The organism is Streptomyces sp. NPDC006309 (genome assembly GCF_040613095.1).
Lineage (GTDB): Bacteria > Actinomycetota > Actinomycetes > Streptomycetales > Streptomycetaceae > Streptomyces.
In genome coordinates, this window is the sequence record NZ_JBEXRO010000032.1 from 1 (window position 1) to 57,133 (window position 57,133).

The following is a 57,133-nucleotide window of genomic DNA, read 5'->3' on the forward strand; positions in this document are numbered from 1 at the left end:
CCCCGTTCGACCTCGCCGCGTTCGGTGACACCGAGGTACGCCCCGGCGACGACGTGGTGCGGCTCGGTCGGACCACCCCACGGTCACGTCGCCGCGTGCTCCGCCTCTGCTTGCCGGGTCTCTGCCTGCTGCGCCGCCGCGTCGATCGCAGCGAGCGACCTGCGGACCTGGTTACGGTCGGTGGTGTACCAGAAGTCCGGCAGGGACGACTTCAGATAGCCGCCGTATCGCGCGGTGGCCAGCCGCTGGTCCAGTACGGCGACCACGCCCCGGTCGCCGGACGCCCGTACGAGACGGCCGGCGCCCTGCGCCATCAGCAGGGCCGCGTGTGTCGCGGCCACCGCCATGAACCCGTTGCCTCCCGCGTCCTCCACCGCCTTCTGGCGCGCGCTCATCAGCGGATCGTCGGGGCGCGGGAACGGGATCTTGTCCATGACGACCAGCTGGCAGCTGGGTCCCGGGACGTCGACGCCCTGCCAGAGCGACAGCGTGCCGAAGAGGCAGGTCTTCGGATCAGCCGCGAAGTTCTTGATCAGTTCGCCGAGCGTCTCCTCGCCCTGGAGGAGGATCGGGAACTCGGGGATCCGGGAGCGCAACTCCTCCGCAGCGAGCTGGGCGGCCCGCATGGACGAGAACAGTCCGAGGGTGCGACCGCCGGCCGCCTGGATCAGCTCGGTCAGCTCGTCCAGCATGTCGGTCCGGTCGCCGTCCCGCGCGGGGCGCGCCAGGTGCTTGGCGACATACAGGATGCCCTGTCTGCGGTAGTCGAAGGGCGAGCCGACGTCGACGCCCTTCCACTTCGGCAGGTCCTCGCCCTCCGCGCCCTCCGGCCCGAGCCCCAGGGAGGCGCCGACCCCGTTGAAGTCGCCGCCCAGCTTGAGCGTCGCCGAGGTGAGGACGACGGCACGGTCGGCGAAGAGCTTCTCCCTGAGCAGCCCCGACACCGACATGGGGGCGACCCTGAGGGAGGCGCCGAAGCGGTCGTGCCGCTCGTACCAGACGACATCCCACTCCGAGCCGTTCACGACCCGCTCCGCCACGTCGTGCACCGACTCCACGGAGGCGAGCGCCTGCTTACGGACCGCGTCCTCGTCCTGGACGGACTTGTCGCGCGTCGCGCCGATCCCCGAGATGACCGTACGAGCGGCGTCGCGCAGCGCCATCAAGGCGTAGCCGAGGTCTTCCGGGATCTCCTCCAGGCGGCCCGGCAGAGCCAGCTCCATGAGCCGCTCGAAGCCCTCGGCGGCGGTCTGGAGCTGGTCGGCGGCCTTCTCGTTGACGAGCTTGGCGGCTCGGCGCACGGCACGGTTGACCTGGCCGGGCGTGAGTTCGCCGGTGGCGACACCGGTGACACGGGAGACGAGTTCGTGCGCCTCGTCCACGATCAGCACCTCGTGCTGGGGCAGCACCGGGGCGCCCTCGATGGCGTCGATGGCCAGCAGGGCGTGGTTGGTGACGACGACCTCGGCGAGCTTGGCGCGCTCGCGTGCCATCTCCGCGAAGCATTCGGCGCCGTACGCGCACTTCGACGCGCCCAGACACTCCCGCGACGACACCGACACCTGCGCCCAGGCGCGGTCCGAGACACCGGGGCTGAGATCGTCCCGGTCGCCGTCCTCGGTCTCGTCCGCCCAGTCCCGCAGGCGCAGCAGGTCCTGGCCCAGCTTGCTGGTGGGAGCGGCGGCCTCGAACTGGTCGAAGAGGCCCTCCTCCTCGTCCTGCGGCATGCCCTCGTGCAGCCGGTGCAGGCACAGGTAGTTCGACCGGCCCTTGAGCATGGCGAACTCCGGACGGCGGCGCAGCAGCGGGTGCAGGGCGTCGACCGTGCGCGGCAGGTCGCGCTCCACGAGCTGGCGCTGGAGGGCGAGTGTGGCCGTCGCGACGATCACCCGTTCTCCGTGCGCGAGCGCGGGCACGAGATAGCCCAGCGACTTTCCGGTGCCGGTGCCGGCCTGGACCAGCAGGTGGGATCCGTCGTCGATCGCCTCGGCGACCGCTTCGGCCATGGTGACCTGGCCGGGACGCTCCGTACCGCCGACGGCAGCGACGGCGGCATGCAGGAGTTCGGGGAGTGAGGGCTTCGTCATAGCCCGACCACCCTACGGCCCTGCACTGACAAACGGGGTCTCGTGACGGGGAGGGGGGACGGGATCACGACCGGGGGCTCCTGGCGGTGGCGGGTGGGATCGAGGGCCGGGATGGACAGACGGGTCGCGTGGAGGGGTCCTCGAGGTGCGATCGGCGAAGTGGGAGATTTCTTCGGTCGCGGGAACACCGCGGACCCGCCGTTCGTATCTCATGGTGAGTGCTCGATGACCCAGTGCTACAAGACATGGCGCAGGACCCGGTCCCGGATCATGAGGGCGGCCCGCTTGGCAGGCAGGTCGACCTCGGCCGCGTACCGGAAGCCCGCGCCCAGGAACGCGGCCACGGAGGGGGTGTTGCGCAGATCGGGTTCCGCTACGACACGTGCGCAGACGGGGCGCCGGTCGAGGATCAGGTCGGCCACGGACCGGAGCAGGACGGATCCCAGTCCCCGCCCGCGGTCGGCGGCATCACCGACGAGGAGGTGGATCCCGGTGTCGTGCGGACGGGCCGGGTAGTGGCGGGCCAGTGGGTCCAGGTCCGCGCGGTAGATCTCCCAGTAACTCATCGGGGTGCCGTCCAGTGCGCCGAGGCACGGCACGCTGTGTCCGGCGCCGGCCAGTTGGGTCCGCAGGTGGTCCTCCGTCCGGCTGGGGGGTCCGGCCAGTTCCCAGAAGGGGGCGACGGCGGGGTCGTTCATCCAGCGGTGGACGAGCGGCAGGTCGTGCTCGATGTGTACGGGCATGAGGCGGAAGGTGCCGGCCGAGGTGGCGACCGGCCCCCAGGCTGAGGGCCGGTCGAGCAGACCGACCGTCGTTCCGGTGCAGAAGGCGATGAAGTCGGCGGGCAGACGCAGGTCCAGGGTGTCCTCGCTGTCCGGGTCGTCGTCCTCGACGGTGAACCCGCGGAAGCGTGAGCTGCGGGGGGCCGCGGTGTCCGCTCCGGGGCCGGCGCAGCCCTGGCGGACAGGGGCGGGGCTGGTTGCGGCGCCGGCGTCGGTGGGAGGCACGGTGCGCTCCTCTCAGGAGACGAGGTGGTCATGTTCCTCGGATGTGCGGGAAGACGGCGCGGCTCGCCCGGGGTGCGCTCCGCCCAGGGGGCGCCTCGGGGCGTTGCGCTCAGGAATGGAAGGGGTTGGCGATGGTGACGTAGACGGACTGCGTGTCGACCGGGCCGACGAGTTCGTCCAGGCCGTGCAGCCGGGTCAGCAGATTGGCCTTGCAGCGCAGGACGGGTGAGTCGAGCAGGCGGCCGGGCAGGGAGGTGCGCAGCGGGGCGGGTCCCGTGGCGAGGTCGGTGAGGAAGCGGCGGAAGGCCGCGAGGAGCAGCCGCTCGTCGGCGAGCCGCTGGGAGCCGAAGGCGCCGATGAGGCCCAGCACGTTGTTGACGGCGAGGTAGTAGGCGAAGCGTTCGTCGGTGACCTCGTCGGAGACGAAGGTGTCGCTGTGCTCACCGATGCCGGGCAGCCGGGCTTCCAGTTCGGCTCGCCGGGACTCGCGGAAGTAGTACCCCTGGTTGTCACGGTAGCGGCCACCGGCGGGCCAGCCGTCACGGTCGAGCAGGAGCAGGGTGTTCTGCTGGTGGGCCTCCAGGGCGATGCCGGCCTCGCCGTCCAGCCAGAGCACGGGGCGCACGACGTGCTCCAGGTAACGGAGGAACCACTCCGTGGCGACGGCGCCGACCGGTCGGCCGGTGCGTGCGGCGAGCCGCCCGACGAGTCGTTCCAGCCGGGAGCGCATCGGCCAGGTCGCCTGTCCCCGCGACGGCATGGCGGTCTGCTCGGCACAGGGACGGGGCGAGAGCAGTCCGGCGAGGCAGCCGGCGTCGTCGGCCGGGGCGAACGGGTTGTGCCGGATCACCGCGTCGAGGCCCGGCACGGGCAGCCCGTCCGGGTCGTCGACGGCGAGCCAGGCGGGGTCGCGGACGATGTCGAAGCCGGGGTGCACGGCCTGCCACTGCTCGGCCAGGCCGGTGCGCAGCAGCCGGTGCACCTCGACTCCGCGGTGCAGTTCCTTGCGCAGGTTCTCGCGGCGGGAGTTGGTGATACGGAGGCCCAGCGACAGCTTGAGCATCGCGGGGGCGCCGGACCGGTGGACGGTTCGTACGGAGGAGGTGGGGTGCCAGGGAGCGCCGAGCGGGCCGAGGTCGCGCAGGAGTCCTGAGTCGAGGAGTGCGGCGACGGACGGGCGGTGCCGTACCTCACGGGCCTGCCAGGGGTGCAGCGGCAGGGCGGTGTAGCCGTCGGGCAGCGGGAGCCCGGTTCCGGCGAGACGTCGGACGAGGTGGCCTGCGGGGACGGGACGGCCGCGTTCGGTCCAGGCGGAGTCGGTCGCGAGGAGGGAGGGGGCGACCGCCAGCCAGTGCAGAGGGAAGGAGCCGTGCAGCTCGGGTGAGTACCGGTCGGCCTCGGCCTCGGTCAGGCCTTCCCGGCTCTTCGGGGTCGGGTGCAGCGGGTGGCCGAGAAGGAGGGACTGTTCGGCGCTGAGGAAGAGGTCGGGGGCGTCGGCGGGATGCTCGCGCCGGTGACGGATGAAAGCGGCGGTGCGGCGGACGGAGTCGGCCACTCGCGCCACCAGGTCGTCGTCGCCGGGGCCGGCGGCGGTGTGCTGCGGGGTGCGGATGGCACTGCCCTGGTCATCTGCCGGTTCCCTGACGAGGAGTGCCGCGAGTGTGACGGCGTCGACGGGCGGCGCGGTCTCGGGAGCGGCGGTGAAGCGGGGAGGACCGAAGCGGTGCCAGCCCGTCGGGGACCAGTAGCGGACCGGCACGGTCAGGGCGGTGCCGCTGGCGGGCAGCGGGAGGTGGAGGCTGCCGGTCGTGGGGGCGGCGAGGCCGGTCTCGCGGACCCAGCAGCGCAGGAGGTTCTCCACGGCGGCGGCTTGGGCCGCGGTGCGGGGATCGGGGCTCTCCAGGGGATCGGCGCCGGGATCGGTCCGTCGCGTCAGGTCCGTGTCCCGCCGCTTCTGCTGGGGGACCGACTCGGTGAGCGGTACGGGTGTCGCCGGGGCGCCGGAGCCTCCCGGTTCCTCGGGGGCGCCGGAGTGGCCGTCGGGGGTGGGTGTGGCGTTCATGACGGCTCCTCGGGGCTGGAGGTGAGGTGGTGCGGCTCGGTCGGCCGGCCGCTCGGTCGCCGCGTCCCCTGGGGGGTGGTTTCCGGAGCGGGTGGGCCCGGAGAACGGAATGTGGACGAGAAGGCTTTGCGGTCTGTGCCGGCGGGCGGCGTCGGCGCGGATGTCCGGGAAAGGGGGCGTGGGGTGAGGGGACGGAGTGTCGGCGTGAGGGGTGGCGACGGGGGGGCCGGGTAGGGCGCGGGTGGTGCTCAGCCCGCGCGCTCGGCGGGGCTGTGGCGGCCTTGGTGTCGTGGGCCGTGGGTCTCGTGCCGGCGGGCGACGGCCGCCACCGCGTCGGCCAGGCGGTCGAGTACGGCCGTCGCCTGTTCGTCACTGATCGTCAGCGGGGGGAGCAGCCGGACCACGGACGCGTGACGGCCCCCGAGTTCGACGATCAGGCCCCGCTGGAGGCACTCGCGCTGTACGGCGGCGGCGAGTCGGGGCGCGGCGGGGTGCGGAGCGCGGGTGGGTTCCCGTCCGGCCGGTGCGGCGCCGCGCCCGCCGGGGGCGGGTCCGGAACCGGCAGCCAGTCCGGAGCCGGAGCCAAAGGCGGGTACGGAGCCGGCATCGGGGGTGGGTACGGAGCCGGAATCGGGGCCGGGTCCGGAGCCTGGGGCGGGTCCGTCGGTTTCGGGGTCGACCAGTTCCAGCCCGATCATCAGACCCCGCCCCCGCACGTCACCCACACAGGCGAACTCGTCGGCCAGGCACCGGAGTCGGGACAGCATGCGGGAGCCGAGGGTGGCGGCGCGGTCGGCGAGGCCGTTCTCACGGACGTAGGCGAGGGTGGCGGTGCCCGCGGCCATGGCGAGCTGGTTGCCGCGGAACGTGCCGGCGTGGGCGCCGGGCTGCCAGACGTCGAGATCCTGGCGGTAGACGATCACGGCCAGGGGGAGGCTGCCGCCGATGGCCTTGGACAGGACCATGACGTCGGGGGTGATGCCGCTGTGGCCGACGGCCCAGAAGCTGCCCGTCCGGCCGACTCCGGTCTGGACCTCGTCGGCGATCAGCGGGATGGCCCGGTCCGCCGTGAGCTGTCGCATGCGCCGCAGCCAGTCGTCCGGGGCGGGAATGACGCCGCCCTCGCCCTGGACGGGTTCGACGATCATCCCGGCGGGCAGGGGGACGCCCGACTTGGGGTCGTCGAGGAGGGACTCCGTCCAGCGGGCGGCGAGTTCGGCGCCGCGCGCGCCGCCGACACCGAAGGGGCAACGGTAGTCCTGCGGGTAGGGCAGGCGGGTGACCCGGACGTCGGGGGCGCCACCGGAGACGGCCAGGGCGCCGGCGGTCATGCCGTGGTAGGCGCCGGTGAAGGCGAGCATGCCGGTACGGCCCGTCGCGGCCCGCACCAGGGTGAGGGCGGCCTCGACGGCGTCGGTGCCGGCCGGTCCGCAGAACTGCACGCGGGCACGGCCGGCGAGGCCGGGCGGAAGCGTGCGGAACAACTCCGTGACGAAGGCGTCCTTGACGGGCGTGGCCAGGTCGAGCACGGAGAGGGGGGCGCCGGAGTCGAGGACCGCGCGGATGGCCTCCAGCACCACCGGGTGGTTGTGGCCGAGCGCGAGGGCGCCGGCGCCGGAGAGGCAGTCGAGGTAGCGGCGTCCGTCGGCGCCCTCGATGGTGAGCCCGCGCGCCCGGACGGGCACGATCGGCAGGGCGCGGGCGTAGGTGCGCGCCGAGGACTCACGCGCCGACTGGCGTCTGAGAATGCCCTCGTGCACGGCCCGCGCTTGCCCGGGTGTGCCTCCTGCCACCGACTCCGTAACGGCCACGGCGCGCTGTCCTCCCCGCTGTCCAGAGGCGAGTTGATCCGCGGGGACCGGGCGAAGCCGGCAGTCCCCCCACCGCCTACAACCGCGGACCGTTCAGCGGGTTACGGGTTGCGTCGAGATCGGTGCCGTGACTGCCGGAAGGCGTCGTGCGGCTCCGGCGCGGCGTCCGTGCCGTGCGGGCGCGGTCCGGGTCCGGCCGGGCGTGGGCTCGCCGTCCGGGGCGGGACCGGAGGGCCGTTCAGTGTGCCGTCTGCGGGGTCCGCCCCTTCGCGAACTCCCGCACCTGCGCGGCGGCGGCCACGACGTCGTCCGGCAGCGTGTCGATGCCGACCGTGGCGGTGGCCGGTTGCAGGAGAACCAGCTTCAGGTGCATCTGTGCCTGCCCGTCCCGGGGCGAGCAAGTCGAGAGGATCGGGGCCGGCGAGCGGGTCGGGGGGTCCGGGTCCCGGGTGATGCGGGCGGCCGTGTACCGGGGCTGGGGGTGGCGGCCGTCGACCCGTTCGCCCGCGTCCTCGCGGCCGAGGGCCAGCGGCGAGGCCGCGGTCTTGAGGGCGTCGGAGCGGCGGGTGGTCCGGAGAGGGGTGCCCAGGAGCGTGCGTGGTGCTCTCGGCCTTGTCATCCGGCGGGTTGAGGTGGACGGCCCGCTGGCCGAGCGGGGTGATCCGGGCGTGGTCGCGTACCAGCGGGCTGATCCGGGCGTGGTCGCGTACCAGCGGGCTGATCCGGGCGTGGTCGCGTACCAGCAGGCTCATCCCGGCGCGGTCTCGTACCAGCGGACTCATCCCGGCGCGATCTCGTACCAGCGGACTCATCCCGGCGCGATCTCGTACCAGCAGGCTCATCCCGGCGCGGCCTCCTACCAGCGGACTCATCCAGGCCTGGTCGCGTACCAGCAGGATGCTGGAGGACGCCGCTGTCCAGCGAACTCGTGCAGGCCCCACGGAGCCCCCGGTCCCCCGGCCGAACTCGTGCAGGCCCCGGGCCCCCACGAAGCCTCCGGCCTCCCAGCCGAACTCGTGCAGGCCCCGCCGCCCCTCAGAGCGCCCGGTGTTCCGGCCGGGCGCCGGCCTCGCCGGCTCAGACCGCCGTCCGGCCGCCGTCGACCGGCACCGCCGCGCCCGTCACGAAGGCCGCCCGGTCGCTGCACAGCCAGGCCGCGGCCTGGGCGATCTCCTCGGGCGAGGCCATGCGCCGGCGGAGCGTACGGGCCTCGAAGCGTTCCTCCAGCTCCCGCGACCCGCCGATGACCTGGTCCATCATCTCGGTGCGCGTGCTGCCCACGACCAGCGCGTTGACCCGGATCCCGCGGTCGCCGTACTCGCGTGCGGCGGCCCGGCTCAGGCCGATCACCGCGTGTTTGGCGGCCACGTACGCGGCGGAGGCGCTGGAGGCCAGTACCCCGGCGACGCTCGAGGTGTTCACGACGGCTCCGCCGCCGGAGGCGAGCATCGCCGGGATCTGGCGGCGCAGGCAGTTCCAGACGCCGCGCACGTTGACGTCCATCGTGCGGGCGTAGTCCTCGTCGTCCATCTCCAGCAGGGGCGTGCCGACGGTGGCGTAACCGGCGTTGTTGAACGCCGCGTCGAGGCTGCCGAAGGTGTCGACGGCGGCCCGGACGGCCCGTCCGACGTCCTCGGGCGAGCAGACGTCACCCTGCGCCGCGAGCGCGCGTCCGCCCGCCGCCCGGATCTCCGCCACCAGCTGTCCGAGGCGGTCCCCGCGCCGGGCCATGAGCACCACGGCGGCGCCCTCCTCGGCGAACAGCCGGGCGGCGGCGGCGCCGATGCCGCTGGACGCGCCGGTGATCATGGCCACCTTGCCGTTGAGCATGTCAGTCCCGCCAGACGGTGCCGAGCGCCGCTTCTTCGTCCAGGGTCCGCAGCAGTTCCTCGTCGACGGCGTGCAGGGAGTCCACGATGTGCCGCACCCCGGCCTCGCGCATCAGCTGCGGCTGGAAGCTGTGCCGGAAGTCGGTGGGATGGCCGATGAAGGGCACGTTCAGCTCTCTGGCGGCACGGCCGACGTTCGCCACGTCGTCGATGAAGACGGCCTCGTCGTACTTGAGGCCGAAGTACTCGGTGACGATCTCGTGGATGCCGGGGCGGAACGCGTCGGTGCAGATGTACCCGGGGTGGTCGAAGAGGTCCGCGTGCGGGCCGAGGAACGTGTCGAAGTGGCCCTTGCCGAGGCCGCCGTAGCAGACGGTCCGCAGGCCGGCGGCGCGCAGCCGCCGCAGGAGTTCCACCGCGCCCTCGTTGAGCCGCACGGGGTGGGTCTCCACGTACTGCGCGCGTTCCCGGAAGTACAGCTCCAGCGCTCCTTCCGGGGTGACGGATCCGCCGATCGCCTCGGCCAGGAGCCGGCCGGCGACCGCGCGTGGCTGCGAGAAGATGCTGCGTTCCAGCTCGGCGGTGTAGGCGCAGCCCCGGTCGACCAGGAAGCGGTGGATGACCGGGCTGAAGGTGTCGTTGAGCAGGACGCCGTCGATGTTGACCGCGGCGAGGCGTAGCCGGCTGAGCGTGTGGACCATGGGTTACTCCCCCTACGGTGGCGCGAACCCCGTCAGGTGCCCGAACGGCCCCGCGGGACAGACCTGTCGGGAGACAGGGCGTACGACGCGGGACACCTTACGTGCAGGTGCCCCGTCGGCCGCGGGGGTGGGTGATCTTGCTCGGGGCGGGCCGGCTCAGCCGGTGGCACCACCCGGGGCGCCGACGGGAGCCGGTGCTTCCTCGGCCGCCAGGGCTCGGGCGGGATCGACCGCGGTGCGGGCGACCACGGTCGGCACGGCGACGCCCGGCAGCAGCAGCCGCCACATCCGCACCACCCGGTCGGACAGGTCGGCGCGTCCGGTCTCGGCCGCCGCGTACATCTGCATGCCGGTACAGGCCTCGACGATCAGCTGGGCGAGTTCCCACGGCTCGACACCGGCCTGGAGTTCCCCCTTGTCCCGGGCGGCCCGGAGACACTCCTCCATGATCTGGCTCCATGCCCGGTAGGGGCTGGAGTCGCGCAGTCCGAAGGTCGTCTGCTCGCCGGTGAGCCGGACCCCGGCCCGCAACAGCGGGTCGGTCTGGAGCCGGCGTGCCCAGATCAGCGTGATGTCGACCAGCCGTTGCAGGCCCTGGGACTCCAGGTACGGCAGGATCGTGTCGGACTGGGCGTTCATCACGGCCTTGGCGAGGGCTTCCTTGGACTCGAAGTGGAAGTACAGGGCTCCCGCCGTGACCCCGGCCCGTTTGAGGATGCGGCTGATACTGGCGCCCGCGAAGCCGTACTCGTCGAAGACCTCCGCCGCCGCGAGGATGAGCGCCCCGCGCGTCTGGATCGCCCGCTCCTGCCTGGGTTGCCCCACGACGTCCCCTCCTTCATCAAATGAAACGTTCTCTATGTTAAGCGGCAACGAGCAGGTCGCCCCGCTCACAGCCTTGCATGAGACCGGATTCCGCCGCGCCGGCACCTTTTATTTACCGTCACTTTACCCACAACAAAACGACCACTCTTTATGTTGTGGGCGCAGTCAGGTGGTAACCGACGTTCGCGCCCAGGGGGATTCACATGCCGGTCATCACCAGCCGGGAAGGGCGCAGCGCGCCGGGGTCCACACCCGTCCTCGACCGCGTACCACGGGAGCTGGTCCACAAGCTGGCCGACTCCGAGGTGCTGCTGACGGGATGCCGGACGGTCGCCCCCGACACGTTCCTGGTCACCGCCCGCCGGCCCGCCGACCACGCCTTCTACGGCCCCGTCAACGGCCTGTCCGACCCGCTGTTCGCAGCGGAATCGATTCGTCAGGCGGTCCCGCTGCTCAGCCACGTCGCCTACGACGTGCCGTTCGGGCACCGCCAGTCCTGGGACCATTACCGGCAGACGCTCCTCCCCGCCACCCTGACCGACGGCGCGACGGCGGCCGGCACAGAACTGCGCATCTCCTGCACCGACGTGGTGCGCCGGGCCGGACGGCTGGCCTCGCTCACCATGCGGGTCGGCCTGGTCCGCGACGGCCTGCCGCTCGGCACCGCGGAGCTGGCCTTCCACAACCACCCGCCGGCCGTCTACCGGCGGCTGCGCGGCCGTTACGCCGACCTCGAGCGGGCCACCGCGCAAGCCGTGCCCCCCGCGCACCCGATGACGCCCGGTGAGGTCGCGCGCCGGCGGTCCGCCGACGTCGTCCTGGCGGCCACCGGGGAGCCCGGCCGCAGCCGGCTGCGGGTGGACCTGTCCCACCCGGTGCTCTTCGACCACCCGGTGGACCACGTTCCCGGCATGCTGCTGCTGGAGGCCGCGCGGCAGGCCGCGCACCGGGCCGCGCACCCCGAGCCGATGGTGGTGACCGGCCTGGAAGCCGACTTCAGGCGCTACGTCGAGCTGGACGCGCCGTGCTGGATCGAGACCACCCGGGAACCCGCCGGCGCCACCGGACAGGGCGCCACCGGACAACGGGTGCGCGTCACCGCCGTGCAGCGCGACGAAACCCTGTTCACCTCCGTCGTCACGCTCACCCCGGCCTGGTGAGCACGCAGACGTAGCAGGTCAGGCGGCTTGTAGCCGAACCGTTGCCGTCCCGTCGGAACTCCCCCGCGGCGACCGCATAGGGTGTGATGCCGTTCCGCAAGGATGCGGCCCGGCATGAACTCCACCCAGGGGGCAGGCCGGTTGCGCGTCCTCATCGCCGAGTTCCTTCACAGCATGGGGAGTCAGAAGCATGCGATCCATACGGCCGTCGTTCACCGTTCGGCGGGGGAGGGTCCCGCACCGGACCTCCCGCGCGCTGACGGCGGTCGCCCTCGCCTCGGCGCTGGCGATGACCGCCACGGCCTGCGGCGGGGACGACAACGCCGACGGCAAGCCCTCCGCGGGCGCGACCGCGGGCGGCTCCGGCGACGGCAGACTCAGGATCCCGGACGACCTCAGGCAGAGGCTCAAGGAGCACGGGATCGACATCGACAAGTGGAAGAACGGCGCCTGGAGGAACTGGAACAAGCAGGACTGGCTGCGCGAGGCCAATGACTTCGTCAACCCGATGATCAAGGGCCTGTGGAACCCGGACCGCATGCGGCACGCCGACGACCCGGACAAGGGCGTCGACGACAACGACATCACCGGGGACCAGGGCGTGACGGACCCGGCGCCGCAGCCCGTGCGGGCGCGGACGGTCGCCCCGCCGTACCACAGCAACGCGGCCACCTCGGGCAAGCTGCTCTTCGACGCCCCCGAGGGCACCATGGTCTGCTCGGCGACGGTCGTGACGGACCCCGCGCACCCGGGCAAGTCCGACCTCGTCTGGACGGCCGGCCACTGTGTGCACGCCGGCAAGAAGGGCGGCTGGTACCGCAACATCGCCTTCGTGCCGTCGTACAACGACCAGGGCAGGTCGGCCGCCGAGCTGGAGAACGCCGGCCGCTCCGAGGCCGCCCCGTACGGCGTCTGGTGGGCCGACGCGGCGAAGACCTCCCAGCAGTGGATCAGCGAGGGCGGTGCGACGGGCGGCAACGGCGCCTCGTACGACTTCGCCGTCATCCATGTGACCCCGGAGCGGGGCAGCGGCGGCAAGTCGCTGGAGGAGACCGTCGGCGGGGCGCTGCCGGTCGATTTCGACGCGCCGGCCGTGCCGAAGGTGCAGAGTCTCACCGTGTCCGGGTATCCGGCGGCGGCGCCGTACGACGGTCAGCTGCTGTACCAGTGCCAGGACCGGCCGGGCCGGCTGTCCATGGACCGGTCCGACCCCACGATGTACCGGATCGGCTGCACGATGACCGGTGGCTCCTCCGGCGGCGGCTGGGTGGAGACGGGCGCCGACGGCAAGCCGGCGCTGGTGTCCAACACGTCCATCGGCCCGGTGAGTTCGGGCTGGCTGGCCGGCCCCCGGCTGGGCGAGGTGGCCAAGGGCGTGTACGACTCGGTGAGCAAGCAGTTCGCCGGCCGGTAGCCGGCCGCGTCGTCACGGCAGGGCGAAGGCCCGCCGCCCCCGAGGGGGTGGCGGGCCTTCGTGGCTCGGTGCCGTGGGTCAGGCCGTGGCGACCGTGGCGTACGGTGCCAGGTCCGACGCCAGTTCCTCGTGCACCCGGGCCTTGAGCAGGGTGCCCTCCGCGGTGTGCTCCTCGGAGATCACCTCGCCCTCGGTGTGGGCGCGGGCGACCAGGTTGCCGTGCGTGTAGGGCACGAGCGCGTCGACCTCGACCGAGGGGTGGGGCAGCTCGTCGTCGATCAGGGCGAGCAGCTTGTCGATGCCCTGTCCGGTGCGGGCCGACACGGCGATCGAGTGCTTCTCGACCCGCAGCAGCCGCTGGAGGACCAGCGGGTCGGCCGCGTCCGCCTTGTTGATCACGACGATCTCGGGCACGCCGGTGGCACCGACGTCCCGGATCACCTCGCGGACGGCGGCGAGCTGCTCCTCCGGGGTCGGGTGCGAGCCGTCCACCACGTGCAGGATCAGGTCGGAGTCGCCGACCTCCTCCATGGTGGAGCGGAACGCCTCGACCAGGTGGTGCGGCAGGTGCCGGACGAAGCCGACGGTGTCCGCCAGGGTGTACAGCCGGCCGCTCGGGGTCTCCGCCCGGCGGACGGTCGGGTCCAGGGTCGCGAACAGGGCGTTCTCGACCAGGACACCGGCGCCCGTGAGGCGGTTGAGCAGGGACGACTTCCCGGCGTTGGTGTAGCCCGCGATCGCCACGGACGGCACCTTGTTGCGCCGGCGCTCCTGCCGCTTGACCTCGCGGCCGGTCTTCATGTCCGCGATCTCCCGGCGCATCTTCGCCATCTTCTCGCGGATCCGCCGCCGGTCGGTCTCGATCTTGGTCTCACCGGGGCCACGCGTGGCGAGACCGCCGCGGCCGCCACCCATCTGCCGGGACAGCGACTGACCCCAGCCGCGCAGCCGCGGCAGCATGTACTGCATCTGCGCGAGCTCGACCTGCGCCTTGCCCTCGCGGGACTTGGCGTGCTGGGCGAAGATGTCCAGGATCAGGGCCGTACGGTCGATGACCTTGACCTTGACGACGTCCTCCAGCTGGATCAGCTGGCCGGGGCTCAGCTCACCGTCGCAGATGACGGTGTCCGCGCCCGTCTCCAGGACGATGTCGCGCAGCTCCAGGGCCTTGCCGGAGCCGATGTAGGTGGCCGCGTCGGGCTTGTCGCGGCGCTGGATGACGCCGTCGAGGACGAGCGCGCCCGCGGTCTCGGCGAGGGCGGCCAGCTCCGCGAGCGAGTTGTCGGCGTCCTGCACGGTGCCGGTGGTCCACACGCCGACGAGCACGACCCGCTCCAGACGGAGCTGGCGGTACTCGACCTCGGTGACGTCCTCCAGCTCGGTGGACAGGCCCGCCACACGGCGCAGGGCCGCACGCTCCGAACGGTCGAACTGGTCGCCGTCCCGCTCGCCGTCGATCTCGGAGCTCCAGGCGCCGTCCTCTTCCATCAGGGCATCGGCCCGAAGACCTTCGGGGTAGGCGTGCGCGAGGCGCTTGGTGTCCTGGGAAGGGGAAGAAGAGGAGGTCATTTGATCCTTTACGTCGATGAGAGTGCCGTTACGGCGTTCGTACGGCGGCCGACTCGACCGCTCGTGGTGTACAACGCGCGGGTACCCCGGGAGATTCCCGTGTCCCCCGGTGCGCGCCGACGCGTAGATGGTCGCACGGTACGGCACGTCTCGTCACCGGCTTATCGCGTGGCGTGCGGGTCGGACGGCGAGGCCTGGGCCGTCGGCTTCCAGTCGGGGTGGCCGGGCATCGGCGGGGTCTTCTCGCCGTACAGCCAGGCATCGAGGAAGCCCCGCAGGTCGCGGCCGGCGACGGCCGAGGCCAGCCGGACGAAGTCGGCGGTGGTGGCGGTGGTGTCCCGGTGTTCCTGGACCCAGAGCCGCTCCAGCCGTTCGAAGGCCGGCCGGCCGATCTCCTGCCGCAGCGCGTAGAGCGCCAGTGCGGCGCCGTCGTAGATGCCGGGCCGGAAGATGCCGATCTTCTGGCCGGGGGCGGGCGGCTCGGGCCGGGCGGGCGGTCCGCCGGCCTCGCGCCAGCGGTCGGCGGCGCCGTAGGCGGCCTTCATGCGGTCCTCCATCGGCCGGTGCGCCGTCTCCTCGGCGTACAGCTCCTCGTACCAGGTGGCGTGCCCCTCGTTCAGCCACACGTCGGACCAGGTGCGCGGGGTGACGCTGTCCCCGAACCACTGGTGGGACAGCTCGTGCACCATGACCGACTCGATGTACCACTTGGGGTAGGCGGGCTCGGTGAACAGGTCCTTCTCGAAGAGCGACAGGGTCTGTGTCTCCAGTTCGAAGCCCGTGGCGGCCTGTGCCATGAGCACGCCGTAGGTCTCGAACGGGTACCGGCCGACCTTGCTCTCCATCCAGGCGATCTGGTCGGGCGTCCTGGCTAGCCACGGTTCGAGGGCCTTGCGGTCGGCGGCGGGCACCACGTCCCGCAGGGGCAGCCCGTGCGGTCCCGCGCGGTGCACCACGGCGGAGCGGCCGATGGACACCTGGGCGAGCTCGGTGGCCATGGGGTGCTGGGTGCGGTAGGTCCAGGTGGTGGTGCGGCCGGCCCGGTCCGCGCCGGCGGGCAGGCCGTTGGCGACGGCGGTGTAGCCGTTGGGGGCGGTGATGCGGAACGTGAACATCGCCTTGTCGGAGGGGTGGTCGTTGCCCGGGAAGACCAGGTGGGCGGCGTTGGCCTGGTTCGCCATGGCGAGACCGTCCACGGTGCGCACCCAGCCGCCGTCCTGCCCCTTGGCGGGGACGGGGTCGCTGGTGTGCCGCACGGTGATCCGGGTCCAGCTGCCCTCGGTCAGGGGGGTCCGCGGCGTCACCACCAGGTCCTCGCCGGCACTGGTGAAGCTCGCGGGCCGTCCGTCGACCTCGACCGACCGCACGGTGCCGTGCGCGAAGTCCAGGTTGACGCGGTCCAGGTCGTCGGTGGTCCAGGCGTCGATGGTGGTGACGGCCTGGAGCGGCTTGTCGTTGGTGCCCGGGTAGGTGAGGGAGATGTCGTACGATGCCACGTCGTAACCCGGATTGCCCAGGTACGGGTAGAGGCGGTCGCCGACGCCCAGCGGCTCGGGCGGGGCCGCGGCGGCGACGAGACAGACGGAGACGGCGCAGGCGAGCAGGGCCGCCTTGCGGTGCCGGGAGATCCGGGGCCGGTGGCGCGGGGTGAGCAGCATGGACCACCGCTACCAGGGCGTGCCCGCGCCACGGCGGCGACTCGCGCCCGGCCCACCCGAACGGGGCGGGCGCCGGGCGCCGTCCTCAGGAGCCGGGCGCCTGGTGCTGGGCGCGGCTCACGTCGTACACGCCGGGTACGTCCCGCATGGCGCGCATCAGCGCGGGGAGGCGGGCGGCGTCGGGCAGCTCGAGGGTGTACGTGTGGCGCACCCGCTGCTGGCTCGGGGGTTCGACGGTGGCGGAGACGATCTCGGCACCCTCGAGGGCGATCGCCTCGGTGAGGTCGGCGAGCAGATGGGGCCGGCCGAACGATTCGGCGACCAGCGTCACCCGGCATTCGGTGGTGTCCCCCCAGCGCACACCGATCTCCGCGCGCCCCCGGCTCTTCATGTCCGCCACCGCGGCGCACTCCCCGCGGTGCACGGTCACCACTCCCCCGCGGACCGCGAACCCGGTGATCTCGTCCGGCGGCACGGGCGTACAGCATCCGGCGAGCCGTACGGCGGCTCCGGGCCGGTCCACGAGGACGTCGGCGCGCCGGGGGCGGGCGGTGGGGGCGCCGTCCGCGGGGCGGGCGGCGGAGGCGGCCTCGGCGGTTCCGGCGCGGGTGGCGCCGTCGGCGGGCCCGGTGCTGCCGCCGTGCGCGGCCTCGCCGCCGGTGCCGCCGCCGGGGTGCGCGGTGAGCCAGCGCTGGATGGCGATGCGGGCGGCAGCGGTGTGGGCGTGCTCCAGCCACTCGCGGGAGGGCTCGGAGGCCGGGTCCTGGCCCATGAGGAGCTGGACCGTGTCACCGTCGCCCAGGACCGTGCTGAGCGTGGCCAGGCGGCCGTTGACCCGGGCGCCGATGCAGGCGTGCGCGTCCTCGCCGTACTGCGCGTACGCGGCGTCGACGCAGGTGGCGCCCTCGGGCAGGCCCAGGGTGCCGCCGTCGGGGCGGAACACGGTGATCTCCCGGTCCTGGGCGAGGTCCTCGCGCAGGGTGCACCAGAAGGTGTCCGGGTCGGGGGCGGCGCGCTGCCAGTCGAGCAGCCGGGACAGCCAGCCCGGGCGGGTGGGGTCGGCGCGCTCGCCGTCGGCGGGGGCGTCGGCCGCGGGGGCGTCGGTGCCCGGGGTGTCGGTCGCGGGGGCGTACGGGTTGCCGAGCGCGACGACGCCGGCCTCGGCGACCTTGTGCATCTGGTGGGTACGGATGAGTACCTCGACGACCTGGCCGTCCGGCCGGGCGACCGCGGTGTGCAGCGACTGGTACAGGTTGAACTTCGGTACGGCGATGAAGTCCTTGAACTCCGAGACGACCGGCGTCATGCAGGTGTGCAGCTCGCCGAGGACGCCGTAGCAGTCGGCGTCCTCGTTCACCAGCACCAGCAGCCGGCCGAAGTCGGTGCCGCGCAGCTGTCCGCGTCTGCGGGCGCGGCGGTGGACGGAGACGAAGTGCCGCGGCCGGATGAGGACTTCGGCGGGGATGCCCGCCTCCCGCAGCACACCGCGGGCCTCGTCGGCGACCTCGGCGAGGGGGTCCACGGAGCGGGCGGCGTTCTCGGCGATGAGTTCGCGCGTGTGCCGGTACTCCTCGGGGTGGAGGATGGCGAAGACCAGGTCCTCCAGTTCGGTCTTCAGGGCCTGCACACCGAGGCGTTCGGCGAGCGGGATGAGGACGTCACGGGTGACCTTGGCGATCCGCGCCTGCTTCTCGGGGCGCATCACACCGAGGGTGCGCATGTTGTGCAGGCGGTCGGCGAGTTTGATCGACATCACGCGCACGTCGTTGCCGGTGGCGACGAGCATCTTGCGGAAGGTCTCCGGCTCGGCGGCGGCTCCGTAGTCGACCTTCTCCAGCTTCGTGACGCCGTCGACCAGGTAACGCACCTCCTCACCGAACTGTTCCCGCACCTGCTCCAGCGTCACCTCGGTGTCCTCGACGGTGTCGTGCAGCAGGGAGGCCGTCAACGTGGTGGTCTCCGCGCCCAGTTCGGCGAGGATCAGGGTCACGGCGAGCGGGTGGGTGATGTACGGCTCACCGCTCTTGCGCATCTGGCCGCGGTGGGAGGACTCGGCGAGGACGTAGGCGCGGCGCAGTGGTTCGAGGTCCGCGTCCGGGTGGTGGGCGCGGTGGGCCTCCACGACATGGCCGATGGCGTCGGGCAGCCTGTCGCGGGCGGCGGGGCCGAGCAGCGCGGCCCGGCCGAGCCGGCGCAGGTCGATCCGGGGCCGGGACTTCCTGCGGCCCGCCGTGGCTGTGAGCGCCGTGGGCGCTGCCGGGCCAGGGGTCGCAGGGTTCGTGGCCTCCGCACTCATGGGCACCTCCGGCTCTCTTACCGGCGGACGGGGCCCCCAGGGCGTACGCGGCTCAGGGATGGCGACGTTCCCCCGTCCGTGCCGGTGCTTGATGCTACCGAGCCCACCACGTGCGGCCGACCGCCTCTCGCCGAGCGTGAAACGGATCACCCATTCGAGCGAGGGAAACGAGGTTTAAGAGTTTGCGCCACCTGCACGGCGCTCGGCCGCGGTTTCGAACGGCCCGGCCGCCGGCAGGCGGTGAACCCGGGCGCGGGACACCTCGTCCTCCTTGTTCCCCCAGGTCAGCGAGGGGCGTTTTCCAGCCAGTCGCCGTCGATCTCGCCCTCGGCGACGATCACGGCGGCACCGGTCATCTCGATCTCGCCGTCGGGTCGCTCGGTGATGACCAGGCGACCGCCGGGCACGTCGACGGTGTACGTCGCCGGGGTGCCGGTGACGGCCGGATCGGCGCCGTCCCGCCGGGCGGCGGCCACGGCGACGGCACACGCGCCCGTGCCGCACGAGCGGGTCTCGCCGGAGCCGCGCTCGTGCACACGCATCGCCACGTGCCGGGGGCCGCGGTCGACGACGAACTCCACGTTCACCCCGTCCGGGTAGGCGTCCGCCGGGCCGACCGGCGGCGGGGCCAGCAGGTGGCCGGCGTGCGCGAGGTCGGACACGAAGGCGACGGCGTGCGGGTTGCCCATGTTCACGTTGCACGCGGGCCAGCTGCGCTCGCCGACGGTCACCGTGACGTCTCCCCCGGGGAGGCGGGCGCGGCCCATGCCGACGGTGACGTCACCGTCCTTCGCGATGTGGACGGCCTTGACGCCCGCGCGCGTGGCGATCACGAGGTCTCCTGCGGCCACATGTCCCGCGTGCTGGAGGTAGCGCGCGAACACACGCACGCCGTTGCCGCACATCTCGGCGACCGAGCCGTCGCCGTTGCGGTAGTCCATGAACCACTCGGCCTCGGCGGCCATCGCCCTGGCCTCCGGGTGCGCCGCGGACCGCACGACGTGCAGCACGCCGTCGCCGCCGATACCGGCCCGGCGGTCGCACAGGGCGGCGACGGTGGCCGGGGGCAGCTCGATGGCGTTCTCGGGGTCCGGCACGATCACGAAGTCGTTCTCGGTGCCGTGCCCCTTGAGGAAGGCGATCCGTGTGCTCATCCCTCGATCGTACGGGAGCGGGGTGCGGCGGGGCCGGTGGAGCGGTTCCCGGCGCCCTTCGCGGGGCGTTCCGCGCGCGAGGGGCGTCTCAGCGGAGTCTTGCCACGCGCCATACGGCGAGGACGACCACCAGGGCCACCAGCAGGAGGTAGCCGAGCACGACCCGCCAGTCGGGTCGGCGGCCGGAGCCGCGCGGGGGCAGGCCGGGCCAGGTGTAGCCCACCCGGCGGGCGGCCATCATGCCCCAGCCCGCCGCGCACGAGCAGATCAGCAGGCCGAGCATGGCGATGACCGCGCCGCTGTCGCCGAAGTCGAAGGCGAGCGGGAAGGCGAACATCAGGGAGCCGACGGCGGAGAGGCCCACGATGGGGGCGAGCTGCCAGATGCGCAGCCGGCGCTGCGGGCGCAGCTCGACCTCGACCTCCGGCCCGACCGGGTACATCTCCTCGGGGTCGGGTCCGTCGGCGGTGACGACGCCCACCGTCTCGTCGGGCCCGTCGTCGGCCAGCCGGTCCACGACCGATCCGTCAGCGATCAGAGCGTCCACGGCCAGTCCGTCCATGGCCAGTCCGTCGGTGGACAGATCGTCCGCAGCCAGGTGGTCCGCAGTCAGATCCTCCATGGCCGGACCGTCTTCGGCCTGACCCGGCTCGTCACTCTCCGTAGTGACGTGCTCGGCACTTCGTGCGGTGTCGCGAGGGCCGGCCTCCATCGCCACGCGCCCTCCCAACTAGGCTCCACTTGGTCGATCGAAGCTCGATGATGGCACGGCGCCACAGGCCGGGATGACCGGCGGCGCATCCCGATGCCATGACGTGATCAGGCTGTGACCGGTCGTTCGACCAACGCCAGGGCCTGCTGCGGAAGTTCCCCGCGGTCCGCGAGGGCCCCACTCAACCAGTGCACCCGAGGATCGCGCCGGAACCATGAATCCTGACGGCGCGCGAAGCGTTTGGTCGCACGGACGGTCTCGGCCCGCGCTTCCGCTTCGGTGCACTCCCCGGCGAGCGCGGCCAGCACCTGCTGGTAGCCGAGCGCGCGGGACGCCGTGCGCCCCTCGCGCAGGCCGCGCGCCTCCAGTGCGCGCACCTCGTCCACGAGGCCCGCCTCCCACATCCGGTCGACGCGCCGCGCGATGCGGTCGTCGAGCTCCGGACGCGCCACGTCGACCCCGATCTGGACGGTGTCGTACACGGAGTCGTGGCGGGGCAGGTTGGCCGTGAAGGGCCGCCCGGTGATCTCGATCACTTCCAGGGCCCGGACGATACGGCGGCCGTTGCCGGGCAGGATCGCGCGGGCGGCGTCGGGGTCGGCGGCGGCCAGCCGGGCGTGCAGCGCACCCGGGCCGCGCAGCGTCAGCTCCTCCTCCAGTCGGGCCCGGACGTCGGGGTCGGTGCCGGGGAACTCCAGGTTGTCGACGGCTCCGCGGACGTACAGGCCGGAGCCGCCGACCAGGACCGGCCAGCGGCCCTCGGCGAGCAGGGCGTCGATCCGCGCGCGGGCCAGCTTCTGGTACTCGGCGACCGACGCGGCGACCGTCACGTCCCAGATGTCCAGCAGGTGGTGCGGGACGCCGCCGCGCTCCTGCGGCGTCAGCTTGGCCGTACCGATGTCCATCCCCCGGTACAGCTGCATGGAGTCGGCGTTGACGACCTCACCGCCGAGGCGCTGGGCCAGGAAGACACCGAGATCGGATTTTCCGGCCGCGGTCGGACCGACGACGGCGATGACGCGGGGGGCGGGGGATGCACTGCTCACCGCACCAGTCTCGCAAACCTCGCGGCATGGTCCCGAACGAGTTACGTGACGGCGGGCACGGCGGGTCGTTGCCCGTTGCGAGGTGCCTCCTGCGGGACTGCCGGAGGCGGTGACCCGGGCGGCACGACCTTATGCACCGGGTGACGCGGGAATTCGCCCGCACGAGTACCGTATGGAGTGGAAATGGGCATGTTCGCACGACTCCTCGGCAGGTCGAAGGCGACTCGGGAGGCGTCGGCCGCCGAGACGCGGACCGACGCGCAGCCGGCCGGGAGCCAGGCGGAGGCAGCGCCGGAGGCGGAGGCAGCGCCGGAGCCGGAGCCGGCCGAGGCGAAGGGGGCCGGGCGGACGGAGGCGCATGGCCCGGCCGCGGACGGGAACGAGGACGGGGCGGCGCGGGCGGAGACGGGTACGGATACCGGCGCGGACGACGGTGCGGACGACGCGTCCGAGGGTGCCGGGATCCCTCGGCAGCAGTCCGCCGAGGAGGCCGCCGACAGTGAGGCCGGCGACGGCGCCCGCAGGTGAGCGTGGTGCGAGGGAAGGTGGATCATGGGTCTGATGGACAACGTGAAGGCCAGGTGGGACCGGCGAAGGACAAGGTGTCGGACCTCGCGCGGCAGCACGGGGACAAGGTCCAGGACGGGATCGACAGGGCCGCGAAGGCTGTCGACGAGCGGACCAAGGGTAAGTACAGCGACAAGATCCAGGCCGGTACGGGCAAGGCCAAGGGCGCGGTGGACCGCCTCGCCCACAAGGACGGCCCCGAGACCCCGAAGTCGGCCACCCAGCCGATGCCGCCCACCCGGCCGGAGGGCCCGCCGCCGGTCTCCTGACCGCCTCACGCCCTGAGGGCGCCCCGGCCCCGGCGGGGTGTCCCTGGTGCCGGCGGGGTGTCCCTGGTGCCGGCGGGGTGTCCCTGGTGCCGGCGGAATGTCCCCGGTCCCGGCGGGGTGTGCCCGGTCCCGTGTCGGCGGACGGCTGCGGAGAGGATCTCTCCCCGGCCGTCCGCCGTCGTCGTAGGGCGGCTGCGGCGCCGAGGTCAGGACCAGGTCGCGACCACGTAGCCCACGCCGTACGGGGCGTCCTCGTACAGCAGGGCGCCCGAGAGGCCGGCGTCGTCGGCCGCGGCGGCCAGGACCTGCCAGGGAGCGCGGCCGGACGCCTTGAGTTCGCGGGCCAGCCCGGGGTCGAGGGCCCGCAGGGCCGCGAGGTCCGCCGCTCCCAGCGCCCGTGCCACCGCGGCGTCGAAGGGCGCCGCCCGCTCGTCCAGGTATCCCGGCGCCTTCAGCGTGCGGCAGGCGCTGGCGTCTCCCATCACCAGCAACGCCACGCGCGCCGCCCGGGCCCCCAGATCCCTGCCGGCCTCGGCACACCGCTCGGGCGCCAGCGACGCGTCGATCCCCAGTCCCTCGATCGGTGCGTCGGCCCAGCCGGTCCGCTCCAGCAGCCAGGCGGCGACGGACAGCGAGGCCGGCAGCCCGCGCGCGGGGACGACGGCGTCCGGGGCGGCGGAGCCCAGGCGTACGTCCATGCCGACCCCGAAACCGCGGAAGGACCCAGGGGCGCCCTGGGGATACGGCCCGGCCCCGTCCTGCCCGGCAGGACCGACGACCACCAGGAGGTCGGGGCGTGCGGCGGCGAGCACACCGAGCGCGTCCGCGCATGCCGCGCGCGCGGTGTCCAGTTCGGGTGCGGCACCCGCGGCGACCTCGGGCACGAGCAGCGGCGGGCAGGGGCAGACGGCGGCGGCGACAAGCATGATCGGCAGAGTAACGCCGCCACCCCCCGGACCGGCACTCCGGCAGGACGCGCGGCGCGGGGTACGACCCCCGGGCGGGCGCGCGTGCGACTCCAGCCCACACGCGGGCGCGGCTCCAGCTGGCACGCGGGCTCGGCGCCGAGCGGACGCGACGACGAGAGCCCCGCCGGCCCGCGGGCAGGTCGGTCCAAGTCAGCACTGCGTGTGGCCCGGGTCGTCTGTCCACGCCGAGAGGTCCTCGGCGCCCCGGCGGACGGCTTCCTCCGGGTCCCGGGCGAGTTCCCGGCAGGCCGCCGCGAAGTCGGGTACACCGTCCCGGTCCGCCAGGGCGTCCTGCACCCCGGTCCGTAGCCAGTCGGCCTGATTGTCGTCCGCCCCGGCGACCGCGCGGGCGATGAGTTTCACGGCGGCCGGCGTCCCCGCCCGGGCCAGGGCCTCCGCCGTCCGTCGGGTAACCGCGGTGTCCTCGGCATCCAGCAGCAGCCGCACCAGCGCTTCCGCAACCTCAGGAACATCGGCGAGGGAAGCGAGGCCGCGCCCGGCACGGACACGTCGTGTCCACGAAGCAGACGACGCCTCGGCCAGGGCCGCCTCCCACCCATCCGTCATCTCCGGCACGACCAGACGGTCTCATGACCCCCGCGAGGAAGGGGACGGCCCGTGGCCGTCCCCTTCGGGTGCGCTCCGGTCAGTCGCAGCCGCAGCCCGTCGTCGCGGCCGGCAGGGGGGCCGGGATGCCGATCTTCGGGAGGCCGAGCATGACGCCCGCCGGCTTGGCGGGCTCAGCGGCGTTGCGCTTCGCCCAGGCGTCGCCCGCGCGGGTGCGGCGGACGGCGAGGGCGGGACCCTCGGCGAGGAGGTGGTGCGGCGCGGCGTACGTGATCTCGACGGTGACGACGTCGCCGGGGCGCACCTCCTGCTCCGGCTTGGTGAAGTGGACGAGCCGGTTGTCGGGGGCGCGGCCGGAGAGGCGGTGCGTGGCACCGTCCTTGCGGCCCTCGCCCTCGGCGACCATGAGGTCCAGCGTGCGGCCGACCTGCTTCTTGTTCTCCTCCCAGGAGATCTCCTCCTGGAGGGCGACCAGCCGCTCGTAGCGCGCCTGGACGACCTCCTTGGGGATCTGGTTCTCCATGGTCGCGGCGGGGGTGCCGGGCCGCTTGGAGTACTGGAAGGTGAAGGCCTGCGCGAACCGGGCCTCGCGGACGACGTGCAGCGTGTCCTCGAAGTCCTCCTCGGTCTCGCCGGGGAAGCCCACGATGATGTCGGTGGTGATCGCGGCGTGCGGGATCGCGGCCCGTACCTTCTCGATGATGCCCAGGTAGCGGTCCTGGCGGTACGAGCGGCGCATCGCCTTCAGCACCGTGTCCGAGCCGGACTGCAACGGCATGTGCAGCTGCGGCATCACGTTCGGCGTCTCGGCCATCGCGGCGATCACGTCGTCGGTGAAGTCGCGGGGGTGCGGGGAGGTGAAGCGGACGCGCTCCAGTCCCTCGATGTTCCCGCAGGCGCGCAGCAGCTTGCTGAAGGCCTCGCGGTCACCGATGTCGGAGCCGTAGGCGTTGACGTTCTGCCCGAGCAGCGTGATCTCGGAGACACCCTCGGCGACCAGCGCCTCGACCTCGGCGAGGATGTCGCCGGGCCGCCGGTCCTTCTCCTTGCCGCGAAGCGCCGGCACGATGCAGAAGGTGCAGGTGTTGTTGCAGCCCACGGAGACCGACACCCAGGCCGCGTACGCGCTCTCGCGGCGGGTCGGCAGCGTGGACGGGAACGCCTCCAGCGACTCGGCGATCTCGACCTGCGCCTCCTCCTGGACGCGGGCGCGCTCCAGCAGGACGGGCAGCTTGCCGATGTTGTGCGTGCCGAAGACGACGTCCACCCAGGGCGCCTTCTTCACGATGGTGTCGCGGTCCTTCTGCGCGAGGCAGCCGCCGACCGCGATCTGCATGCCGGGGCGGGAGACCTTCCTCGGCGCGAGCCGGCCGAGGTTGCCGTAGAGCCGGTTGTCGGCGTTCTCGCGGACCGCGCAGGTGTTGAAGACGACGACGTCCGCGTCGCCGTCCGACCCTTCGGGCGCCCGTACGTAACCGGCCTCTTCGAGCAGTCCGGACAACCGCTCCGAGTCGTGGACGTTCATCTGGCACCCGTAGGTGCGGATCTCGTAGCTCTTGGGTGCGTGAACGTCCACTGCGGGGCTCCGGTCGCTGCTGCTGGTCATGCCTCAAGGGTAGGTGGTCGCCGAGGGCGCCGAGCCGCGGTGGTCCGGGGCCCGATGGTCCGGCGGTGGCGGTGACCCGGGGCCGTGCGATGCGGAGGTACCGGTGATCGAGGGCCCGGCCGGTGCGACGGGGCCGGTGAGTGCGGCGGTTCGTCCGGAGAGGCCGAAGATGCTGTGGGCCGGCTGTCGCGGGGCCCGTAAGATCGGTGATCTCGGGGGGAGGTGGTCATGGGCAGGCGGCGCCCGGGCACGCCGACGCTGGAGGAGGTGGCCGCCCGTGCCGGAGTGGGCCGTGGCACGGTCTCCCGCGTCGTCAACAACGCGGCGGGGGTGAAGGACTCGACGCGCATGGCCGTGCAGCGCGCCATCGCGGAACTGGGCTACGTGCCCAATCTCGCGGCCCGGTCCCTGGCCGGGCGCGGGGCGGACGCCGTCGCCCTCGTCATGACGGAACCGGACTGGCGGCTGTTCGCCGAGCCGTTCTTCTCCGAGATCGTCCGCTCGCTCGGTGACGCCCTGGCCGACACCGGGATGCAGCTGCTGCTGACCCTGGTGCGCTCGGACGCCGAACGACGGCGCTTCCTGGAGTACGCCCGTGGCGGCCGGGTCGACGGAGTGCTGCTGATGTCCGTGCACGCCGGCGATCCGCTGCCCGACATGCTCGCCGAGGCGCGGCTGCCGACGGTCCTGCTGGGCCGCCGCTCGGGCGACGAGCACGTCAGCCACGTCGACGCGGACAACGTCGGCGGGGCCCGCAGCGCGGTCTCCCACCTACTGGGTTCGGGCCGGCGGACGATCGCCACGATCACGGGGCCGCCCGACATGTACGTCGCCCAGTGCCGGCTGCGCGGCTACCGCGAGGCCCTGGCGCAGGCCGGCCTGGCCACCGAACGGTCCCTGATCGCCGAGGGCGACTTCACCGAGGAGAGCGGCCGTCGCGCCATGGCCCGGCTGATCGAGCGGCACCCGGAGATCGACGGTGTCCTCGCCGCGTCGGACACGACGGCCGCCGGTGCCCTCCAGGCGCTGCGCGCGGCGGGGCGGCGGGTGCCGCAGGACGTCGCCGTCATCGGCTTCGACGACTTCCCGCTGGCGGAGCGGACCGAGCCGCGGCTGACCACGGTGCGGCAGCCGGTGGCGGAGATCGGGCGGGCCATGGTCCGGCTCCTGCTGGAGGAGATGGCGGAGACGGAGGACTCGTCCGTGGCCTGGCGGCACGTCGTCCTGCGTACGGAACTGGTGCTGCGCGAGTCGGCCTGAGGCCCTCGGCACCTGACCCGTAGGGGTACCCCGGCCGTACGGAACTGGTGCTGCGCGAGTCGGCCCGAGGCCCTCGGCACCTGACCCGTAGGGGTACCCCGGCCGTACGGAACTGGTGCTGCGCGAGTCGGCCCGAGGCCCCCGGCACCTGACCCGTAGGGGTGCCCGGCCGTCCGTCGGGAGCGCTCCCAGCATTCCGCATGCCGATACGGACCGGCCGCCACCTGCGCTTTCGAAACCCCTTCGACACTTCCCCCGCGCACAGTCTTGTCAGGGTCATGAACTCTCCCTACAGTCCCTGCCGAACGGAGGAATGGGAGCGCTCCCATCATCGTGCGTGTGAGAGCGCTCCCGCATCGCACCGACCGTCCCGGAGAGGACCCGCATGCGACCGTCCACGCACCCTGCCCGTGGCACGCGCGGCCTGTTGGGCGCGCTGCTCACCGCCCTCGCCGCCCTCGCGGCACTGCTCACCACCGCCCCGGCGGCACACGCCGACACCGCGATCTGCGAGGCGTTCGGGTCGACCACGATCCAGGGCCGCTACGTCGTCCAGAACAACCGCTGGGGCACCAGCGAGACCCAGTGCATCACGGCCACCGACTCGGGGTTCCGGATCACCCAGGCCGACGGCTCGGTCCCGACGAACGGCGCCCCGAAGTCGTACCCGTCCGTCTTCAACGGCTGCCACTACACCAACTGCTCGCCCGGAACCAGCCTCCCGGCGCGGCTCAGCTCCATCTCCAGTGCGCCCACCGGCATCTCCTACAGCTACGTGAGCAACGCGGTCTACGACGCCGCGTACGACATCTGGCTCGACTCCACGCCCCGCACCGACGGCGTCAACCAGACCGAGATCATGATCTGGTTCAACAAGGTGGGGTCCATCCAGCCCGTCGGCTCGCCGGTCGGCACCGCCACCGTCGCCGGGCGCTCGTGGCAGGTCTGGTCCGGCAACAACGGCTCCAACGACGTGCTGTCCTTCGTCGCCCCGTCGGCGATCACCAGCTGGAACTTCGACGTCCTGGACTTCGCCCACGAGGCCGTCGCCCGCGGTCTGGCACAGAACAGCTGGTACCTGACGAGTGTGCAGGCGGGCTTCGAGCCCTGGCAGAACGGCACCGGCCTCGCCGTGACCTCGTTCTCCTCCACGGTCAACACCGGCGGCGGCGACCCGGGCGGCCCCGGCGGCTCCGCGGCCTGCACGGTGGCGTACGCGACGAACGTCTGGCAGGGCGGCTTCACCTCCGACGTCACCGTCACCAACACCGGCTCCACCCCCGTCAACGGCTGGAAGCTGGGCTTCACCCTGCCCGCCGGGCAGCGGATCACCAGCGCCTGGGGCGCCGGTGTCACGCCGTCCTCGGGAGCGGTCACGGCGAGCAACCTCGCCTACAACGCGCAGGTCCCGGCCGGCGGCAAGGCCTCTTTCGGCTTCCAGGGCACCTACGGCGGCACCTTCGCCAAACCGGCCGGCTTCAGCCTGAACGGTGCCGCCTGCACCACCGCCTGACACAGCCCCCGCACACCGCGTGACACGACCGCCCGCGCGAGCCGCGTGACGCCGCCGTCCGCGCGGGCGTCGTTCCACGCCCACCTGCCCCGGGACCCGCCCGTCTCCCACACGCCGATCGGCCGGGTCCCGGTTCCACTTCGCACGGCCCCGCACCGGCCCTTCCGGAAAGGCCCACCCGCATGAGCCTCCCGCCCGTCCGCCGCCGTCCGGCGACGGCCCTGGCCCTGTGTGTCGCGGCGCTGGCCCTCACGGTGCCGGCCGCCGCCGCACCGGAGCCCGTGGCCGCCTCCGCGACGGCAGCCCTCGCCTACCAGGACGCGTCCTTACCGGTGCCGGACCGCGTCACCGACCTGCTGTCCCGGATGACGCTCGACGACAAGCTCGGCCAGATGACGCAGATCGAGAAGGACTCCCTCGTCCCGCCGTCCGATCTGGCGGCCTACCGCATCGGTTCGGTGCTGTCCGGCGGTGACTCCACCGTCAGCCCCAACAACGCCCAGACCTGGGCCGACACGTACGACTCGCTGCAACGTACCGCGCTGACCACGCCGCTGGGCATCCCGGTGATCTACGGGATCGACGCCGTGCACGGCCACAACGCGGTGCGCGGGGCCACCCTGTTCCCGCACGACATCGGCCTCGGTGCCACCCGGGACCCCGCGCTCGTGCAGCGCGTCGGACGGGCGGTGGCCGAGGAGGTGTCGGGCACCGGCATCGACTGGGACTTCGCCCCCTGCCTGTGCGTGGCACGCGACGACCGCTGGGGCCGCACCTACGAGTCGTACGGCGAGACGCCCGAACTGCCCACGGCCATGACCACGTTCATCACCGGACTCCAGGGCGAGACCCTGGGCGCCGGGCCGGCGTCGGTGCTCGCCACCGCCAAGCACTACGTCGGTGACGGCGGCACCGCCGGCGGGGTCGACCAGGGCGACACCAGGGTCTCCGAGGCCGAGCTGCGCGCGGTCCACCTGCCGCCGTTCAAGGAGGCGGTGCGCCGGGGCGTGGGCGCGGTGATGCTGTCGTACAGCAGCTGGAACGGCGTCCGGTCCCACGCCAACCGCTATCTGGTGACCGACGTGCTGAAGGGCGAACTCGGCTTCACCGGGTTCGTCGTGTCCGACTGGGCCGCGGTCGACCAGCTCGACGGACAGAGCGGCTTCACCGGCACCGAGATCACGACGGCCGTCAACGCGGGCGTCGACATGGTGATGGTGCCGCACGACTACAAGAAGTTCCTCACCCTGCTGCGCGGCGAGGTGACCGCGGGCCGGATCACGCAGTCGCGGATCGACGACGCCAACCGGCGCATCCTCACCAAGAAGTTCCAGCTGGGCCTGTTCGAACATCCCTTCACCGACCGGTCGTACACGTCGACGGTCGGTTCGGCCGCCCACCGGGAGCTGGCCCGGCAGGCCGTACGCGAGTCCCAGGTGCTGCTGAAGAACGACGGCGGGATCCTGCCCCTGGCCAGGTCGGCCAGGCTGTTCGTCGCCGGCAAGTCCGCCGACGACATCGGCAACCAGAGCGGCGGCTGGACCGTCGGCTGGCAGGGCCGCAGCGGTCCCGTGACCGACGGCACCACCGTGCTCCAGGGCATCCGCGCCGCCGTCACCGACCCCTCCCGGGTCACCTACGACCGCTACGGCAACGGCATCGACTCCGGTTACAGCGCCGCCGTCGCCGTCGTCGGCGAGACCCCGTACGCCGAGGGCCGGGGCGACCGGCCGAACGGTCTTGGCCTGGACCAGGAGGACCTCCAGACCCTCGCCCGGCTCAAGGCCAGCGGGGTGCCGGTGGTCGTGGTCCTGGTCTCCGGCCGTCCGCTGGACATCGCCGGCGAACTGCCCGGCTGGAAGGCCCTGCTGGCCGCGTGGCTGCCCGGCACGGAGGGCGCCGGTGTGTCCGACGTCCTGTTCGGCACCCGCGCCCCCACCGGGAAGCTGCCGATGAGCTGGCCGAAGAGCACCGCGCAGGAACCCGTCAACGACGGCGACGGCAAGGACCCGCTCTTCCCCTACGGGTACGGGCTGACGTACGCCGGCACGGACCCGACGCCGACGCCGACCCCCACACCGACCCCGGGCGCGTGCACCGCGCGGTTCCGTACCGCGTCGGCGTGGCAGGGCGGGTACCAGGCGGAGATCACGGTCGAGAACACGGGGTCCGCACCGCTGACCGGCTGGTCGGTCGACTGGGACCTGGCCGGCTCCACCGTCACCAGCCTGTGGAACGGCTCGCTCACGACGGCGCAGGGCCACGCCACAGTCCGCAACGCCGCCTTCAACGGCTCCCTGATCCCCGGCGCCACCACGACCTTCGGCTTCACCGCGAACGGCTCCGCGGGCACACCGGTGCCGCACTGCGCCGGCAGCTGAACACGCCCCGGCTCACGGCACGGACGCTCCCGCGGCTCATGCTCACCCCGGCACCGGCACCCGTCCGGGGCGCACCACCCGCCCGATCCGAACGGAAGGAGCACCACATGGTCCGACGCAGCAGACTCCTGTCGGTGGCAGCGGCCTTGTCGACGCTGCTGGCGGCACTCGCCCTGACCCTCCTGGGGCAGGGCAGCGCACAGGCGCACGGGGTGGCGATGCTGCCCGGCTCCCGCACCTACCTGTGCTACCTGGACGCGCACACCACCACCGGCGGACTGGATCCCACCAACCCGGCCTGCCGGGACGCGCTGGCGAAGAGCGGGGCGACGGCGCTGTACAACTGGTTCGCCGTGCTCGACTCCAACGCGGGTGGCCGCGGCTCCGGTTACGTCCCGGACGGCACCCTGTGCAGCGCGGGCGACCGGTCCCCGTACGACTTCTCCGCCTACAACGCGGCCCGCTCGGACTGGCCGCGGACCCATCTGACCAGCGGGGCGACCATCCAGGCGCAGTACAGCAACTGGGCGGCGCACCCCGGTGACTTCCGCGTCTACCTCACCAAGCAGGGCTGGTCACCCACCTCCGCCCTGCGCTGGGCCGACCTGGATCTGATCCAGACGGTCACCAACCCGCCGCAACAGGGGTCGCCCGGCACCGAGGGCGGCCACTACTCCTGGGACCTGAAGCTGCCCTCCGGCCGCACCGGGAACGCTCTGGTCTTCATCCAGTGGGTCCGCTCGGACAGCCAGGAGAACTTCTTCTCCTGCTCCGACGTCGTCTTCGACGGCGGCCACGGCGAGGTCACGGGCATCCGCACCCCCGGCGGGACCCCCACACCCACCCCGACTCCTACCCCCACCCCGACCCCGACCCCGACGGATCCGCACACCGGTTCCTGCATGGCCACGTACTCCGTGGCCAACTCCTGGAGCGGTGGCTTCCAGGCCTCCGTGGAGGTCATGAACCACGGCACGGCCCCGCTCGACGGCTGGGCCGTGGCCTGGAAGCCCGGCGCGGGCACCAGCATCAGCAATCTGTGGAACGGCACTCAGTCGACCGGCGCCGACGGCACGGTCACGGTCCGCAACGCCGACCACAACCGGGTCGTCCCCGCCGGCGGAAGCGTCACCTTCGGTTTCACCGCCACCTCGACCGGCAACGACTTCCCCGCCGGTTCGATCGGCTGCGTCACGGCACAGGGCACCACCTGACGCACGACATCCGGCGACGATCTCACCCGCCGACGGTCAGGAGGTCACCCGGCGTGGTCCGGGCCGGTCATGCCGGCCCGGACCACGCCGTGCGGCCGGGCGGCGGCCCGGTCCCCGGCCGTGGCTCAGTCCCGCGCCGCCAGGTCGTGCAGGGCGGTGACCGTCCTCCAGTTGCGGGTGGTGGCCGGGATGCCGAGGCGGCGCTCGATGAAGGCGTTGTCCAGCCTGGTCCTGCCGTACCCGTCGGGGACGTGCAGGTGGATCTCGTCGCCGGCCAGCGTGAACACGGCGGTCTCGCCGGCCGGCACCTCCAGCCGGGCGGCCTGTTCGGCGGTCGGCTCCCGCGCGAGGAAGGTGACGTGCAGCTTGGCCGGGTCGTCCTCCTGGCCGAGGTAGGGGTTGCGGGCCACGGTGCGGGCCAGTGACTCGGCGGTGCGCAGCAGCACCGTGACCGACACCCCGAGGTCGTCGGCGATCCGCTCCCCGATGCGTGCGGCCAGTTCGGCGTCGGTCTGCCCGGCCGGGGCGCCGAACACCACGTTGCCGCTGCGCAGATACGTCTGGACGGCCTCGCATCCCAGGGCGGTGAACAGGCCGCGCAGGTCCGCCATGGCGATCTGTGTACGGCCGCCGACGTTGATCCCGCGCAGGAGCGCGACGTGCTTCGTCATGCCACCAACCTCTCACGGGGCGGCATGGAGCGACGCGAGACGCTGACACGGGGAGACCGCACAGGGCAGCGCCACGGCCACGGCCTCCGGTCCGGGCGACACCGCGACCGCGCGGAGGGAGTCCAGTTCCGCGCGTACCGGATGGCCCGGCGGCAATTGCAGCAGCGCCACACGGACGCCCTGGAGTGCCCTGCGGACCGCCCTGTCGTCGTCCGGTGCCGTCTCGGCGAGTGCCGTCAGCCTGGACACCAGCAGCACGTACCGCTCGTCGTCCGGTGCCTCGCGGATGGTGTCGCGGTGTTCGCCGATCAGGACGAGCAGCCGTTCCGCCGATCCAGCGCCCCCTTCGTCCACACCGGCCTCCCCTCCGTCGTCGCCGCGCCACCCTCACGGTCGCTGTGGCCGGCGCCGTCTCCGTCCCGGGCCCGGCGCCGCCGCGGGGATCAGCGCCCTGTGCCGACGATGCCGACGCACGGCTCCCCCCGCGAGAGGATTCGGCTCCTGTCCTCGTCAACGCCCGAATCCGCACGGAACACGCCCAGTTCGGTGCGCATCTCACGCCGCATCCGCCGCAGCCGGCCCCACAGTTCGTCGATGCTCTCCTGCACGGCGGCCGGCGAGTCGCCGGCGCGCGGGACGCCGTCGTCCAGGCGCCGGACCATGCCGTAGACGGCGCCGAGGTCGTGGCTGAGGCCGCCCGCGAGGTCGAGCACCTGCTCCGGCACCCGCATCTGGGCCTCCGCGTGGACGTCCCGGTACTGGTCGCGCGCCTCCGTCAGCCGCTGCCGTACGGTCCGCAGCTCAGCGGTGCGGCCCAGCGCGTGCAACTGGTCGGTGAGCACGGCGAGATACTGCCGGGCGGCGGTGTTCAGGCCGACGTAGCAGGCCCGCAGTTCCTGGGCCTGCCGGCGCCGCTCCAGCGCCTCCTCGACCCGCGCCTGTTCCCGCCGGCGGCCGCGGTCGGCCGCCCGCTGGGTCAGCAGCGCGGACAGCAGCGTCCCGACGACTCCGACGACCGCGACCACGGGCGCGGTCACTTCCGCGACGTCCACCCGGCCCCCTCCCCGCCGTTCCCCCACCGACCTCGGGAAGCAGTGCTCCCCGGTCCGGGTGAACGGCCGGCCCGGACGTCGCCCGGTGTTCGCCCCGCTGTCGACCGGTCCGGGCGGCCGGGCGGGGCGACCGGGCGGGGCGACCGGTCCGGTCCGGTGGGCGCCGCCCGGTCGATTGCCTGCCGCCGTGCGCTGCGGGACCTCCGGCACCGGCCTGGGGAGGCTGACGGGCACCGGCCCGCCGGCCCCTCGCGGGGCAGGTCACCTCGGGGCCTGCCCGGGACTCACCGGCCGCCGCCTACGGACACTCGCCGCCGAAGTCAGGCCGCTCCGCCCGGTATCCAGCCCTGGCGGCGCAGTACGGCCGACACGTCCGGTGCCCGGTAGTGCTCGCCCTTGAGGACCTTGCCGTCGGCCCGGCGGGCCACCTGGCCGTCCGGGCCGAGCTTGCTCATGTTGGCCCGGTGGATCTCTTCGATCACCTCGTCGAGGTCGATGCCGTGCACCAGTGCCGTGCCGTACGCCACGTACACCACGTCGGCCAGCTCGTGCGCGAGCCGGTCGAGCGGGCCCCCGACCGCGACCTCGGCGACCTCCGCGGCCTCCTCGGCGAGCAGTTCCCCGCGGTGGGCCGCCAGTGCGGGGTCCACCTCCGTCGGCGTGCTGCGGGCGTCGAGGCCGAAGGCACGGTGGAACTCACGGACGAGACCGGCGGGCGAAGTGCTCATACGGCGACTCTAACGGCCGCCACTGACAGGGCCGTCGGCCGCGGCCGGCCCCCGGAACGGCCACGGCCCTGGTCAGTGCCGCGCATCGGCTGGCAGGATCGCCAGCATGTCCAAGACGTTCCCCCGTATCAGCAGGCGCCGGGCGCTCCAGGGCGTGGCCGCCGGTGCCGTGGCCCTCGGGCTGCTGCTGTGGTGGCTGCTGCCCCTGGGCGAGAAGCCGCCGAGCGGGACGATCGTGTTCAGCACCGGTACCCCCCGCGGGGTCTACCAGGAGTACGGCGAGCGGCTGCGCGCCGAGCTGGCCAGGGACATGCCCGGCCTGAAGGTGAAGCTGCTGAACAGCGCCGGTTCCCAGGAGAACGTCCAGCGGGTGGCGACCGGGCGGGCGGACTTCACCATCGCGGCGGCCGACGCGGTGGCGACGTACGAGCTGCGGCACGGCGAGGGCGCCGGGCGGCTGCGCGGGGTGGCCCGGCTCTACGACGACTACGTGCATCTCGTCGTGCCCCGCGGCTCCGGCATCAGAAGCGTGGCGGACCTGCGCCACCGACGGGTGGCGACCGGGCTGCCCGACTCGGGGGTGCGGCTGATCGCCGGCCGGGTGCTGCGCGCCGCCGGGATCGACCCGGTCAAGGACATCACCCCCGTGTCGGACGGCATCGACACCGGACCCGACCAGCTCCAGCGGGGAAAGATCGACGCGTTCTTCTGGTCGGGCGGACTGCCCACGAAGGGGCTGGCCGCGCTGGCGAAGAAGGCGGCCTTCCGGTTCGTGCCCATCGACGACGACCTCATCGCCCGGCTGCACAGCGAGGGCGAGGCGGCGCGCTACTACCGGGCCACCAACATCCCCGAGTCGGCCTACCCGGTCGCGCAGCAGGGCGCGCAGGTGCCGACGATCGCGGTGTCCAACGTACTGATCACCCGGACGGACCTGGACCCCCGGCTCACCGAGTGGCTGACCCGTACGGTGATCAGGAGCCGGGACGGCATCGGCGCCCACGTCCACTCCGCCCAGCTGGTGGACCTGCGCACCGCCATCTACACCGCCCCGCTCCCGCTCCAGGAGGGCGCCCGGCGCTACTACCGGTCGGTGAAACCCTAGACCGCGGCCCGCGGCCCGTGGGCGGCTGGGCGGCTGGGCGGCTGGGCGGCTGGGCGGCTGCCTAACGGTGTTCCGCGTGCCGCGGGACCGTGACCGTCACGCGCAGTCCGCGCGGTTCGTGGTGGGCGTAGTCGATCGAGCCGCCGCCCGCCGCGAGCAGGGCGCGGGTGATGGACAGGCCCAGGCCCGACCCCCGTACGTTCTGGTGCCGGCCGCTGCGCCAGAAACGGTCGCCCACGCGCGCGAGTTCCTCGTCGGTGAGGCCGGGGCCGGTGTCGGTGACGACGACCGTGGAGGTGTCGCCGTCGGCCCGGACGGCCACCTCCACCGTGCCGTCCTCGGGGGTGAACTTCACGGCGTTGTCGATCACCGCGTCGAGGGCGCTGGACAGGGCGATCGGGTCGGCCCAGGCCGTGGTGGGCGGACAGTCCCCGGTCAGCCGTACGCCCTGGGCGCGGGCGGTCGGCGACCAGGCGGCCACCCGTTCCCCGGCCAGCGCGCCGATGTCGGTCAGCCGGAGATCCGCCTCGGCGTGTTCGGCCAGCGCCAGGCCGAGCAGGTCGTCCAGGACCTGCGCGAGGCGTTTGCCCTCGGTGCGGACGGAGGCGATCTCCTCGTTGTCCTCGGGGAGTTCGAGGGCGAGCAGTTCGATGCGCAGCAGCAGCGCCGAGAGCGGATTGCGCAGTTGGTGCGAGGCGTCGGCGACGAAGGCGCGCTGCTGCTCCAGCACGGCCTCGACGTTGTCCGCCATCTCGTTGAACGAACGGGCCAGCCGTCTGAGTTCCGGCGGCCCCCCGGCGACCGCGACCCGGGACTTCAGGCGGCCGGTCGCGATGTCGTGGGTGGTGGCGTCCAGGACCCGTACCGGCCTGAGCACCCAGCCGGTCAGCCGCAGCGCCGCGCCGACGGCGAGCAGCATGGCCGCGATCTCACCGGCCCCGATGAGCAGCCAGCCGCGCAGGATGCGGGAGCGCATCTGCCCGGTGGGTGACTCGGTGACCACGACCGCGACGACGTCCCCGTCCCGGATCACCGGTGAGGCGACGACGAGCCGGCTGCGCTGCCAGGGCCACACCTGCCGCGGGTCGTGGCTGCGCCGGCTGAGCAGCGCCTCGTCGAACGCCCTGCGGACCTCCCCGGCCTGCGGTACGAACCAGTCGCCGGGCGCGTTCGCCATCGCCGAGCCGTTGCGGTAGAAGACGCCCGCGCGGATGCCGTAGACGCCGTAGTAGCTCTCCAGTTCGCTGCGCAGACTCTCCTGGCGCTCGTCCGTGGTGGTGCGGCGGGAACCGCTGGGTCCGTCGGTGACGAACTGGGCGAGCGCCGCGAAGCGTGCCGTGTCGTCGATCCGGTCGACGACCACCCGCTGCTGCTGGGCGGCGGCCCAACTGCCGGCGAGCGGGACGCCGAGCGCGAGCAGGACCGCCGCCAGCAGGACGATGAGCAGCGGCAGAAGGCGTGTGCGCACCCGTCCCCGCTAGGCGGCCGGGGCGACGAGCCGGTAGCCGACGCCGCGTACGGTCTCGATCAGCGCGGGCATGCGGAGTTTGCCCCGCAGAGAGGCGACGTGCACCTCCAGCGTGCGGCCGGTCCCCTCCCAGCTGGTGCGCCAGACCTCGCTGATGATCTGTTCGCGCCGGAAGACCACCCCGGGCCGCTGGGCGAGCAGCGCGAGCAGGTCGAACTCCTTGCGGGTCAGCTGGACCACCGAGCCGTCCACGCTGACCTGACGGGTGGGCAGCTCGATCCGGACGGAGCCGAGGAGGAGGGCGTCCTCGCCGCCGGCGGCGGGGTCCTCGTGGACGCTGCGCCGGCTGACGGCGTGGATCCGGGCGAGCAGTTCCCCGGTGTCGTAGGGCTTCACCACGTAGTCGTCGGCGCCCAGGTTGAGCCCGTGGATGCGGGAGCGGACGTCGGACCGCGCGGTGACCATGATCACCGGGGTGGCGGTGCGCTTGCGGATCTTGCCGCAGACCTCGTAGCCGTCCTGGTCGGGCAGGCCGAGGTCGAGCAGGACGACGTCGAAGCCGTCGCTCTCGGGGACCAGTGCCTGCAACGCTTCCTCGCCGCTGCGCGCGTGGGTGACGTCGAAGCCGTGCCGCGCGAGGACGGCGGACAGGGCCGCGGCGACGTGGTTGTCGTCCTCGACGAGGAGCAGTCTCATTCCGGCCCCCTCCGTTTTCAGTGGTCGTACGGTCCCGGTGGTCGCGGGGTCTTGTGCCGCACGCGCGCGCGTGCACCAAGGCAGTGACGCCCATGGAGAGGACGGCGTCAAGAGCGTCCGGGTTGCCCGCCGCTTCCGTTACCCGGCCGATATGTGCGCGGCGCATACTACGACACGTGTCCGATTGCTATCGGATCGTGATGCTCAAGTTCCCCTCAGATGTGATGACGCAGGTCACAGCCGCTCACTACTGTCCTCGGAAACCCGAGGAGGACGGAGCCTGAGAGCGATGACCAAAGTATCGGTGGCCAAGGAAGACGTGGCCACGTCCGACGACCTGGTCGTCCTGAGCGGCGTCAACAAGCACTTCGGCGCGTTGCACGTGCTCCAGGACATCGACCTGACGATCGCCCGCGGCGAGGTCGTCGTGGTCATCGGGCCCTCCGGGTCCGGCAAGTCGACGTTGTGCCGCACCATCAACCGCCTGGAGACGATCGACTCGGGCACGATCACCATCGACGGCAAGCCCCTGCCGGACGAGGGCCGCGAGCTGGCCCGGCTGCGGGCGGACGTCGGCATGGTCTTCCAGTCCTTCAACCTCTTCGCGCACAAGAGCGTGCTCGAGAACGTGATGCTGGGCCAGCTCAAGGTCCGCAAGGCGGACAAGAAGCAGGCCGAGGAGAAGGCGCGCGCCCTGCTGGACCGGGTCGGCGTGGGCAGCCAGGCCGACAAGTACCCCGCGCAGCTCTCCGGCGGCCAGCAGCAGCGTGTCGCGATCGCGCGGGCGCTGGCGATGGGCCCGAAGGTCATGCTCTTCGACGAGCCGACCTCCGCCCTCGACCCCGAGATGATCAACGAGGTCCTCGAGGTGATGCAGCAGCTCGCCCGGGAGGGCATGACGATGATCGTCGTCACGCACGAGATGGGCTTCGCACGGTCGGCCGCGAACCGCGTGGTCTTCATGGCCGACGGCCGGATCGTCGAAGAGGCCGCGCCCGACCAGTTCTTCAGCAACCCGCGCAGCGACCGGGCCAAGGACTTCCTGTCCAAGATCCTGCACCACTGACGGCGTCGCCGCGGTACCGCCCCGGGCGCCTCACCCGCGTCTCAGGGGCCTCGTTCCTCACCACCAAAGGATGTTCAGCATGAAGCTCCGCAAGGTCACCGCCGCCTCGGCCGTCCTCCTCGCCCTCTCCGTGTCCGCCACCGCGTGCGGCGGCGGCAAGAAGGACGGCAACGGCTCCTCCGGCGGCGGCAACAAGATCACCATCGGTATCAAGTTCGACCAGCCGGGCATCGGCCAGAAGACCCCGCAGGGCTACACCGGTTTCGACGTGGACGTGGCCACGTACGTCGCCAAGAAGCTCGGTTACGGCGCGAACCAGATCGAGTGGAAGGAGTCGAAGAGCGCCGACCGCGAGACCATGCTCAAGCGTGGCGACGTCGACTTCATCGCCGCCTCCTACTCGATCACGCCCGAGCGTCAGAAGCTGGTCGACTTCGCCGGCCCGTACCTGCTGGCCCACCAGGACGTGCTGGTCCGCGCGGACGACAACAGCATCAAGTCGCCGTCCGACCTCAACAAGAAGAAGCTGTGTTCGGTCACCGGTTCCACCTCGGCGACGAACGTCAAGGAGAAGCTCGCCCCCAAGGCGCAGCTCCAGCAGTACCCGACGTACTCCGCGTGCCTGACCGGTCTCCAGAACAAGGTGATCGACGCCCTGACCACCGATGACTCGATCCTCGCCGGTTACGCCTCCCAGGCCCAGTTCAAGGGCAAGTTCAAGCTGGGCGGCCTGAAGATGACCAACGAGAACTACGGCATCGGCGTCAAGAAGGGCAGCGCCCTCAAGGCGAAGATCGACAAGGCGCTGGAGCAGATGGTCTCCGACGGTTCCTGGAACGCGGCCGTGAAGAAGAACTTCGGCCCGGCCGGCTACAAGAACGAGCCCGCGCCGAAGATCGGCGACATCAAGAGCTGAGGCAACGCCCGGGGAGCGCGCCGTCCGTGAGGGCGGCGCGTCCGGCATCCCTACACGCGGAAGCGCGGGAGATCGTGTTCGACTTTCTTGAAGGTTACGACGTACTGGGAGCCTTCTGGACGACGGTACAGCTGGCACTGCTGTCCGCCGTGGGCTCCCTGGTCTGGGGCACCCTGCTGGCCGCCATGCGGGTGGGCCCGGTGCCGCTGATGCGCGGTTTCGGCACCGCCTACGTGAACATCGTGCGGAACATCCCGCTCACGGTGATCATCCTGTTCTCGTCGCTCGGTCTCTACTCGACGCTGGGCGTCACCCTCGGCACCCACGAGACCGACGCGCTCAACTTCCGGTTGGCCGTGCTGGGTCTGACCCTCTACACGTCGGCCTTCGTGTGCGAGGCGATCCGGTCCGGCATCAACACCGTGCCGGTCGGCCAGGCGGAGGCCGCGCGGGCCATCGGCCTGAGCTTCAGCCAGGTGCTGTTCCTGGTCGTGCTGCCGCAGGCCTTCCGGGCGGCCGTCGGCCCGCTGACCAACGTGCTGATCGCGTTGACGAAGAACACGACGGTGGCGGCCGCGATCGGCGTGGCCGAGGCGGCGACCCTGATGAAGGAGATGCTCGACAAGGAGGCGCTGCTCCTGCAGATCTCCGCGGTCATCGCCTTCGGGTTCTGCTGCCTGACGCTGCCGACCGGTCTGATCCTCGGCTGGGTGGGCAAGAAGGTGGCGGTGAAGCGATGACCTCGGTCCTGTACGACGCCCAGGGGCCGCGCGCCAAGCGGCGCAACGTGCTGTACACGGCGCTCTTCACCGTCGCGTTCGCGGCCGTCGTCTGGTGGGTGTACCTCGCCCTCGACGACAAGCACCAGCTGGACTGGGCGCTGTGGAAGCCGTTCTTCGGCTCCGAGGCCTATACGACGTACATCTGGCCCGGCCTGCGGAACACCCTGACGGCGGCGGCCCTGGCGATGGTCATCGCGCTGCCGCTCGGCGCCGTCTTCGGCATCGCCCGGCTGTCGGACCATGTGTGGGTGCGGGTACCGGCCACGATCGTGGTCGAGTTCTTCCGCGCGATCCCCGTGCTGATCCTGATGATCTTCGGCAACGAGCTGTACAGCCAGTACACCGACGTGAGTTCCGACGACCGTCCGATGTACGCGGTCGTCACCGGCCTGGTGCTGTACAACGCGTCCGTGCTCGCCGAGATCGTCCGCGCGGGCATCCTCACCCTGCCGAAGGGCCAGTCCGAGGCGGCCATGGCGATCGGCCTGCGCAAGAACCAGGTGATGCGGCTCGTCCTGCTGCCGCAGGCGGTCACCGCGATGCTGCCGGCGATCGTCAGCCAGCTGGTGGTCATCGTGAAGGACACCGCGCTCGGCGGCGCCGTCCTCACCTTCCCCGAACTGCTCTCCGCGGCGAACACGATGAGCGGCTACTACGGCGCCAACACCATCGCCTCGTTCACGGTGGTCGCCCTGATCTTCGTGATCATCAACTTCTCGCTGACCTCGTTCGCGAGCTGGCTGGAGGGCCGGCTGCGGCGGCGCAAGAAGTCGACCGGGGCGGTGCTCGGCGCCCAGGACGTGGCGGAGATCGCGGGTACCGCGGCAACCCGAAAGGCGGCCTGACGCCCGGTCAGACCCGAATGCACCACCAGGAGGCAGTGGCGTGATCGCCACTGCCTCCGGTCGCTTGACGCAAACCTTGCCAATGGGTTGCATACCTTGTGTGATCGTGCACCCCGCTCCACCTTCCTGTTCACTCGTCTCCGTCAGGGCATCGTCACGGGCAGGGGGCGCCGCGTCATGGACCCGGTGATCATCGTCGGAGCGGGGCCCGTCGGACTCACGCTCGCCCTGCTGCTGGCCCGTCAGGACGTGCCCGCCGTCGTCCTGGACGAGGGCCCCGGCAAGGACGAACCCCGCCCGGCGCGGACCGTCGTCCTGCGCGAGGACACGGCCGCCCTGCTGGAGCGGCTGACCGGGGCCGCGCTCGCCGAGCAGGGCGTGCGCTGGGCCGGATGGCGGTCCCTGCGGCGCAAGCAGGTGATGAGCGAGGTGACTTTCGACGAGGCCGGTCCCGCGGCCCCGCTGCACATCGCCCAGCACGTTCTCACCAACGCCCTGCGCGCGGCCCTCGCCGACGAGCCGCTGGTACGGGTGGCCGTCGACAGCCGCCTGGACGCCATCGAGCAGGAGCGTTCCGGCGTTTCCGCGCGCACCCGCGGTACCGGCGGCACCTGGTGGCGGGGCAGCTACCTGGCGGGCTGCGACGGCCCCCGCTCGACCGTGCGCAAGCTCCAGGACATCCGCTTCCCGGGCCGTACGGCGGTGGAGCGGCACGCGGTCGCCGCGCTGCGGGTGGAACTCCCCTGGGAAACTCACGCGTTGCTCCACCGGATGCCGCCGTGGCGGCAGTCCGGGCCCCCGGCCGGGGAGGTGACCGCCCGCCCCCTCCCGGACGGTGTGTGGCGCCTGGACTGGCTGCTGCCGCCGGGCAAGGACCTGGTCACGCCCGAGGTCCTGCTGGCCCGCGTCCGCGAGACCCTCGCGGGCTGGTCGGACGGTTCCGCGCCGGTGTACGACCTGCTCGACACCGGTGTCCACACGGTGCACCACCGCCTCGCCCGCCGGTGGCGCGCCGGCCGGGTCTTCCTCGCGGGGGACGCGGCGCATCTGCTCGGCGCGCTCGGTACGCATGGGCTCGACGAGGGCCTCCGGGACGCCGACAACCTCGCCTGGAAGCTGGCCGCGGCCTGGCATCACGGCCCGCACGAGGCCCTGCTGGACAGCTACCAGACCGAGCGGCGCGCGGTGGTCGCCGCCCGGCTGCGCGCCGCCGACCAGGCGCTGCCGGTGCTGCGCGGCGGGGGCGGGCTGCGCCACATCGTCCCCGGCGCCGCCCGGAGCCACGACGCGCTGCTGACGGACGGTCACCTGGGGCGCGGCCCGCTGGGCGGTCCCGGGTCGTACGCCGGCTCGCCGCTCGCCCCCGGGCGCCTGGAGGCGGAGATCGCGGTCGGCACCCCGCCCGGCGCGCCGGTGACCGATGTCCGGGTCACGGCGGAGGACGGGTCCTTCGTCCGGTTGCGCGACCGGCTCGACCGCGGGGCGCTGCTCGTCGTCCTGATCGCGCCCGGCACGGGTGTCTGGGACCGCAGGCACTGGATGTCCGCCGGGGTGATGCCCCGGCTGGCGGCGGCGGTGACCGCGCTGCCGCACCCCGCCGAGCTGCTGGTCGCCGAGAGCTATCCGGGTGCGCCGGCGCACAGTGTGCTGCTCGTACGCCCCGACGGTCACCTGGTCACGGCCCTGAGCGGAGTCCGCCCGGCCGACCTGTACGCGGCGGCCGAGGCCACGCTGGGCGGCGCGGTGCAGCAGGGGGCGGAAGCGGGTTCGGGCGCGCGCTGAGCGCGCGCCCCTCACCCCCCGTCCACAGAGTGACTGTCGGTTGACCCGAGTGCGGCAGCGTGCTGTACTCCGGATCGTGACCGACACCTGTGTGCGCCTGTGGCGGAGGGTCCATATGGATCTCGTCCGCTACGCGGGCTGCGTGTGTCGCCCGTCCTGCTGAATTCGCGTTCTTCTCCCCTTTCCGGGCGCCGTCGCGCGCCCGTGTCCGCGAACCTGCTCCAGGACGGTGCACGTGTCTGTCCCCTCCCCCTCCCTGTCCGCTGCCGCCTCCCCTGCCGTCGGCGCGGGACCCACCCAGGCCGAACTCCTCGACTTCGTCCGGCGCACGGCCGCCGACGCGGAACTGATCGCCTCCCTGCCGCTCGATCCCGAGGGCCGCACCTGGGTGCGGCTGGAAGGGCCCGGCGGCAGCGAGGCCTGGCTGATCGGCTGGCCGCCGGGCACCGGCACCGGCTGGCACGACCACGCCGACTCGGTCGGCGCGTTCCTCACCGCCTCCGGCGACCTCACGGAACACTCCCTCGCCGCCCGGCTGCCCACCGACGGCTGGAGGACACTGGAACTCACCGAGGGTGTGGACCGCACCCGGCGGCTGTCCGCCGGCAAGGGACGCGCCTTCGGCCGGCACCATGTGCACGAGGTGCTCAACGAGTCCGGTGACCGACACGCGATCTCCGTCCACGCCTACTACCCGCCGCTGCCCAGGATCCGCCGTTACAGTCGCACCGGCCAGGTGCTGCGCCTGGAGCAGGTCGAACGCCCGGAGGACTGGCAGTGAGCGGCACCATCGGGCAGTCGCAGGAGGCGCGCGTGCCGGGCGGACCGCCGCAGGGCATCGACGACCTCCTGGACCGCGTGCGGACGGGCTACCGGCGCGTCGAGGCACGGGAGGCGTACGAGGCGGCGCAGGCCGGTGAGGCACTGCTGGTCGACATCCGGTACGCGGCCCTGCGGGAGCGCGACGGGCTGATCCCGGGCGCCCTCGTCGTCGAGCGCAACGAACTCGAGTGGCGCCTCGACCCGCAGGGCAGCCACCGTGTCCCGCAGGCCACGGGGCACGATGTGCGGGTCGTCATCGTCTGCAACGAGGGGTACGCCTCCAGCCTCGCGGCCGCGTCCCTGCACCAACTGGGCCTGCACCGGGCGACGGACCTGGTCGGCGGCTTCCAGGCCTGGCGCGCGGCGGGGCTGCCGGTGGAGCCGGCGCGGCCCTGAGCCACGCTTCACCCGTGCGTCACGCGGAGCGGCGGGCTCGGCGCGCAGGAAGGTGAGGACGACGACGAGGACGACTCCGCCGGAGAGGAGCGCCCGGCGGCGATCCGCCCCCAGGCGGGCCGGGTGGGCTCGGCCCTGGCTTCGGTGAGTGCCTCGGCCGGACGGATCCGGGCGATTCTGCAGGAGGTGATCCGGGCCGCGGCGCAGGCACCGAGCAGGGTGATGTGAGAGCGGCGAGCGGCGGGAAGACACCGCCGGTGCGCTCCAGCGTGTCGGGTACGGCGCCCAGGGCGACGAACCTGGCGTACGACCAGCCGCCCAGCGGCATCCCGAGGAGTGTGCCGGCCGTGCCCGCCGCCGCGCCGACGATCAGCGCCTCCCGGCCGAACAGGGCGCGGATCTGCCCGGACGTGGCGGCGACGGCCCGCGGCACGGTCGCGTTCCGGGTGGCGCTGCCGCACGGTGAGCACGAAGGTGCCGACGACCACGAGCACCGCCACCAGCAGCGATGTGCCGCCCATGGCGCCGCCCATGCTGACCAGCCGGGTGCGGGCGGCAGCCGCGTCCAGGAACTCGACGGGCCCACGGGCGTCGCCGGTGCTGACCTGGGCGGTGGTGCCGTGCAGCGTCCGCGTCACGGCCCGGCGCACCTGCTCGGGGTCCGCCCCCTCGGCCGGCAGCACACCGAAGGCGGTGACCTGCCCGGGGTGCGCGGCCAGCCGGCGCGCCTCGGCGGCGGAGAAGAACAGGAACGTCTGGTGACGTACGGCGGTGGCCGGGGTGGCGATGGCGGTGACGCGGTAGCTGCGCGGGGCCTCGGTGGACTGCACGGTGAGCCGGTCACCGGGCCGCTGCCGGGCCCGCGCGGCGAGGTCACCGTCGATGACGAGGTCGCCGGCGGCCTCGGGGCGCTGCCCGTGGTCAGCCGGTACGGCGTCAGCGCGGCGGACTCCCAGGCATGACCGTAGGCGGTACGGCCACCGGTGCCGGCCGGGGTCGACGGCTGCGCCGGAAAGGTGAGTTCGGGGACGACCCGGGCCACGCCGGGGGTGCGGGTGGCGAGGGTGCCGCGCAGATGTGCGGGGAGCCAGGCACGCTCGGCCGGGTTCTCTTCTGTTGTACGCATCGGCCGGGACGTGCGCTGGGCACGCGTGCAGACTCGCCGGTGCGGGCTGGGAGAGCACTGCGGTGGCCCGGCGTCCTCGGCGGGGGCTGACCCCACCCCGGCGCCGGTTCCCGTCGGCCGGCCCGGGAGGGCCGCGTCAGAAGAGGTCTCCGCCTCCGAGGAACTCCGTGTCCTCGCCCTCTTCCTCCAGGGCCTGGCGGACGATGCGGAGCGCCATGCCCTCGGAGTAGCCCTTGCGGGCGAGCATCCCGGCGAGGCGCCGGAGCCGTTTGTCCCGGTCGAGGCCGCGCGTGGCGTGCAGTTTGCGGGCGACCAGTTCACGCGCGGTCGCCTCCTCCTGCTCGGGGTCGAGCTGGGCGACGGCCTCGTCGATCAGCGCCGAGTCGACCCCCTTGGTGCGCAACTCCCGGGCGAGTGCCCGGCGGGCGAGTCCCCGGCCGTGGTGCCGGGACTCCACCCAGGCGTCCGCGAAGGCGCCGTCGTCGATGAGTCCGACCTCCTCGAACCGGGAGAGCACCTCGTCGGCGACGTCGTCGGGGATCTCCCGCTTGCGCAGGGCGTCCGCGAGCTGCTTGCGGGTGCGCGGGGTCCCGGTGAGCAGGCGCAGGCAGATCGCCCGGGCCCGCTCAGCCGGGTCCCCTGAAGACTCCCCCCGCTCGGCCCTCGACGAGGGAAGGGCGTCTTCGTCCTCACCGGGCGCGTCCCCGAAACCGCGCCTCCGGCCACGTCTGCGGCCGCCACCCCGCGGGCCGCCGTCGGCTCCGGAGCCACGGCCGGGCGAGCCGGCCCTTCGCGGCTCACCGTCCGCGGCCTCCGGGTGGCCGCCGTCGCCCCCGTGTCCGCCGGTGGCACCGTACGCGTCGGACCCGGCGTCGGCGTCACGCCCGCCGTACTCGCCGTACGCGCCACGCCGCCCGGACTCGCCGTAGCCGTGGTCCGGATACCCGTCGTCCCCGGGTCCGGCACCCCGGTGTCCGTCGTCACCGTCCGTGGTGGAGCCCGGCCGGCCCCCGGTGCCCCTCCCCCGTAGGGCGCCGGGGGAGGCGTACTCGTACTCGGCCCAGTCGGTTCGTCGTGTCACGGGTCAGCTCTTGGCTGCGGCGGCCTTGGGCTTGGCGGTCTTGGCGGCTGCCGGGGCGGGCACCGACTTGGCGTCGTCCGCCGCCGCGGTGGTGACCGCCGCGTCCGCACCCGGCTCCACGGCGGGCTTCTCCGGCCGGACGCCCACGCCCAGCTTCTCCTTGATCTTCTTCTCGATCTCGTCGGCCAGGTCGGGGTTGTCCTTCAGGAAGTTGCGCGCGTTCTCCTTGCCCTGGCCGAGCTGGTCGCCCTCGTACGTGTACCAGGCGCCGGCCTTGCGGACGAAGCCGTGCTCCACGCCCATGTCGATCAGGCCACCCTCACGGCTGATGCCGTGGCCGTAGAGGATGTCGAACTCGGCCTGCTTGAAGGGCGGCGCGACCTTGTTCTTGACCACCTTGACGCGGGTGCGGTTGCCCACCGCGTCGGTGCCGTCCTTCAGCGTCTCGATACGCCGGATGTCGAGCCGCACCGAGGCGTAGAACTTCAGCGCCCGGCCACCGGTCGTGGTCTCCGGGGAGCCGAACATCACACCGATCTTCTCGCGGAGCTGGTTGATGAAGATCGCGGTGGTCTTGGACTGGTTGAGCGCGCTGGTGATCTTCCGCAGGGCCTGGCTCATCAGTCGGGCCTGGAGACCGACGTGGCTGTCGCCCATCTCGCCCTCGATCTCCGCGCGCGGGACGAGCGCCGCGACGGAGTCGATGACGATCAGGTCGAGGGCACCGGAGCGGACGAGCATGTCCACGATCTCCAGGGCCTGCTCGCCGTTGTCGGGCTGGGAGAGGATCAGGTTGTCGATGTCGACGCCGAGCTTCTGCGCGTACTCGGGGTCGAGGGCGTGCTCCGCGTCCACGAACGCGACCTGGCCGCCGGCCTTCTGGGCGTTCGCCACCGCGTGCAGGGTCAGGGTCGTCTTGCCGGAGGACTCCGGTCCGTAGACCTCGATGACACGGCCGCGCGGCAGGCCGCCGACGCCGAGGGCCACGTCGAGCGCGGTCGACCCGGTCGGGATGACCTCGATGGGCTCCTTCGACCGATCGCCCATGCGCATGACCGCGCCCTTGCCGAATTGCCGTTCAATCTGTGCGAGCGCGGCGTCGAGCGCCTTCTCGCGGTCGGTTCCTGCCATGGGTTCCACCCGGTTTGCTTGAGTCGATCGCTTCACGTCAAAGACGCTAACGCCTGCCACTGACAATGCGCCCCGACGCAGGCCCAGCCTGTGGATAACCGAGGGGCATCTACCCCCGAATCGGGACATACGCCCCTGCCGAAAGCCTCGCCTGAGCCTCCATATGAATGGATGTTCGATTTTTGTGTCAAGCGCACCACGCGGGCGGGCAGGGCTCCCGCGGGGTGGCCAACGGCACCGGCCGACGCTCACCGTACGGACGGGCGGCCTGCGGACGGGCGGACGGGTGGACGGGCGGCTACTCGGACGAGCGACCACGGCGGTCCGCCGCGGTCACCGTCCCGGCCCTACGGCCGCTCCTGCCCGCCGGGACGGCCGGACCACAGCCGACGGACGCGCGTGAGTGCCCCCGGACCGCCCGGCCGGCCCTGGTGCCCGTGCACCCGGGGGTCGTCCGTGACGGCGTACCGCTTCACGTACGCCCCGAGGAACGCCTGGAGCGTGGCCACCGCGGGGATGGCGATCAGCGCGCCGACCGCACCGAGCAGCGCGGTGCCCGCGATGACCGAGCCGAAGGCGACCGCCGGGTGGATGTCCACCGTCTTGGCGGTCAGCTTGGGCTGGAGCATGTAGTTCTCGAACTGCTGGTAGACCACGACGAAGACCAGCACCCACACCGCGTACCAGGGGTTGACGGCGAACGCGATCAGCATCGGCAGCGCGCCCGCCAGGTACGTCCCGATGGTGGGGATGAACTGCGAGACCAGACCGACCCAGACACCGAGCACGGGCGCGTACGGCACGCCCAGGGACTCGAGCAGGATGTAGTGCGCGACCCCGGAGATGAGTGCCATGAGGCCGCGCGAGTAGAGATAGCCGCCCGTCTTGTCGACGGCGATCTCCCACGCGCGCAGCACCTCGGCCTGGCGGGCGGGCGGCAGGACGGAGCACAGGGCGCGGCGCAGCCGGGGACCGTCCGCGGCGAAGTAGAACGAGAACAGCCCGATCGTCAGCAGCTGGAAGAGGCCGCCGAGGACCTGGGCGGACACGTCGAGGACACCGGCCGCGCTGTTCTGCGCGTACTTGCGCAGCCAGTCGGAGTGGAGCAGCCCCTCCTGGACGTCCACCCGTCTGAGTTCCGTGTGGAAGCTCTTGTTGGTCCAGTTGATGAGCGAGTCCAGGTAGTCCGGGAAACCCTCGATCATCTTGATGATCTGACCGGCCAGCATCGACCCGAGCAGGGTGACGAAACCGGCGGCGACGACGGTCAGCCCGAGGAAGACCAGGAAGGTGGCGAGCCCCCGGCGCATCCCACGGGCCGCCATCCGGCTCACCGCCGGCTCGATCGCGAGAGCCAGGAAGAACGCGATCAATATGTTGATCAACAGGGCGGTCAGCTGGTGGAAGGCCCAGCTGCCGAGCTGGAACGCGGCGATCAGCGCGAGCGCGAGCACCATGGCGCGCGGCAGCCAGCGCGGCATCCGGCCGGGCGGGGCGACGGCCCCGGAGGCCGGAGCCCGGCCGGGCGGCGGCGTCGCCGGTACCGTGTGCCGGTCGGGCGGCGTGGACGGCTCGTCGCCGTCGGCGGGCGGTGCCAGGGAGTCCTCGTGAGTCGATGCCACGGGCCAAGTCTCGCCCACGCCGGGGACAGCCGGTGCCCATGGGCGTCCTTCGTGACAGATCGGTGCCGTACCGCCCGGTCCCCCACCGGCCTCGACCCGCGCAACCAGTGCATTCCGGCCGGCCGGCGTCCGTCAGCGTCTCTCGCTGGGCACGCTCATGACCGCGCAGACCACACGCCACACGTCCTTGGCCTCCCAGCCGGCGTCCAGTGCCTCGTTCACCGTGCGTCCGCCCAGCTCCGCCATGACGTGATCACGCGCGAAGGTGTCGGCGTACTCCGGACCGAAGTGTTCCGCCATCCGCTGCCAGAAGACCGTCAACCGCATGACTCCAGTATCCCGCCCCTGAGTGTGGGCCCTGGCCCGGAGTGCTTTCCGGAACCGCTTTCCGTCCTACGGTCTGACCCATGCCCCAAACAGGAGTCTCCCCACTCCCCTCCACGCCCCCGGCGCGCTCCCCGCTCCTGCGCGCCGAGCAGTTCGTGTGGCTCACCGCGCGCGTGCTGGAACAGCGCCTCTTCGCCCACCACTTCCTGCACGGCACCCCGGACGCGGTGGAGACGGCGCTGGACGCCTACCGCAACGAGGACGGCGGCTACGGGCACGCGCTCGAACCCGATCTGCGCGGACCGGTCAGCCAGCCCCTGCACACCGCGCACGCCCTGCGCGTGCTGGACGCCATCGGGCGGTGCGGCGGACAGCGGGTGGAGCGCGTGTGCCGCTATCTGACCTCCGTCTCCACCGCGGACGGCGCGCTGCCGGCCGTCGACCCCTGCCAGCGCGGGTATCCGACGGCGCCGTTCGTCCCGGTCGTCGACGATCCGCCGAGCGAGCTGCTGGCCACCGGACCGGTGGTCGGCGTGCTGCACCGCAACGCGGTGTGGCACGCGTGGCTGTTCCGGGCCACCGACTTCTGCTGGCAGGCCGTGGAGTCCCTGGAGGAGTCCCACCCCTACGAGGTGGAGGCCGCCGTGACCTTCCTGGACTCCGCTGCCGACCGCCCGCGCGCGGAGGCCGCCGCCGACCGGCTGGGCCGCCTGGTGCGGGAGCAGCGGCTCGCGGCGCTGGACCCCGGCCGTCTCGACGCGTTCCCGGTCGCCCCCGGTTACGCCCCGGGCGAGCATCACTTCCCGCACGACTTCGCCCGCAGCCCGGACTCGCTCGCGCGCGCGTGGTTCACGGATGACGAGATGGCGCGCTCGCTGGACCACCTGGCCGCCGAACAGCGGGAGGACGGCGGCTGGCCCGTCCGCTGGCGTCAGTGGGCCCCGGCCCCCGCGCTGGAGGCACGCCCCCTGGTGACGATCGAGGCACTGCGCACGCTGCGGGCACACGGCCGCTTCGTGGGCTGACCGGCCCGGCGCGCGGCCGCTTCGTGGACCGGGCCGGTCCGGCGCGCCGGAGGGGCCGGCCCGGCGCGCCGGAACAGCTGACCCCAGCGCGTTGGACGGGGCGGCTCCGCCTCCCCCGCCGACAGCCCGTACGGCCGCCGCCCACCACCGCGGCCGCGACGCGCGGGGCTCGGAGCCGTGGCCGTGGCCCCCCGCTGTGCCGCCGCCCCGCCCCGCGCCGCCCGCCCGCGCCGCGGTGGGCGCCCGCGGGCACAGGAAGCCCGCTCGTCCGGATTCGCCCAGGTCAGAGCGATTGTCAGTGGGTGGGTGCAGGATGGACGCATGGTCAGCTCCGCACACCGAGCCCTGGACGGCTTCTCCCCCGCGACCCGCGGCTGGTTCACGGGGGCGTTCTCCGCGCCCACCGCGGCCCAGGCCGGCGCGTGGCAGGCCATCCGGGAGGGCTCGGACGTGCTGGTGGTCGCGCCGACCGGCTCGGGCAAGACGCTGGCCGCGTTCCTCGCCGCCCTGGACCAGCTGGCCTCGGCCCCGCCCCCGGCCGACCCGAAGAAGCGCTGCCGGGTGCTGTACGTGTCGCCGCTGAAGGCCCTCGCGGTCGATGTCGAGCGCAATCTGCGCAGTCCGCTGACCGGCATCCGCCAGGAGTCCGTGCGCCTGGGCCGGCCCGAGCCCGAGATCCGGGTCGGCATCCGCTCCGGTGACACCCCCGCCGCCGAGCGCCGCGCGCTGTCCACGCGCCCGCCGGACATCCTCATCACCACACCCGAGTCGCTGTTCCTGATGCTGACGTCGGCCGCGCGCGACGCGCTGGCCGGCGTGGAGACGGTGATCCTGGACGAGGTGCACGCGGTCGCGGGCACCAAGCGCGGCGCACACCTCGCGCTCTCCCTGGAGCGGCTGGACGAGCTGCTGCCGAGGCCCGCCCGCCGGATCGGCCTGTCGGCGACCGTGCGCCCGGTGGACGAGGTGGGCCGGTATCTGTCGCCGCGCCGCAAGGTGGCGATCGTCCAGCCGGAGTCCGGCAAGGAGTTCGACCTGTCCGTCGTCGTCCCGGTCGAGGACATGGGCGAGCTGGGCGGTTCCCCGGCGGCCGACGCGGCCGGGGGCGGCGAACGGCCGTCGATCTGGCCGCAGGTGGAGGAGCGGATCGCCGACCTGGTGCAGTCCCACCGCTCCACGATCGTCTTCGCCAACTCCCGACGGCTGGCGGAACGGCTGTGCAACCGGCTCAACGAGATCGCGTACGAGCGCGCCACCGGCGAACCCCTGGACCAGCACCACTCCCCCGCCCAGCTGATGGGCGGCTCGGGCGCGGCCCAGGGCGCGCCCCCGGTGATCGCCCGCGCGCACCACGGCTCGGTCTCCAAGGAGCAGCGCACCCTGGTGGAGGAGGACCTGAAGGCGGGCCGGCTGCCCGCGGTGGTCGCCACGTCCAGCCTGGAACTGGGCATCGACATGGGTGCCGTGGACCTCGTCGTGCAGGTCGAGTCCCCGCCCTCGGTCGCCTCGGGCCTCCAGCGCGTGGGCCGCGCGGGACACCAGGTCGGCGCCGTCTCCACCGGTGTGGTCTTCCCGAAGTACCGGGGGGACCTCGTCCAGGCGGCCGTGGTCACCGAGCGGATGCGCACGGGCGCCATCGAGTCCCTGAAGGTCCCCGCGAACCCGCTGGACGTGCTCGCGCAGCAGCTGGTCGCCATGACGGCCCTGGACACCTGGCAGTTCGACGACCTGCTCACCGTGGTCCGCCGCGCCGCCCCGTTCGCCTCGCTCCCCGAGTCGGCGTTCACGGCGACGCTCGACATGCTCGCGGGCCGCTATCCGTCGGACGCGTTCGCCGAGCTGCGCCCGCGCGTGGTGTGGGACCGGGTGGCCGGGACGGTCACCGGCCGGCCCGGTGCCCAGCGTCTCGCCGTCACCTCCGGCGGCACGATCCCGGACCGTGGCCTGTTCGGGGTCTTCCTCGTCGGTTCCGACCCCAAGAAGGGCGGAGGCCGGGTCGGCGAGCTGGACGAGGAGATGGTCTACGAGTCCCGGGTGGGCGACGTCTTCACGCTGGGCACGAGTTCCTGGCGCATCGAGGACATCACCCGCGACCGCGTCCTGGTCTCCCCCGCGCCGGGCGTGCCGGGCCGGCTGCCCTTCTGGAAGGGCGACCAGCTCGGCCGCCCGCTCGAACTGGGCCGCGCGGTCGGCGCGTTCCTGCGCGAGGTCGGCTCGCTGTCCAAGGACGACGCCCGGCTGCGCCTGCTCACCGCGGGTCTGGACGCCTGGGCGGCGGACAATGTGCTGTCCTACCTGGACGAGCAGCGCGAGGCCTGCGGCCATGTCCCGGACGACCGGACGATCGTCGTGGAACGGTTCCGGGACGAGCTGGGCGACTGGCGGGTCGTCGTGCACTCGCCGTTCGGTGCCCAGGTCCACGCCCCCTGGGCGCTCGCCCTCGCCGCGCGCCTGTCCGAGCGGTACGGCATGGACGCGCAGGTCATGCACGCCGACGACGGCATCGTGCTGCGTCTGCCCGACGCCGACCTGATGGGCTTGGACCTGCTCGACCGGGAGCCGGTGAAGGCCGGCACCGAGTACGACGGCGACCAGGCCCCGGTCGGTGCGGCGGACATCGCCTTCGACAAGGGCGAGGTCGACCAGATCGTCACCGACCAGGTCGGCGGCTCGGCGCTGTTCGCCTCCCGGTTCCGCGAGTGCGCCGCCCGCGCGCTGCTGCTGCCGCGCCGTACCCCGGGCAAGCGCACTCCGCTGTGGCAGCAGCGGCAGCGGGCGGCCCAGCTGCTCCAGGTGGCGAGCGAGTTCGGTTCGTTCCCGATCGTCCTGGAGGCGGTCCGCGAATGCCTCCAGGACGTCTTCGACGTTCCCGGGCTGGTCGAGCTGATGGGCGACCTCGAGTCCCGCAGGGTGCGCCTGGTCGAGGTCACCACCCCGGAGCCGTCACCGTTCGCCCGCTCCCTGCTGTTCGGGTACGTCGCCCAGTTCCTGTACGAGGGTGACTCCCCGCTGGCCGAGCGCCGCGCCGCCGCGCTGTCCCTGGACTCGCGGCTGCTGGCCGAGCTGCTGGGCCAGGCGGAGCTGCGCGAACTGCTCGACGCGGAGGTGCTGACCGAGCTGGAGCGGGAACTCCAGTGGCTCACGGAGGACCGCCGGGTCAAGGACGTGGAGGGGGTCGCCGACATACTGCGTCTGCTCGGCCCGCTGACCGACGCCGAGCTGGTCGCACGGGGCGCGGACCCGCAGTGGGCGCGGGAGCTGGCCGGTGCCCGCAGGACCATCAGGGTGCGGATCGCGGGCGCCGAGCACTGGGCGACGGTGGAGGACGCGGGCCGGCTGCGCGACGCGCTCGGCACGGCGCTGCCCGTCGGTGTCCCCGAGGCCTTCACCGAGCCGGTCAAGGACCCGCTGGGCGACCTCCTCGCGCGGTACGCCCGCACGCACGGCCCGTTCACGTCGGCCACGGCGGCGGCCCGCTTCGGCCTGGGTGTCGCGGTCACGGAGGGCGCCCTGCAACGGCTCGCCGCCAACGGCCGAGTCGTCCAGGGCGAGTTCCACCCGGCGGGCATCGGCCAGGAATGGTGCGACGCGGCCGTACTGCGCCGCCTGCGCCGCCGCTCCCTGGCGGCCCTGCGGCACGAACTGGAACCCGTGCCGCCACCTGCACTCGCGCAGTTCCTGCCGCAGTGGCAGCACATCGGCAAGGGCCACGGGCTGCGGGGCATCGACGGACTGGTGCGCGCGGTGGAGCAGTTGCAGGGCGTCTCGGTGCCCGCCTCCGCGCTGGAGAAGCTGGTCCTGCCCTCCCGCGTGGCCGCCTACACGCCCTCGATGCTCGACGAGCTGACCGCCGCGGGCGAGGTGGTGTGGGCGGGAGCGGGCGCCCTGCCCGGCAAGGACGGCTGGGTCTCCCTCTACCTGGCCGACGCGGCACCGCTGCTGCTGCCGTCACCGCACCCACTGGAGCTGACCCCGCTGCACCAGTCCGTCCTCGACACCCTCTCCGGCGGCTACGGCCTGTTCTTCCGGCAGATCGCCGACCAGGTCCGGGCCACCACCCACCCGGAGGCCACCGACCCGCAACTGGCCGACGTGCTGTGGGACCTGGCCTGGTCGGGCCGGCTCACCAACGACACGCTGGCGCCGATGCGTTCCCTGCTGGGCTCGGGCCGTACCGCGGGATCGACCGCGCACCGTGCCAAACGCAGCGTCCCGCGCGGCCGGTACGGCTCCCTGACGGCCGCGGCGCGCACCGCCTCCCGCACCGGCCCGCCGACCGTCGCCGGCCGCTGGTCGCTGCTGCCCGCGGCCGAGCCGGACGCCACCGTGCGCGCGCACGCGCTGGCCCGCACGCTCCTGGACCGGCACGGCGTGGTCACCCGCGGCGCGGTCGCCGCGGAGGGTGTGGAGGGCGGCTTCTCGGCGGTGTACCGGGTGCTGTCCGTGTTCGAGGAGAGCGGCCAGGCCCGGCGGGGTTACGTGGTCGAGGGGCTGGGCGCGGCCCAGTTCGCGATGGACGGTGCGGTGGACCGCCTGCGTGCGGTGGCGAACGCCCGTGAGCGGTCGCAGGGCCTGCCCGCCCCGGCCGGTCCCAGCGGCTTCGGGGGTCCGGGCGGCGCGAACGGCTTCGCCGGCCCGGGTTTCCCCAATCCGTTCGACGCTCCGTTCGACGCGCCCTTCGGCACAGCCGACGGCACGCTGCACGGCCACACACCCCCCGGCACCTTCGACGGGGGCGACGGCGGTCTCGCCCACCCCGGTCTGGACGGCGACTTCACGTGGCCGCCGGACGACCGCCCCACCACCGCCGGTGACCGCGCGCCCCGCGTCCTCGCCGACCCCTTCGCCTCCCCCGGCTACGGCGGCCCCCGCGGAGGTGGCCCCTCCCCTTACGCCCCCACCCCCGGTGGCTCCCGCTCCCACGGCTCCGCCCCCTTCGGTCCGGCCGCGCACCGGAGCCAGGGCAACGGCCGTACGGGCGCCCCGGCACCCGACCCGCGCGCGGTGGTTCTCGCCGCGGCCGACCCCGCGAACGCCTACGGCGCCGCCCTCCCCTGGCCGGAGCCGCCGACCGGAGCCGGGCACAAGCCGGGCCGCAAGGCGGGCTCGCTGGTCGTCCTGGTGGAGGGCGAGCTGACGCTGTACATGGAGCGCGGCGGCAAGACACTGCTCGCCTGGCCCGCCGCCCCGGACACCGACACCCCCGACGACCCGCGCCTCGGTACGGCCGCCGAGGCGCTGGCCGCGGCGGCCCGCGCGGGTTCGCTCGGCACGGTCACGGTCGAGCGGATCAACGGCGCCCAGGCCCTGACCTCGCCCGTGGGCACCCTCCTGGAGGCGGCGGGATTCGTGGCGACACCCCGCGGCCTGCGCCTGAGAGCATGACCGGCGCCGTGGTTCGACCGGCACCGTGGCTGCGCCGAGCGCGTGGCACTCTTGACGCATGCCCGAAGGTGACACGGTCTGGCAGGCCGCGCGACGGCTGCACGAGGCCCTCGCGGGCAGGACGCTGACCCGGAGCGACTTCCGGGTGCCGAAGTACGCGACGGTGGACCTGGCCGGCCGCGCGGTGCTGAACACGATCCCGCGCGGCAAGCACCTGCTCACCCGGTTCGAGGGCGGTCTGACCCTGCACACCCATCTGCGCATGGAGGGGGCATGGAAGGTGTTCGGCACGGGCGAGCGCTGGCGGGGCGGCCCGTCGCACCAGATCCGCGCTGTCCTGACCACCGCCGACCGCACGGCCGTCGGCTACCGCCTCACGGTCCTGGAGCTGCTGCACACGACCGACGAGGAACGAGTCGTCGGCCACCTCGGCCCCGACCTGCTCGGTCCGGACTGGAACCCCGAGCGCGCCCTGGCCAACATCCTCGCGGACCCCGCCCGTCAGCTCGGCGAGGTCCTGCTCGACCAGCGCAACCTGGCCGGCATCGGCAACGTGTACAAGAGCGAGCTGTGCTTCCTGCTCGGCGTGACCCCCTGGTTGCCGGCCGGCGCACTCCCCGCGGACCGCGCCGAGAAGCTGCCCCTCCTGGCCAAGAAGCTGCTGGAGGCGAACCGCGACCGCCCGGTCCGGCAGACCACCGGCCTGCACCGGCAGGACCTGTTCGTCTACGGCCGCGCGTCCCGCCCGTGCCTGCGCTGCCACACGCCGGTGCGGGTGGCCGACCAGGGCGACGGCTCCCAGGAACGGCCCACCTACTGGTGCCCCACCTGCCAGACGGGCCCCGCTCCCGCACCGGGCTCACCGCAACGCTGGCGCGAGAAGTACCCCCGCCGCACCGGCTGACCGCCCGCCACCGAGACATCCCGGCACCTCACCACCGCCCCGCCACGCCCCGGCACCGCGGCACCCCCAAGCCCCGCCCCCGCCACTCTCACGCCCCGCCGCCCTCACACGCCGGCGCCCTGTCGCCGTCACGAGGGGTCGGACACTTCGCCCGCAGGGGGCTGCGACGCCGTGGTGATGCCGCCCGCCCGCCAGGCGGCCTCCCAGCGGCCGGCGGGCACGGCACCGGCCGCGCGCCGCTTGGGCGCGCAGTGCACGGGCAGCACGCTCAGCCCCCAGCCGCCCATCACGACGGCACCTTCCAGCGCACCCGGGCCCTCGCCCAGGGCGAGCCGCAGCACGGCCCACCACCAGGCCGCGCCGCAGCCGAGCGCCACCCCGTAGCGCACTATCCGCCCCACCATGCCCGCCACCACCTCCAGCCGGACGCCAGACCGTCGCCCGTCCCGCTCGGGAGGCGCACCACGGGCTCACCGAAGCAACGCCGGACCACTCGCTCCACGGACGGCCCGGCACCGGGCCGTCGT

At 73.0% G+C, this 57,133-nt stretch carries 48 protein-coding genes and 1 pseudogene; 21 read left to right on the forward strand and 28 right to left on the reverse strand.

Features of this window, described 5'->3' with window-relative positions:
- Nucleotides 1–83: 83 nt before the first annotated feature.
- From ABZ117_RS30280 to ABZ117_RS30315, 8 genes are all read right to left on the reverse strand, one after another.
- Nucleotides 84–2,087: an ATP-dependent DNA helicase gene (locus tag ABZ117_RS30280; RefSeq protein WP_356825271.1), complete on the reverse strand. Its 2,004-nt coding sequence runs from the start codon at nt 2,085–2,087 to the stop codon at nt 84–86.
- Nucleotides 2,088–2,323: 236 nt separating this feature from the next.
- Nucleotides 2,324–3,094, reverse strand: a complete 771-nt coding sequence (locus ABZ117_RS30285; RefSeq protein WP_356825273.1) for a GNAT family N-acetyltransferase — start codon at nt 3,092–3,094, stop codon at nt 2,324–2,326.
- 109 nt (nt 3,095–3,203) lie between these two features.
- Nucleotides 3,204–5,156, reverse strand: a complete 1,953-nt coding sequence (locus ABZ117_RS30290; RefSeq protein WP_356825275.1) for an IucA/IucC family protein — start codon at nt 5,154–5,156, stop codon at nt 3,204–3,206.
- 248 nt (nt 5,157–5,404) lie between these two features.
- On the reverse strand, nt 5,405–6,967 hold the full coding sequence (locus ABZ117_RS30295; protein WP_356825277.1) for a diaminobutyrate--2-oxoglutarate transaminase family protein: 1,563 nt from the start codon (nt 6,965–6,967) through the stop codon (nt 5,405–5,407).
- A 238-nt stretch (nt 6,968–7,205) separates the two neighbouring features.
- Nucleotides 7,206–7,586 (reverse strand): hypothetical protein, encoded by a 381-nt coding sequence (locus tag ABZ117_RS30300; protein WP_356825279.1) that lies wholly within the window; start codon nt 7,584–7,586, stop codon nt 7,206–7,208.
- Between the two features lie 458 nt (nt 7,587–8,044).
- Entirely contained in the window at nt 8,045–8,797 is a 753-nt protein-coding gene (locus tag ABZ117_RS30305; protein ID WP_356825281.1) for a glucose 1-dehydrogenase, read from the reverse strand.
- 1 nt (nt 8,798) lies between these two features.
- Complete coding sequence (locus ABZ117_RS30310; RefSeq protein ID WP_356825283.1) at nt 8,799–9,497, reverse strand: HAD family phosphatase; 699 nt, start codon at nt 9,495–9,497, stop codon at nt 8,799–8,801.
- A gap of 156 nt (nt 9,498–9,653) precedes the next feature.
- Nucleotides 9,654–10,322, reverse strand: coding sequence for a ScbR family autoregulator-binding transcription factor (locus ABZ117_RS30315; protein ID WP_356825285.1), 669 nt, complete (start codon nt 10,320–10,322; stop codon nt 9,654–9,656).
- A 203-nt stretch (nt 10,323–10,525) separates the two neighbouring features.
- Here ABZ117_RS30315 and ABZ117_RS30320 point away from each other — a divergent pair, with 203 nt between their 5' ends.
- Both ABZ117_RS30320 and ABZ117_RS30325 read left to right on the forward strand, forming a co-directional pair.
- Nucleotides 10,526–11,482: a ScbA/BarX family gamma-butyrolactone biosynthesis protein gene (locus tag ABZ117_RS30320; protein ID WP_356825287.1), complete on the forward strand. Its 957-nt coding sequence runs from the start codon at nt 10,526–10,528 to the stop codon at nt 11,480–11,482.
- 190 nt (nt 11,483–11,672) lie between these two features.
- A complete protein-coding gene (locus ABZ117_RS30325; protein ID WP_356825289.1) occupies nt 11,673–12,896 on the forward strand; it encodes a hypothetical protein in 1,224 nt (407 codons plus the stop codon).
- A 78-nt stretch (nt 12,897–12,974) separates the two neighbouring features.
- Here the strand turns inward: ABZ117_RS30325 and hflX are convergent, their stop codons facing one another.
- The 6 genes from hflX to miaA all read right to left on the reverse strand — a co-directional run bounded on the left by hflX (nt 12,975) and on the right by miaA (nt 21,331).
- On the reverse strand, nt 12,975–14,465 hold the full coding sequence (hflX, locus tag ABZ117_RS30330; protein WP_356825291.1) for a GTPase HflX: 1,491 nt from the start codon (nt 14,463–14,465) through the stop codon (nt 12,975–12,977).
- 161 nt (nt 14,466–14,626) lie between these two features.
- On the reverse strand, nt 14,627–16,123 hold the full coding sequence (locus ABZ117_RS30335; RefSeq protein ID WP_356825293.1) for a M1 family metallopeptidase: 1,497 nt from the start codon (nt 16,121–16,123) through the stop codon (nt 14,627–14,629).
- A gap of 85 nt (nt 16,124–16,208) precedes the next feature.
- On the reverse strand, nt 16,209–18,419 hold the full coding sequence (locus ABZ117_RS30340; protein ID WP_356825295.1) for an HD domain-containing protein: 2,211 nt from the start codon (nt 18,417–18,419) through the stop codon (nt 16,209–16,211).
- Nucleotides 18,420–18,703: 284 nt separating this feature from the next.
- Complete coding sequence (gene dapF / locus ABZ117_RS30345) at nt 18,704–19,573, reverse strand: diaminopimelate epimerase (RefSeq protein ID WP_356825297.1); 870 nt, start codon at nt 19,571–19,573, stop codon at nt 18,704–18,706.
- A gap of 88 nt (nt 19,574–19,661) precedes the next feature.
- Complete coding sequence (locus ABZ117_RS30350; protein ID WP_356825378.1) at nt 19,662–20,135, reverse strand: hypothetical protein; 474 nt, start codon at nt 20,133–20,135, stop codon at nt 19,662–19,664.
- A 257-nt stretch (nt 20,136–20,392) separates the two neighbouring features.
- On the reverse strand, nt 20,393–21,331 hold the full coding sequence (gene miaA, locus ABZ117_RS30355) for a tRNA (adenosine(37)-N6)-dimethylallyltransferase MiaA (RefSeq protein WP_356825299.1): 939 nt from the start codon (nt 21,329–21,331) through the stop codon (nt 20,393–20,395).
- 189 nt (nt 21,332–21,520) lie between these two features.
- Here miaA and ABZ117_RS30360 point away from each other — a divergent pair, with 189 nt between their 5' ends.
- Both ABZ117_RS30360 and ABZ117_RS30365 read left to right on the forward strand, forming a co-directional pair.
- Nucleotides 21,521–21,859 (forward strand): hypothetical protein, encoded by a 339-nt coding sequence (locus ABZ117_RS30360; RefSeq protein WP_356825301.1) that lies wholly within the window; start codon nt 21,521–21,523, stop codon nt 21,857–21,859.
- A gap of 24 nt (nt 21,860–21,883) precedes the next feature.
- Nucleotides 21,884–22,167, forward strand: a pseudogene (locus ABZ117_RS30365) (antitoxin).
- 206 nt (nt 22,168–22,373) lie between these two features.
- Here ABZ117_RS30365 and ABZ117_RS30370 read toward each other — a convergent pair.
- From ABZ117_RS30370 to miaB, 3 genes are all read right to left on the reverse strand, one after another.
- On the reverse strand, nt 22,374–23,093 hold the full coding sequence (locus tag ABZ117_RS30370; RefSeq protein ID WP_356825303.1) for a class III extradiol dioxygenase subunit B-like domain-containing protein: 720 nt from the start codon (nt 23,091–23,093) through the stop codon (nt 22,374–22,376).
- A 192-nt stretch (nt 23,094–23,285) separates the two neighbouring features.
- On the reverse strand, nt 23,286–23,702 hold the full coding sequence (locus ABZ117_RS30375; protein WP_356825380.1) for a hypothetical protein: 417 nt from the start codon (nt 23,700–23,702) through the stop codon (nt 23,286–23,288).
- Nucleotides 23,703–23,781: 79 nt separating this feature from the next.
- On the reverse strand, nt 23,782–25,308 hold the full coding sequence (gene miaB, locus ABZ117_RS30380) for a tRNA (N6-isopentenyl adenosine(37)-C2)-methylthiotransferase MiaB (RefSeq protein WP_356825305.1): 1,527 nt from the start codon (nt 25,306–25,308) through the stop codon (nt 23,782–23,784).
- 228 nt (nt 25,309–25,536) lie between these two features.
- Here miaB and ABZ117_RS30385 point away from each other — a divergent pair, with 228 nt between their 5' ends.
- The 4 genes from ABZ117_RS30385 (at nt 25,537) to ABZ117_RS30400 (ending at nt 31,676) form a co-directional block, all read left to right on the forward strand.
- Nucleotides 25,537–26,568, forward strand: coding sequence for a LacI family DNA-binding transcriptional regulator (locus tag ABZ117_RS30385; protein WP_356825307.1), 1,032 nt, complete (start codon nt 25,537–25,539; stop codon nt 26,566–26,568).
- Between the two features lie 385 nt (nt 26,569–26,953).
- Nucleotides 26,954–28,081 (forward strand): cellulose binding domain-containing protein, encoded by a 1,128-nt coding sequence (locus ABZ117_RS30390; protein WP_356825309.1) that lies wholly within the window; start codon nt 26,954–26,956, stop codon nt 28,079–28,081.
- Nucleotides 28,082–28,263: 182 nt separating this feature from the next.
- Nucleotides 28,264–30,462, forward strand: a complete 2,199-nt coding sequence (locus tag ABZ117_RS30395; protein ID WP_356825311.1) for a glycoside hydrolase family 3 N-terminal domain-containing protein — start codon at nt 28,264–28,266, stop codon at nt 30,460–30,462.
- A gap of 107 nt (nt 30,463–30,569) precedes the next feature.
- Nucleotides 30,570–31,676 (forward strand): lytic polysaccharide monooxygenase, encoded by a 1,107-nt coding sequence (locus ABZ117_RS30400; RefSeq protein WP_356825313.1) that lies wholly within the window; start codon nt 30,570–30,572, stop codon nt 31,674–31,676.
- 125 nt (nt 31,677–31,801) lie between these two features.
- Here ABZ117_RS30400 and ABZ117_RS30405 read toward each other — a convergent pair whose 3' ends face one another.
- The 4 genes from ABZ117_RS30405 to ABZ117_RS30420 form a co-directional block, all read right to left on the reverse strand.
- The gene (locus ABZ117_RS30405; RefSeq protein WP_356825315.1) at nt 31,802–32,347 is read right to left on the reverse strand and encodes a DUF1697 domain-containing protein; all 546 of its coding nucleotides are present in this window, start codon (nt 32,345–32,347) and stop codon (nt 31,802–31,804) included.
- A gap of 12 nt (nt 32,348–32,359) precedes the next feature.
- The gene (locus ABZ117_RS30410; RefSeq protein WP_356825317.1) at nt 32,360–32,701 is read right to left on the reverse strand and encodes a hypothetical protein; all 342 of its coding nucleotides are present in this window, start codon (nt 32,699–32,701) and stop codon (nt 32,360–32,362) included.
- Nucleotides 32,702–32,790: 89 nt separating this feature from the next.
- Nucleotides 32,791–33,399 carry a hypothetical protein gene (locus ABZ117_RS30415; protein ID WP_356825319.1) on the reverse strand — a complete coding sequence of 203 codons (609 nt, stop codon included), beginning with the start codon at nt 33,397–33,399 and terminating at the stop codon, nt 32,791–32,793.
- A 320-nt stretch (nt 33,400–33,719) separates the two neighbouring features.
- Nucleotides 33,720–34,127: a MazG nucleotide pyrophosphohydrolase domain-containing protein gene (locus ABZ117_RS30420; RefSeq protein ID WP_356825321.1), complete on the reverse strand. Its 408-nt coding sequence runs from the start codon at nt 34,125–34,127 to the stop codon at nt 33,720–33,722.
- Nucleotides 34,128–34,233: 106 nt separating this feature from the next.
- On the opposite strand from ABZ117_RS30420, the gene ABZ117_RS30425 reads away from it, so the two are divergent.
- Nucleotides 34,234–35,232: a TAXI family TRAP transporter solute-binding subunit gene (locus ABZ117_RS30425; RefSeq protein WP_356825323.1), complete on the forward strand. Its 999-nt coding sequence runs from the start codon at nt 34,234–34,236 to the stop codon at nt 35,230–35,232.
- Nucleotides 35,233–35,293: 61 nt separating this feature from the next.
- Here ABZ117_RS30425 and ABZ117_RS30430 read toward each other — a convergent pair whose 3' ends face one another.
- Both ABZ117_RS30430 and ABZ117_RS30435 read right to left on the reverse strand, forming a co-directional pair.
- Nucleotides 35,294–36,700 carry a HAMP domain-containing sensor histidine kinase gene (locus ABZ117_RS30430; RefSeq protein WP_356825325.1) on the reverse strand — a complete coding sequence of 469 codons (1,407 nt, stop codon included), beginning with the start codon at nt 36,698–36,700 and terminating at the stop codon, nt 35,294–35,296.
- A gap of 9 nt (nt 36,701–36,709) precedes the next feature.
- Nucleotides 36,710–37,396 carry a response regulator transcription factor gene (locus tag ABZ117_RS30435; RefSeq protein WP_356825327.1) on the reverse strand — a complete coding sequence of 229 codons (687 nt, stop codon included), beginning with the start codon at nt 37,394–37,396 and terminating at the stop codon, nt 36,710–36,712.
- Nucleotides 37,397–37,685: 289 nt separating this feature from the next.
- On the opposite strand from ABZ117_RS30435, the gene ABZ117_RS30440 reads away from it, so the two are divergent.
- The 9 genes from ABZ117_RS30440 to ABZ117_RS30480 all read left to right on the forward strand — a co-directional run bounded on the left by ABZ117_RS30440 (nt 37,686) and on the right by ABZ117_RS30480 (nt 44,967).
- The gene (locus ABZ117_RS30440; RefSeq protein ID WP_356825329.1) at nt 37,686–38,462 is read left to right on the forward strand and encodes an amino acid ABC transporter ATP-binding protein; all 777 of its coding nucleotides are present in this window, start codon (nt 37,686–37,688) and stop codon (nt 38,460–38,462) included.
- A gap of 79 nt (nt 38,463–38,541) precedes the next feature.
- Nucleotides 38,542–39,378, forward strand: a complete 837-nt coding sequence (locus ABZ117_RS30445) for a glutamate ABC transporter substrate-binding protein (protein ID WP_356825331.1) — start codon at nt 38,542–38,544, stop codon at nt 39,376–39,378.
- Nucleotides 39,379–39,452: 74 nt separating this feature from the next.
- Nucleotides 39,453–40,118 (forward strand): amino acid ABC transporter permease, encoded by a 666-nt coding sequence (locus tag ABZ117_RS30450; RefSeq protein ID WP_356825333.1) that lies wholly within the window; start codon nt 39,453–39,455, stop codon nt 40,116–40,118.
- Entirely contained in the window at nt 40,115–41,005 is an 891-nt protein-coding gene (locus tag ABZ117_RS30455; protein ID WP_356825335.1) for an amino acid ABC transporter permease, read from the forward strand. Before ABZ117_RS30450 ends, ABZ117_RS30455 begins: the two co-directional genes overlap by 4 nt.
- A 177-nt stretch (nt 41,006–41,182) precedes the next feature.
- Nucleotides 41,183–42,787, forward strand: a complete 1,605-nt coding sequence (locus ABZ117_RS30460; RefSeq protein ID WP_356825337.1) for an FAD-dependent monooxygenase — start codon at nt 41,183–41,185, stop codon at nt 42,785–42,787.
- Between the two features lie 91 nt (nt 42,788–42,878).
- Nucleotides 42,879–42,950 carry a putative leader peptide gene (locus ABZ117_RS30465; protein WP_309544753.1) on the forward strand — a complete coding sequence of 24 codons (72 nt, stop codon included), beginning with the start codon at nt 42,879–42,881 and terminating at the stop codon, nt 42,948–42,950.
- Nucleotides 42,951–43,022: 72 nt separating this feature from the next.
- A complete protein-coding gene (locus ABZ117_RS30470) occupies nt 43,023–43,568 on the forward strand; it encodes a cysteine dioxygenase (RefSeq protein WP_356825339.1) in 546 nt (181 codons plus the stop codon).
- Complete coding sequence (locus tag ABZ117_RS30475; RefSeq protein WP_356825341.1) at nt 43,565–44,005, forward strand: rhodanese-like domain-containing protein; 441 nt, start codon at nt 43,565–43,567, stop codon at nt 44,003–44,005. Before ABZ117_RS30470 ends, ABZ117_RS30475 begins: the two co-directional genes overlap by 4 nt.
- A gap of 257 nt (nt 44,006–44,262) precedes the next feature.
- A complete protein-coding gene (locus tag ABZ117_RS30480) occupies nt 44,263–44,967 on the forward strand; it encodes a hypothetical protein (protein WP_356825343.1) in 705 nt (234 codons plus the stop codon).
- 300 nt (nt 44,968–45,267) lie between these two features.
- On the opposite strand, the gene recX is transcribed toward ABZ117_RS30480, so the two are convergent.
- The 4 genes from recX to ABZ117_RS30500 all read right to left on the reverse strand — a co-directional run bounded on the left by recX (nt 45,268) and on the right by ABZ117_RS30500 (nt 49,292).
- Nucleotides 45,268–46,212, reverse strand: coding sequence for a recombination regulator RecX (gene recX / locus ABZ117_RS30485; RefSeq protein WP_356825345.1), 945 nt, complete (start codon nt 46,210–46,212; stop codon nt 45,268–45,270).
- A 3-nt stretch (nt 46,213–46,215) separates the two neighbouring features.
- Nucleotides 46,216–47,343, reverse strand: a complete 1,128-nt coding sequence (gene recA / locus ABZ117_RS30490) for a recombinase RecA (protein ID WP_356825347.1) — start codon at nt 47,341–47,343, stop codon at nt 46,216–46,218.
- Between the two features lie 347 nt (nt 47,344–47,690).
- Nucleotides 47,691–48,824, reverse strand: coding sequence for an AI-2E family transporter (locus tag ABZ117_RS30495; protein ID WP_356825382.1), 1,134 nt, complete (start codon nt 48,822–48,824; stop codon nt 47,691–47,693).
- Nucleotides 48,825–49,097: 273 nt separating this feature from the next.
- Nucleotides 49,098–49,292, reverse strand: a complete 195-nt coding sequence (locus ABZ117_RS30500) for a DUF3046 domain-containing protein (RefSeq protein ID WP_356825349.1) — start codon at nt 49,290–49,292, stop codon at nt 49,098–49,100.
- An 80-nt stretch (nt 49,293–49,372) separates the two neighbouring features.
- On the opposite strand from ABZ117_RS30500, the gene ABZ117_RS30505 reads away from it, so the two are divergent.
- From ABZ117_RS30505 to ABZ117_RS30515, 3 genes are all read left to right on the forward strand, one after another.
- Nucleotides 49,373–50,317, forward strand: coding sequence for a hypothetical protein (locus ABZ117_RS30505; RefSeq protein ID WP_356825351.1), 945 nt, complete (start codon nt 49,373–49,375; stop codon nt 50,315–50,317).
- 321 nt (nt 50,318–50,638) lie between these two features.
- On the forward strand, nt 50,639–55,702 hold the full coding sequence (locus ABZ117_RS30510; RefSeq protein ID WP_356825352.1) for an ATP-dependent helicase: 5,064 nt from the start codon (nt 50,639–50,641) through the stop codon (nt 55,700–55,702).
- Nucleotides 55,703–55,760: 58 nt separating this feature from the next.
- The gene (locus ABZ117_RS30515) at nt 55,761–56,606 is read left to right on the forward strand and encodes a DNA-formamidopyrimidine glycosylase family protein (protein WP_356825354.1); all 846 of its coding nucleotides are present in this window, start codon (nt 55,761–55,763) and stop codon (nt 56,604–56,606) included.
- Between the two features lie 128 nt (nt 56,607–56,734).
- On the opposite strand, the gene ABZ117_RS30520 is transcribed toward ABZ117_RS30515, so the two are convergent.
- Entirely contained in the window at nt 56,735–57,010 is a 276-nt protein-coding gene (locus ABZ117_RS30520; protein WP_356825356.1) for a hypothetical protein, read from the reverse strand.
- Between the last annotated feature and the right edge of the window lie 123 nt (nt 57,011–57,133).

Bases quoted from the DNA above. Each gene is read 5' to 3' on its own strand.
- ABZ117_RS30425 (WP_356825323.1), top strand. From the start codon at position 34,234: ATGTCCAAGACGTTCCCCCGTATCAGCAGGCGCCGGGCGCTCCAGGGC.
- ABZ117_RS30515 (WP_356825354.1), top strand. From the start codon at position 55,761: ATGCCCGAAGGTGACACGGTCTGGCAGGCCGCGCGACGGCTGCACGAG.
- ABZ117_RS30305 (WP_356825281.1), bottom strand. From the start codon at position 8,797: ATGCTCAACGGCAAGGTGGCCATGATCACCGGCGCGTCCAGCGGCATC.
- ABZ117_RS30375 (WP_356825380.1), bottom strand. From the start codon at position 23,702: ATGACGGATGGGTGGGAGGCGGCCCTGGCCGAGGCGTCGTCTGCTTCG.
- ABZ117_RS30400 (WP_356825313.1), top strand. From the start codon at position 30,570: ATGGTCCGACGCAGCAGACTCCTGTCGGTGGCAGCGGCCTTGTCGACG.
- ABZ117_RS30280 (WP_356825271.1), bottom strand. From the start codon at position 2,087: ATGACGAAGCCCTCACTCCCCGAACTCCTGCATGCCGCCGTCGCTGCC.
- ABZ117_RS30290 (WP_356825275.1), bottom strand. From the start codon at position 5,156: ATGAACGCCACACCCACCCCCGACGGCCACTCCGGCGCCCCCGAGGAA.
- ABZ117_RS30300 (WP_356825279.1), bottom strand. From the start codon at position 7,586: ATGACAAGGCCGAGAGCACCACGCACGCTCCTGGGCACCCCTCTCCGG.
- recA (WP_356825347.1), bottom strand. From the start codon at position 47,343: ATGGCAGGAACCGACCGCGAGAAGGCGCTCGACGCCGCGCTCGCACAG.
- ABZ117_RS30325 (WP_356825289.1), top strand. From the start codon at position 11,673: ATGCGATCCATACGGCCGTCGTTCACCGTTCGGCGGGGGAGGGTCCCG.
- ABZ117_RS30370 (WP_356825303.1), bottom strand. From the start codon at position 23,093: ATGCTTGTCGCCGCCGCCGTCTGCCCCTGCCCGCCGCTGCTCGTGCCC.
- ABZ117_RS30460 (WP_356825337.1), top strand. From the start codon at position 41,183: ATGGACCCGGTGATCATCGTCGGAGCGGGGCCCGTCGGACTCACGCTC.
- ABZ117_RS30310 (WP_356825283.1), bottom strand. From the start codon at position 9,497: ATGGTCCACACGCTCAGCCGGCTACGCCTCGCCGCGGTCAACATCGAC.
- ABZ117_RS30340 (WP_356825295.1), bottom strand. From the start codon at position 18,419: ATGAGTGCGGAGGCCACGAACCCTGCGACCCCTGGCCCGGCAGCGCCC.
- ABZ117_RS30320 (WP_356825287.1), top strand. From the start codon at position 10,526: ATGCCGGTCATCACCAGCCGGGAAGGGCGCAGCGCGCCGGGGTCCACA.
- hflX (WP_356825291.1), bottom strand. From the start codon at position 14,465: ATGACCTCCTCTTCTTCCCCTTCCCAGGACACCAAGCGCCTCGCGCAC.
- ABZ117_RS30520 (WP_356825356.1), bottom strand. From the start codon at position 57,010: ATGGTGGGGCGGATAGTGCGCTACGGGGTGGCGCTCGGCTGCGGCGCG.
- ABZ117_RS30455 (WP_356825335.1), top strand. From the start codon at position 40,115: ATGACCTCGGTCCTGTACGACGCCCAGGGGCCGCGCGCCAAGCGGCGC.
- ABZ117_RS30420 (WP_356825321.1), bottom strand. From the start codon at position 34,127: ATGAGCACTTCGCCCGCCGGTCTCGTCCGTGAGTTCCACCGTGCCTTC.
- ABZ117_RS30385 (WP_356825307.1), top strand. From the start codon at position 25,537: ATGGGCAGGCGGCGCCCGGGCACGCCGACGCTGGAGGAGGTGGCCGCC.
- ABZ117_RS30405 (WP_356825315.1), bottom strand. From the start codon at position 32,347: ATGACGAAGCACGTCGCGCTCCTGCGCGGGATCAACGTCGGCGGCCGT.
- ABZ117_RS30395 (WP_356825311.1), top strand. From the start codon at position 28,264: ATGAGCCTCCCGCCCGTCCGCCGCCGTCCGGCGACGGCCCTGGCCCTG.
- ABZ117_RS30335 (WP_356825293.1), bottom strand. From the start codon at position 16,123: ATGCTGCTCACCCCGCGCCACCGGCCCCGGATCTCCCGGCACCGCAAG.
- ABZ117_RS30440 (WP_356825329.1), top strand. From the start codon at position 37,686: ATGACCAAAGTATCGGTGGCCAAGGAAGACGTGGCCACGTCCGACGAC.
- ABZ117_RS30510 (WP_356825352.1), top strand. From the start codon at position 50,639: ATGGTCAGCTCCGCACACCGAGCCCTGGACGGCTTCTCCCCCGCGACC.
- ABZ117_RS30435 (WP_356825327.1), bottom strand. From the start codon at position 37,396: ATGAGACTGCTCCTCGTCGAGGACGACAACCACGTCGCCGCGGCCCTG.
- ABZ117_RS30500 (WP_356825349.1), bottom strand. From the start codon at position 49,292: ATGCGGTTGACGGTCTTCTGGCAGCGGATGGCGGAACACTTCGGTCCG.
- ABZ117_RS30495 (WP_356825382.1), bottom strand. From the start codon at position 48,824: ATGCCGCGCTGGCTGCCGCGCGCCATGGTGCTCGCGCTCGCGCTGATC.
- ABZ117_RS30360 (WP_356825301.1), top strand. From the start codon at position 21,521: ATGTTCGCACGACTCCTCGGCAGGTCGAAGGCGACTCGGGAGGCGTCG.
- ABZ117_RS30350 (WP_356825378.1), bottom strand. From the start codon at position 20,135: ATGGACGGACTGGCCGTGGACGCTCTGATCGCTGACGGATCGGTCGTG.
- ABZ117_RS30445 (WP_356825331.1), top strand. From the start codon at position 38,542: ATGAAGCTCCGCAAGGTCACCGCCGCCTCGGCCGTCCTCCTCGCCCTC.
- ABZ117_RS30390 (WP_356825309.1), top strand. From the start codon at position 26,954: ATGCGACCGTCCACGCACCCTGCCCGTGGCACGCGCGGCCTGTTGGGC.
- ABZ117_RS30505 (WP_356825351.1), top strand. From the start codon at position 49,373: ATGCCCCAAACAGGAGTCTCCCCACTCCCCTCCACGCCCCCGGCGCGC.
- miaB (WP_356825305.1), bottom strand. From the start codon at position 25,308: ATGACCAGCAGCAGCGACCGGAGCCCCGCAGTGGACGTTCACGCACCC.
- dapF (WP_356825297.1), bottom strand. From the start codon at position 19,573: ATGAGCACACGGATCGCCTTCCTCAAGGGGCACGGCACCGAGAACGAC.